General features: G+C 67.2%; 50 protein-coding genes (1 of these 50 cut by a window edge). 21 read left to right on the plus strand and 29 right to left on the minus strand.

Translation table 11 applies throughout. The annotated features are described in order from the left end of the window. From DESTE_RS16680 to DESTE_RS16705, 6 genes are all read right to left on the minus strand, one after another. On the minus strand, positions 1 to 433 hold a 433-nt coding region (locus DESTE_RS16680; protein ID WP_156925464.1), incomplete at its 3' end, for a DDE-type integrase/transposase/recombinase. A 74-nt stretch (positions 434 to 507) separates the two neighbouring features. Beyond that, positions 508 to 774: a transposase gene (locus DESTE_RS16685; RefSeq protein ID WP_035065287.1), complete on the minus strand. Its 267-nt coding sequence runs from the start codon at positions 772 to 774 to the stop codon at positions 508 to 510. A 120-nt stretch (positions 775 to 894) separates the two neighbouring features. After that, positions 895 to 1,782 carry an energy-coupling factor ABC transporter ATP-binding protein gene (locus DESTE_RS16690; protein WP_245590891.1) on the minus strand — a complete coding sequence of 296 codons (888 nt, stop codon included), beginning with the start codon at positions 1,780 to 1,782 and terminating at the stop codon, positions 895 to 897. After that, positions 1,779 to 2,576: a cobalt ECF transporter T component CbiQ gene (cbiQ, locus tag DESTE_RS16695; protein WP_035069074.1), complete on the minus strand. Its 798-nt coding sequence runs from the start codon at positions 2,574 to 2,576 to the stop codon at positions 1,779 to 1,781. Before cbiQ ends, DESTE_RS16690 begins: the two co-directional genes overlap by 4 nt. A gap of 9 nt (positions 2,577 to 2,585) precedes the next feature. Beyond that, positions 2,586 to 3,200 carry a cobalt transporter CbiM gene (cbiM, locus tag DESTE_RS16700; protein ID WP_035069076.1) on the minus strand — a complete coding sequence of 205 codons (615 nt, stop codon included), beginning with the start codon at positions 3,198 to 3,200 and terminating at the stop codon, positions 2,586 to 2,588. A gap of 240 nt (positions 3,201 to 3,440) precedes the next feature. After that, entirely contained in the window at positions 3,441 to 4,847 is a 1,407-nt protein-coding gene (locus tag DESTE_RS16705; protein ID WP_035070798.1) for a sodium:proton antiporter, read from the minus strand. Positions 4,848 to 5,355: 508 nt separating this feature from the next. On the opposite strand from DESTE_RS16705, the gene DESTE_RS16710 reads away from it, so the two are divergent. Next, the gene (locus tag DESTE_RS16710; protein ID WP_035069078.1) at positions 5,356 to 5,946 is read left to right on the plus strand and encodes a TrmH family RNA methyltransferase; all 591 of its coding nucleotides are present in this window, start codon (positions 5,356 to 5,358) and stop codon (positions 5,944 to 5,946) included. Positions 5,947 to 6,205: 259 nt separating this feature from the next. Here the strand turns inward: DESTE_RS16710 and DESTE_RS16715 are convergent, their stop codons facing one another. Together DESTE_RS16715 and DESTE_RS16720 are read right to left on the minus strand one after the other, a co-directional pair. Then, positions 6,206 to 7,489: a glycosyltransferase family 2 protein gene (locus DESTE_RS16715; RefSeq protein WP_035069080.1), complete on the minus strand. Its 1,284-nt coding sequence runs from the start codon at positions 7,487 to 7,489 to the stop codon at positions 6,206 to 6,208. Positions 7,490 to 7,616: 127 nt separating this feature from the next. Continuing rightward, positions 7,617 to 9,425: a glycosyltransferase family 2 protein gene (locus tag DESTE_RS16720; RefSeq protein WP_035069082.1), complete on the minus strand. Its 1,809-nt coding sequence runs from the start codon at positions 9,423 to 9,425 to the stop codon at positions 7,617 to 7,619. A gap of 131 nt (positions 9,426 to 9,556) precedes the next feature. Between DESTE_RS16720 and DESTE_RS16725 the strand changes: the two genes are divergently transcribed. Further along, on the plus strand, positions 9,557 to 11,254 hold the full coding sequence (locus DESTE_RS16725) for a glycosyltransferase family 2 protein (RefSeq protein WP_035069084.1): 1,698 nt from the start codon (positions 9,557 to 9,559) through the stop codon (positions 11,252 to 11,254). Between the two features lie 67 nt (positions 11,255 to 11,321). Here the strand turns inward: DESTE_RS16725 and DESTE_RS16730 are convergent, their stop codons facing one another. From DESTE_RS16730 to glgP, 4 genes are all read right to left on the minus strand, one after another. Continuing rightward, a complete protein-coding gene (locus tag DESTE_RS16730; RefSeq protein ID WP_051384306.1) occupies positions 11,322 to 12,104 on the minus strand; it encodes an IS3 family transposase in 783 nt (260 codons plus the stop codon). Then, positions 12,098 to 12,364 (minus strand): transposase, encoded by a 267-nt coding sequence (locus DESTE_RS16735; protein ID WP_035065287.1) that lies wholly within the window; start codon positions 12,362 to 12,364, stop codon positions 12,098 to 12,100. Before DESTE_RS16735 ends, DESTE_RS16730 begins: the two co-directional genes overlap by 7 nt. A 279-nt stretch (positions 12,365 to 12,643) precedes the next feature. Beyond that, complete coding sequence (gene trmFO / locus DESTE_RS16740) at positions 12,644 to 13,984, minus strand: methylenetetrahydrofolate--tRNA-(uracil(54)-C(5))-methyltransferase (FADH(2)-oxidizing) TrmFO (protein ID WP_035069086.1); 1,341 nt, start codon at positions 13,982 to 13,984, stop codon at positions 12,644 to 12,646. A gap of 278 nt (positions 13,985 to 14,262) precedes the next feature. After that, positions 14,263 to 16,833: an alpha-glucan family phosphorylase gene (gene glgP, locus DESTE_RS16745; protein ID WP_035069088.1), complete on the minus strand. Its 2,571-nt coding sequence runs from the start codon at positions 16,831 to 16,833 to the stop codon at positions 14,263 to 14,265. Between the two features lie 145 nt (positions 16,834 to 16,978). On the opposite strand from glgP, the gene dut reads away from it, so the two are divergent. The 14 genes from dut to proC all read left to right on the plus strand — a co-directional run bounded on the left by dut (position 16,979) and on the right by proC (position 31,241). Next, a complete protein-coding gene (gene dut, locus DESTE_RS16750; protein ID WP_051384683.1) occupies positions 16,979 to 17,497 on the plus strand; it encodes a dUTP diphosphatase in 519 nt (172 codons plus the stop codon). A 99-nt stretch (positions 17,498 to 17,596) separates the two neighbouring features. Beyond that, complete coding sequence (locus DESTE_RS16755) at positions 17,597 to 18,805, plus strand: aspartate aminotransferase family protein (protein ID WP_035069090.1); 1,209 nt, start codon at positions 17,597 to 17,599, stop codon at positions 18,803 to 18,805. A gap of 269 nt (positions 18,806 to 19,074) precedes the next feature. Beyond that, entirely contained in the window at positions 19,075 to 19,317 is a 243-nt protein-coding gene (locus DESTE_RS16760) for a hypothetical protein (RefSeq protein ID WP_035069093.1), read from the plus strand. A gap of 549 nt (positions 19,318 to 19,866) precedes the next feature. After that, positions 19,867 to 20,595: an amino acid ABC transporter ATP-binding protein gene (locus tag DESTE_RS16765; protein ID WP_035069096.1), complete on the plus strand. Its 729-nt coding sequence runs from the start codon at positions 19,867 to 19,869 to the stop codon at positions 20,593 to 20,595. 175 nt (positions 20,596 to 20,770) lie between these two features. Beyond that, complete coding sequence (locus tag DESTE_RS16770; protein ID WP_035069099.1) at positions 20,771 to 21,586, plus strand: ABC transporter substrate-binding protein; 816 nt, start codon at positions 20,771 to 20,773, stop codon at positions 21,584 to 21,586. A gap of 66 nt (positions 21,587 to 21,652) precedes the next feature. Beyond that, the gene (locus DESTE_RS16775; RefSeq protein WP_035069102.1) at positions 21,653 to 22,354 is read left to right on the plus strand and encodes an amino acid ABC transporter permease; all 702 of its coding nucleotides are present in this window, start codon (positions 21,653 to 21,655) and stop codon (positions 22,352 to 22,354) included. A gap of 117 nt (positions 22,355 to 22,471) precedes the next feature. After that, the gene (locus DESTE_RS16780; protein WP_035069105.1) at positions 22,472 to 23,161 is read left to right on the plus strand and encodes an amino acid ABC transporter permease; all 690 of its coding nucleotides are present in this window, start codon (positions 22,472 to 22,474) and stop codon (positions 23,159 to 23,161) included. A gap of 4 nt (positions 23,162 to 23,165) precedes the next feature. Beyond that, positions 23,166 to 24,026 carry a 50S ribosomal protein L11 methyltransferase gene (locus DESTE_RS16785; RefSeq protein ID WP_035069108.1) on the plus strand — a complete coding sequence of 287 codons (861 nt, stop codon included), beginning with the start codon at positions 23,166 to 23,168 and terminating at the stop codon, positions 24,024 to 24,026. A 347-nt stretch (positions 24,027 to 24,373) separates the two neighbouring features. Further along, positions 24,374 to 25,045: an endonuclease III domain-containing protein gene (locus DESTE_RS16790; protein WP_035069111.1), complete on the plus strand. Its 672-nt coding sequence runs from the start codon at positions 24,374 to 24,376 to the stop codon at positions 25,043 to 25,045. Positions 25,046 to 25,048: 3 nt separating this feature from the next. Next, a complete protein-coding gene (locus DESTE_RS16795; RefSeq protein ID WP_035069114.1) occupies positions 25,049 to 26,458 on the plus strand; it encodes a murein hydrolase activator EnvC family protein in 1,410 nt (469 codons plus the stop codon). 29 nt (positions 26,459 to 26,487) lie between these two features. Then, positions 26,488 to 27,786: a S41 family peptidase gene (locus DESTE_RS16800; RefSeq protein WP_035069117.1), complete on the plus strand. Its 1,299-nt coding sequence runs from the start codon at positions 26,488 to 26,490 to the stop codon at positions 27,784 to 27,786. Between the two features lie 216 nt (positions 27,787 to 28,002). Then, positions 28,003 to 29,661, plus strand: coding sequence for a divergent polysaccharide deacetylase family protein (locus DESTE_RS16805; protein WP_035069119.1), 1,659 nt, complete (start codon positions 28,003 to 28,005; stop codon positions 29,659 to 29,661). A 337-nt stretch (positions 29,662 to 29,998) separates the two neighbouring features. After that, positions 29,999 to 30,418 carry a nucleoside-diphosphate kinase gene (gene ndk / locus DESTE_RS16810; protein ID WP_035069122.1) on the plus strand — a complete coding sequence of 140 codons (420 nt, stop codon included), beginning with the start codon at positions 29,999 to 30,001 and terminating at the stop codon, positions 30,416 to 30,418. 4 nt (positions 30,419 to 30,422) lie between these two features. Continuing rightward, entirely contained in the window at positions 30,423 to 31,241 is an 819-nt protein-coding gene (gene proC / locus DESTE_RS16815; protein ID WP_035069125.1) for a pyrroline-5-carboxylate reductase, read from the plus strand. A 222-nt stretch (positions 31,242 to 31,463) separates the two neighbouring features. Here the strand turns inward: proC and DESTE_RS16820 are convergent, their stop codons facing one another. The 3 genes from DESTE_RS16820 to DESTE_RS16830 form a co-directional block, all read right to left on the minus strand. After that, entirely contained in the window at positions 31,464 to 31,859 is a 396-nt protein-coding gene (locus DESTE_RS16820) for a type II toxin-antitoxin system death-on-curing family toxin (protein ID WP_035069128.1), read from the minus strand. After that, complete coding sequence (locus DESTE_RS16825) at positions 31,856 to 32,086, minus strand: AbrB/MazE/SpoVT family DNA-binding domain-containing protein (RefSeq protein ID WP_035069131.1); 231 nt, start codon at positions 32,084 to 32,086, stop codon at positions 31,856 to 31,858. Before DESTE_RS16825 ends, DESTE_RS16820 begins: the two co-directional genes overlap by 4 nt. Positions 32,087 to 32,462: 376 nt before the next feature. Continuing rightward, the gene (locus DESTE_RS16830) at positions 32,463 to 33,776 is read right to left on the minus strand and encodes a Smr/MutS family protein (RefSeq protein WP_035069134.1); all 1,314 of its coding nucleotides are present in this window, start codon (positions 33,774 to 33,776) and stop codon (positions 32,463 to 32,465) included. 245 nt (positions 33,777 to 34,021) lie between these two features. On the opposite strand from DESTE_RS16830, the gene sppA reads away from it, so the two are divergent. Further along, on the plus strand, positions 34,022 to 35,029 hold the full coding sequence (gene sppA, locus DESTE_RS16835; protein WP_035069137.1) for a signal peptide peptidase SppA: 1,008 nt from the start codon (positions 34,022 to 34,024) through the stop codon (positions 35,027 to 35,029). Between the two features lie 238 nt (positions 35,030 to 35,267). Here the strand turns inward: sppA and DESTE_RS16840 are convergent, their stop codons facing one another. The 3 genes from DESTE_RS16840 to DESTE_RS16850 form a co-directional block, all read right to left on the minus strand. Further along, a complete protein-coding gene (locus tag DESTE_RS16840; protein ID WP_035069140.1) occupies positions 35,268 to 36,221 on the minus strand; it encodes an Mrp/NBP35 family ATP-binding protein in 954 nt (317 codons plus the stop codon). Between the two features lie 173 nt (positions 36,222 to 36,394). Beyond that, the gene (gene hypB, locus DESTE_RS16845; RefSeq protein WP_035069143.1) at positions 36,395 to 37,051 is read right to left on the minus strand and encodes a hydrogenase nickel incorporation protein HypB; all 657 of its coding nucleotides are present in this window, start codon (positions 37,049 to 37,051) and stop codon (positions 36,395 to 36,397) included. 9 nt (positions 37,052 to 37,060) lie between these two features. Continuing rightward, complete coding sequence (locus DESTE_RS16850; RefSeq protein ID WP_084559511.1) at positions 37,061 to 37,405, minus strand: hydrogenase maturation nickel metallochaperone HypA; 345 nt, start codon at positions 37,403 to 37,405, stop codon at positions 37,061 to 37,063. Positions 37,406 to 37,958: 553 nt separating this feature from the next. Here DESTE_RS16850 and DESTE_RS16855 point away from each other — a divergent pair. Continuing rightward, positions 37,959 to 38,879, plus strand: coding sequence for a tetratricopeptide repeat protein (locus DESTE_RS16855; RefSeq protein WP_035069148.1), 921 nt, complete (start codon positions 37,959 to 37,961; stop codon positions 38,877 to 38,879). Between the two features lie 15 nt (positions 38,880 to 38,894). Then, positions 38,895 to 39,848 (plus strand): AMIN domain-containing protein, encoded by a 954-nt coding sequence (locus tag DESTE_RS18605; protein ID WP_035069151.1) that lies wholly within the window; start codon positions 38,895 to 38,897, stop codon positions 39,846 to 39,848. Positions 39,849 to 39,998: 150 nt separating this feature from the next. On the opposite strand, the gene DESTE_RS16865 is transcribed toward DESTE_RS18605, so the two are convergent. After that, the gene (locus tag DESTE_RS16865; protein WP_035069153.1) at positions 39,999 to 40,196 is read right to left on the minus strand and encodes a heavy-metal-associated domain-containing protein; all 198 of its coding nucleotides are present in this window, start codon (positions 40,194 to 40,196) and stop codon (positions 39,999 to 40,001) included. A 198-nt stretch (positions 40,197 to 40,394) separates the two neighbouring features. Between DESTE_RS16865 and DESTE_RS16870 the strand changes: the two genes are divergently transcribed. Further along, positions 40,395 to 43,211, plus strand: coding sequence for a heavy metal translocating P-type ATPase (locus DESTE_RS16870; RefSeq protein WP_156925401.1), 2,817 nt, complete (start codon positions 40,395 to 40,397; stop codon positions 43,209 to 43,211). A gap of 211 nt (positions 43,212 to 43,422) precedes the next feature. Here the strand turns inward: DESTE_RS16870 and DESTE_RS16875 are convergent, their stop codons facing one another. The 6 genes from DESTE_RS16875 to DESTE_RS16900 all read right to left on the minus strand — a co-directional run bounded on the left by DESTE_RS16875 (position 43,423) and on the right by DESTE_RS16900 (position 52,979). Next, entirely contained in the window at positions 43,423 to 43,845 is a 423-nt protein-coding gene (locus DESTE_RS16875) for a hypothetical protein (RefSeq protein WP_035069156.1), read from the minus strand. Between the two features lie 472 nt (positions 43,846 to 44,317). Then, the gene (locus tag DESTE_RS16880) at positions 44,318 to 45,811 is read right to left on the minus strand and encodes a UTP--glucose-1-phosphate uridylyltransferase (protein ID WP_035070807.1); all 1,494 of its coding nucleotides are present in this window, start codon (positions 45,809 to 45,811) and stop codon (positions 44,318 to 44,320) included. Between the two features lie 287 nt (positions 45,812 to 46,098). After that, positions 46,099 to 47,994 (minus strand): UbiD family decarboxylase, encoded by a 1,896-nt coding sequence (locus DESTE_RS16885; RefSeq protein ID WP_035069159.1) that lies wholly within the window; start codon positions 47,992 to 47,994, stop codon positions 46,099 to 46,101. A gap of 382 nt (positions 47,995 to 48,376) precedes the next feature. After that, a complete protein-coding gene (locus tag DESTE_RS16890; protein WP_035069162.1) occupies positions 48,377 to 49,318 on the minus strand; it encodes a response regulator transcription factor in 942 nt (313 codons plus the stop codon). Between the two features lie 300 nt (positions 49,319 to 49,618). Then, positions 49,619 to 50,113 (minus strand): rubrerythrin family protein, encoded by a 495-nt coding sequence (locus DESTE_RS16895; RefSeq protein WP_035069165.1) that lies wholly within the window; start codon positions 50,111 to 50,113, stop codon positions 49,619 to 49,621. Positions 50,114 to 50,396: 283 nt separating this feature from the next. After that, on the minus strand, positions 50,397 to 52,979 hold the full coding sequence (locus tag DESTE_RS16900) for a type IA DNA topoisomerase (protein ID WP_051384529.1): 2,583 nt from the start codon (positions 52,977 to 52,979) through the stop codon (positions 50,397 to 50,399). A 129-nt stretch (positions 52,980 to 53,108) separates the two neighbouring features. Between DESTE_RS16900 and DESTE_RS16905 the strand changes: the two genes are divergently transcribed. Further along, positions 53,109 to 53,900, plus strand: coding sequence for an IMPACT family protein (locus DESTE_RS16905; RefSeq protein ID WP_084559512.1), 792 nt, complete (start codon positions 53,109 to 53,111; stop codon positions 53,898 to 53,900). An 18-nt stretch (positions 53,901 to 53,918) separates the two neighbouring features. On the opposite strand, the gene pgl is transcribed toward DESTE_RS16905, so the two are convergent. The 4 genes from pgl to DESTE_RS16925 form a co-directional block, all read right to left on the minus strand. Further along, positions 53,919 to 54,656 (minus strand): 6-phosphogluconolactonase, encoded by a 738-nt coding sequence (gene pgl / locus DESTE_RS16910; RefSeq protein ID WP_035069167.1) that lies wholly within the window; start codon positions 54,654 to 54,656, stop codon positions 53,919 to 53,921. Positions 54,657 to 54,926: 270 nt separating this feature from the next. After that, positions 54,927 to 55,382, minus strand: a complete 456-nt coding sequence (locus tag DESTE_RS16915; protein ID WP_035069170.1) for an OsmC family protein — start codon at positions 55,380 to 55,382, stop codon at positions 54,927 to 54,929. A 95-nt stretch (positions 55,383 to 55,477) separates the two neighbouring features. Next, entirely contained in the window at positions 55,478 to 56,224 is a 747-nt protein-coding gene (locus DESTE_RS16920; RefSeq protein ID WP_035069173.1) for an N-acyl homoserine lactonase family protein, read from the minus strand. Positions 56,225 to 56,624: 400 nt separating this feature from the next. Beyond that, on the minus strand, positions 56,625 to 57,037 hold the final stretch of the coding sequence (locus tag DESTE_RS16925) for a methyl-accepting chemotaxis protein (RefSeq protein ID WP_156925402.1). 1,684 nt of this gene lie beyond the right edge of the window; the window shows 413 of its 2,097 coding nt (coding positions 1,685–2,097); its start codon lies off the right edge, out of view — the gene reads right to left on this strand; the stop codon is at positions 56,625 to 56,627.

The following is a 57,037-nucleotide window of genomic DNA, read 5'->3' on the forward strand; positions in this document are numbered from 1 at the left end:
AGTCGCGCATAAAAGCCGTTCCTGTCGGTTGGCAGCCGTTGTCGCTCATCAGGCTCAGGCCGTGCCCCCGGACGCCTCCGGGAAAGTGCGTCTGGATAGCCGTATCCAGAGCTTGCAGCCACTCATGGCTCCGGCTCCGGTAGTCGGCATGGTGGCCCACGATCTTCTTGGAAAACCAGTCCACCACCAGCACGATATACACCCAGCCGCCTTCCGTCATGACCTTGGTCATGTCGATGCCCCACCACTGACACGGGCGGACGGGGCGCGGCTTGCTTCCGGAAGGGGTGCGCTTTGCCCGCAAGGCTGCGCGCTTCACCCCAAGGCCATGCAGACGCATCAGGCGTGCCACTCGTTTGACGTTGATGATCAGGCCGTTTTTATACCGAAGGGTGGCCCATACGCGGCGATAGCCCCAAAAGGGATGTTCCATTTTCAGGGACTCGATCAACGGCAAGAGTTCGGCATCGCGCTGAAGCTGGGCCTGGCCGGATCGGCGCTTGCCGCTTACCAGTCGTTTTTTTTTAACTCCAGCGTCAGTTCGCCAACGGCTTGCTTGAGTTTTTGGTTCTCTGTCGCAAGGCGTTCTTCTCGTCGGTTAGTGGCGCCCACCTCAAAAGCCAGGGCGGCATTGGCCAACAACGTGTCGCGCCAGCGGTAATACATACCCTGAGTGATTTGATACTCACTGCAAATGCTTGCCACAGAGCGACCCTGCAATCCCTCAAGCACAATGCGGGCCTTGCTTTTGCTGTCCCAGACTCGGCGTTTCATGCTTCCTCCAAGGATGGAAGAAAACTACCTTAACAGGGCCACCTTGTTAATGGGGGGCAGTATAGGAGGAAAATTTTCAAATTTTCCTCCCTTCCCCCTGATTGTTTTCAAAACACCATATTACCCGTGATGGTGGTGCACGTCGCCCCCGGTGTGGGTGTGCACGTGGGTATGCGGGGTATGGGTGGCGATGCGGACGATGCCGTCCCGCACGCTGAGAAAGCTGTCGCAGGTCTGGGCCAGAAAGTCCCAGTCGTGCGAGATGATCAGGTGGGTGGGGCTGTGCGCGGCCAGAGTGGCGATGAGCCGGTCGCGGGTGCGCGGGTCGAGGTCGTTGGTGGGTTCGTCCAGCAGCAGGGCCTGCGGCTGCATGGCCAGCACGGCGGCCAGGGCGATCATCTTCTTTTCGCCCCCGGACAGGCGGTGGGTGACCCGGCTGCCGAACCCGGCAAAGCCCAGGCGTTCAAGGGTGGACTCGGCCACATCGCGGGCCTCTGCGGGTGACGCGCCGTGGTTCAGCGGGCCGAAGGCCACGTCTTCGAGCACGGTGGGGCAGAACAGCTGGTCGTCGGAGTTCTGGAACAGGAACCCCACCTCGCGGCGCAGCGGGGCGAAGTCTGCCTCGCGCGTCAGGGGCACGCCACGATGCAACACCCGGCCCGTCTGGGGCCGCAGCAACCCCATGAGCAGGTGCAGCAGGGTGGACTTGCCGCTGCCGTTGTGCCCCAGAAGCCCGATGCGCCGTCCGGGGCGCAATGCCAGCGAAGCGTCGCGCAACACCGGTTCCGCGCTGCCGGGATAGGTGAAGCAGATGTCCTCCACGGCAGCCAGCGGCGGCGCGGCATCGGTGTCGGGATGGGGATGTGGATGGTCGTGCGGGTGGGCGTGATCGTGCTCCCCTCCGTGCGCCTGTTCATGATCGTGGTCATGTTCGTGGCTGGGCGCATGAGGGCTGGACTGTCCGTTGTCGGGCAGTCCGTTATCGGGCGGGGTGGCGGCGGTGCTCATGGCAGTGCGGTGAGGGGCTGAAGGATGTCGGCGGCCAGCAGGGCGACCGCGCACAGGATGATGGTGGCGGCCAGCAGTCGGTCACCGGGATGCCCGGCGGGCTCGGCCAGCATGTGGAAGCGCCCGGCAAAGCCGCGCAGTCGCATGGCCTGGGCCACACGTTCGGCCCGGTCGAAGCTGCGCACCAGCACCATGCCCGCCAGGTTGGCATAGGTCCGGTAGGTGTGCAGGTTGGTGCCGGGGATGAAGCCGCGCACCTTGGCCGCGGTGCGCAGGCGGTGGTATTCCTGAGCCACCACGTGCAGCTGCCGCCAGGTGAACAGCAGCAGCAGGGCCAGTTTGTCCGGCAGGCCCAACCCGGCCACGGCATGGCCCACGGCGGTGATGTCCGAGGTGCCCGCCAGGGCGATGAAGGCCAGCACGATGGCGTTGGATTTCAGGGTGACCAGCACGGCCTGGGCCACGCCCGCGTCGGTGGCGGTCAGGCTCAGCCAGTCCGGCAGGCCGGGAAAGGGGCCGATGCGCAGCAGCGGCGCGCCGGGCAGCGAAAAGGGCAGGAACAGCCACAGGAAGGCCACGAACACGTTCACGGCGGCCAGCCGCCGCAGCAGGCGGGGCAGGGGCAGGCGCGCCCAGGCGCACAGCATGGCGCCCAGCAGCAGGGCCAGTGCCGCCGGGCCGGGCGAGCGCAACAGGGCGACGCACACGGCAACGGACAGCGCGGCCACCAGCTTGCAACGCGGGTCGGCCAGATGCAGGCGCGAGGCGCCCCGGCTGAAGGGTTCGTCCAGCACGAAGCCCCGCTAGCCGTGTGCCGTGGAGGTGAAGGCCAGCATTTCGGGCCGCACCCGGGCGATGAACGACACCACCAGCGCCGTCACCACGCCTTCCGCGATCATGATCGGAATGTGCGCCAGCATCAGCGCCCGCGCGGCGGGGATGAACGCCTCGCCGGACAGCCCCAGCGACACGGCGGTGAGCAGGGCGGATGCGCCTACGGACAGAAAGCCGCAGGCAAAGGCCGCGCCCCCGCGCAGGCGGGAGGGGCCGGTCAGCATGGGCCGGAAGACGTAGAAGCACAGCACCGGCGGCAGGGCCATGTTGAAGGTGTTCACCCCCAGCACGGTCAGCCCCCCGAACTGGAACAGCAGCGCCTGCAACGCCAGGGCCACGAAGATGGCGGGAAAGGCGGCCCAGCCCAGCATGACGCCCAAAAGCCCGTTGAGCACGAGATGGGCGCTGGAAGGGCCGATGGGCACGTGGATCAGCGAGGCCACGAAAAAGGCGGAGGACAGGATGGCCACGGTCATCAGGCGATCGTAGTCCAGCCGTTTGAGACCCGTGGTGACGCCAAGGGCGGCCAGCGCCGCACCCGCGCCGAGCACCACCGGGGAAAGCACCCCTTCCGAAATGTGCATGCATGCCTCGCGCTGTCTGCGCGCCCGTCGCGGCGCGCGGAAAATCCGGCGTCACGGGCGTGCCGAAAGGGGTAGCAGATGCCACACGGAGCGTCAACGTGCCACGAATCTGCAAGGCGTGCCGGGGGGGCGCACGGGGCGGCTCATCCCATTCACCCCCTCTGGGCGCCGCAACGGAAACCGCCCCCGCATGCACGGGGCATGCGGGGGCGGCGTTGTGCGATAATGCGGTGCGCGGCGCTACATGAAGAAGACCAGCGTCACCAGGATGAACGTGGGCACCAGGATGCCGAACGACCAGGCCATGTAGCCGAAGAAGCTGGGCATCTTCACGCCCTGTTCTTCGGCGATGGAGCGCACCATGAAATTGGGCGCGTTGCCGATGTAGGTGTTGGCGCCCATGAACACGGCACCGGCGGAAATGGCCAGCAGCGTCTGGGTCATGTCGTGCATCAGGTGCATGGCGTCGCCGCCTGCGGTGTTGAAGAACACCAGGTAGGTGGGCGCGTTGTCCAGGAAGCTGGACAACAGGCCGGTCAGCCAGAAGTACATGACGTTCACCGGCTGGCCGTCGTGCGACACCATCTGGATCACCGAGCGCAACGCGCCGCTTTCGCCAGCCTTCAGGATGGCGATGGCCGGAATCATGCTGACGAAGATGCCCGCGAACAGCTTGGCCACTTCGGCGATGGGGCCCCAGCTGAAATCGTTCTTGATGCGCGATTCGGGGTCGGTCAGCTTCAGCGACAGCCCGGCTATGATCAGCAGGATGATGTCGCGCACGATGTTCTGCAGTTCCACCGGCACGTGGTACACGTTGAATTCCACGCCCGGCTTCCAGAAGCCGCTCAAGAGCACCGCGGCAACCACGCCGCCCAGCAGCAGCAGGTTCACGCTGCCTTCCAGGCCCAGCTTTTCACCGCCATCCTGCTGCGGCGGGACGGGGCGGCCTTCCTTGCCGAACAGCACGGTGTCCAGCGCGAAGAACACGGCCAGCAGCAGCACGGAAACCAGCAGCATGGGCGGCAGCATGTGGATGGTGGTCCAGAAGAACGAAACGCCCTTGAGGAAGCCGAGGAACAGCGGCGGGTCGCCCAGCGGGGTCAGCGAACCGCCGATGTTGGCCACCAGAAAGATGAAGAACACCACCGAATGCACCTTGAACTTGCGGTGGGCGTTGGCGCGCAGCAGCGGGCGGATCAGCAGCATGGCCGCGCCGGTGGTGCCCATCCAGCTTGCCAGCACCGTGCCGATGGCCAGCAGCAGCGTGTTGACCATGGGGGTGCCCACCAGCGAACCGGTCAGGCGCACGCCGCCCGCCACGGTGAACAGGGCGAACAGCAGGATGATGAAGGGAATGTATTCCAGCAGCAGGGTGTGCAGCACTTCGTACAGGGCCAGCGAGGCGCCGAACTTGAGGGCGAAGGGTACAAGGAAGGCCAGCCCCCAGAACGCGGAAACCTTGCCGAAGTGATGGTGCCAGAAGTGCGGCGCCACCAGGGGAAAAACGGCGATGGACAGCAGCATGCAGGCAAACGGCACCGCCCACAGGCCACCGAGCAGCGCGCCGTCGAGATGCGGCGCACCTGCGCCGGCGGCGAACGCCATGCCCGGAAGCATGGTGGCTACGGCGGTCACGATGGCCATGGCCGTCTTCTGGATCTGGGTCTTCACTGGGGAGCCTCCTTGGCGTCTCTGTGTATGGCGTCGTCCGGCCGGGGCACGGCGACAGGGGTGTCGCGGGCCGGTATGATTCGTCAGGCTGGCATGTCTCTTTTCATGGCGATGGGCGCATTCAGGCGGTCCATGATGCGGTCCATGGTGCGTTCCGTGGTGCGTTCCGTGGTGCAGTTGGCCACGTGGCACGGCCAACTGCGGTCCCGCACCAGCGCCTGTAGTAGCGGGAGAGTGCCATCTTATCAACAGCCGCCTTTCGCGTGGCCGTTGCAGTCGGGCAACCGAGAAAGAACACGGCCCGCCTGTGCGGACCGGTGTGGCGGCGGCACCGCCGATGCGAGCAGCGCTTCGCTTCAGTTATGGAGCAACACGGTTTGATTGGTCAAGCTGGAAGGTGACTTTTTGGACGAAGGAGGATACACAGGTGCCCCGCGCTTCGGCGCCCCCGGCAACCTCCAGAAAACCCACCGGCATACGCATGGCACCACAGATAACCCCCCGGCGCATGGAACGCATTCGCCGCGTTCTCGGCTGGCGGCAGAAGGACCTGACCCTTGTGCTGGCCAATATTCACGACCCGCACAACGTCTCGGCCATCTACCGCAGTTGCGACGCCTTCGGCGTGGCCCAGGTGCACCTGTACTACACCGATACCGCCTTTCCCGTGCTGGGCCGCAAGTCGTCGGCATCGGCCCGCAAGTGGGTGGACACGGTGCGCCACTCCGACGCGCAAAGCCTGATGCGCACCCTGAAGGAAGGCGGGCACCGCGTGCTGGCCACCAGTTGCACCCCGGCGGCCAAACCGCTGGGCGATTACGACATGACCCAGCCCACCGCCATCATCATGGGCAACGAGCATTCCGGCGTGGCCCCGGAACTGGTGGAGCTTGTGGACGGCGAAGTGTACATCCCCATGTACGGCATGATCCAGAGCTTCAACGTGTCGGTGGCGGCGGCGGTGCTGCTGGCCGAAGCCTCGCGCCAGCGCGTGCTGGCGGGCATGTACGACCGGCCCTCCTGGCCCGAAGAGGAACTGGAGGCCCGCATCGCAGACTGGGCGGAGAAATAGCGGGCGGGAACATTGCCCGAAAAAGCGCGAGGGCGGCGTATCCGGAATCTTCCGGGTACGCCGCCCTCGCGTTTGGGGGCGCGGCACGAGCCGTCGCAGGGATTCTCGCCCGCCTGGCCCGCCTGGCCCGCCTGGCCCGCCTGGCCCGCCTGGCCCGTCTGGCGCGTCAGTCGCCTGCGCCTGCCAGACCGCTTGCGTCATCCGACCGCGTCATCCGGCCGCGCCATCCGTTCGGGCCATCCGCCTGCGCCACCGGGCATCATGCGTCTGCGGCATCGGGGGCATCGGGCCCGTCGCCTTCCAGCGGCAGGCCAAGGTCGGTCAGCCAGTCTTCGTACAGCGCGCCCACCTCTCGCTCGCCCGCGCGCCGTGCCCAGCGGGCCAGCCCACGCGCCTTGCGCACCAGCGGTTCCGGGTCTTCCAGCAGGCCGGTGACGTGTTCGATCTTGCGGGCCGCCTGTTCGGCCAGGTCCGGGTTGCCCGCCTGCGCCGCCACAAGGGCAAGGCGGCGGTACCCCGGCAGGCTGGGAAAGAAGTAGCAGTGCAGCAGCCGCACGCCGGAAGCTTCCAGATACCTGTCGTGCCCCTCCAGAAACGCGGCAAGCAGTTCGTAGCCGGGCTGCCACAGCGGGTCGGCCTGCAAGGCCTGCCAGCACCTGCCAGGCTCGAAGTCGGCATGGGCCGCCAGCAATTCCGCATCGCGCACGGGCGGCAGGGTCAGGTAGGTTTCCAGCCACGGGGTCAGGGCCAGTTCGAAGCCGTCGCGCCGGGCCAGCTTGTGCAGGTCCGGCCCGAAACAGCCGGAGCAGCGCCGGTTGAGCCGGGCGGCGTTGGCCGCGTCATGGTCGCGGCGGCCAGGGGTGCGGCTTTCCAGATGATACACCCGGCTTTCCGCCACGCAGGCCAGCTTCAGCCCCCGCTCGCGGATGCGCCAGCACAGCTCCAGGTCCTCGCTGCCGTTCAGGTAGCCTTCATGAAAGCCGCCGCAGTCCGCGAACAGCGTACGCGCCATGAGCAGGGCCGCGCCCGTGATGGCCTGCAACGGACGCCGCGCGGCAACCGCCGGGTGCGTGGCCGGAAAGTTGGCGTACAGGTGCTCCGTGGACAGCGACGGCGTGAAGGCGATGCCGCAGTGCTGCACCCTGTCCGTATCCGGATACAGCAGCAGTGGCCCCACGGCCCCCAGCCGGACGTCGTCGTCCAGCGCGCGCAGCAGGGGCGGCAGCCAGCCGGGCGTGACCAGGGTGTCGTTGTTCAAAAACAGCAGCCTGCCCGCGCGGGCCTGCGCCGCGCCAAGGTTGCTGGCCACGGCAAATCCCTTGTTTTCCGGCAGACGGATGGCCCGGAAACGATCGCCGAACAGGGCGCGCCCCAGCGGTTCAAGATCGCTGGCGGTGGCGTCGGTGGAGCCGTTGTCCACCACGATGACCTCCAGCACGCCGCCGGGGGTATGCGCGTGCAGGCTTTCCAGGCAGCCGCGCGTGAGGTCCCAGAGGTTCCAGGCGGGAATGACGACGGAGACGAGGGGAGCTTTGGCGGTCATGGGGTATGGCTCGTGCGCGTGCGGGCGCGATGCGGGTGAGGGAAAGGGGCGAGGTGCGCCCCGTCAGGCGGTCAGGTGGCCGGGCGACCAGATGGTCAGCCGATCAGACAATCAGGCGGTCAGGTAGTCAGGGCGCGTCGTGCGCAGCCAGTGCGGCGGTCTTGCGCAGCAGGTCCTGCCGGGCCAACGCGGCGGATGCCTCGCGCGCCTGTCTGGCCTTGTTTGCCGGGTGCAGATGCTCCAGCTTGATGCGGTTGCCGAAGATGTGCGCGCTGCGTGCCCGGCTGGTGGCCTGACGCAGGCTGGAATGCTGCATGTGGCGCACCCGCACCGTGCCCGCGTACCACACCGGCAACCCGGCCAGCGTGCAGCGGATGTCGCGCTCCAGGTCGTCGAACTGGCTGGGGGTGAAGCGCACGTCGAACGCGCCCACCTGCTGCACCGACGCCATGGAGACCATGTGGCAACAGCCGGAAACGGACAGGCAGGGCCGGGTATAGGCGGTGAGCAGGGTGTCCGCGCTGCCCGCCGCATTGCCGTGAATGTGCCAGTGCTCGTCAAGGTCGGCGAAGCTGCGGGTGCCCATATCCGGCGGCAGAGTGAAAAAGTCGGCGCACTGCAGCGCGTGCGGGGGCGTGTGGTCGGTGACCGCGCAGCCGATGGCGCCCCAGCCGGGCCGGGTGTGGGCTACGGCCAGCAGGCCGTCCAGCCAGCCGGGGTTCAGCAGCACGTCGTCGTCCAGAAACACGGCGTGGTCGCGCTGGCGCACTTCCGGCAAGGACAGCAGCCAATTGCGGGCGGCGGGGGCACCCACGTTCACCGGCAGGCGCACCACGCTGAACGGCGAACCCCAGTCCGCCGCCATGGTGCGGAACATGTCTTCCGTGCCGTCCTGCGAACCGTTGTCCAGCGCGAATACGGGCGCACCGCGGAAGCCCGCCGTGCGCAACGAGCGCAGGGTCTGCGCCGCAAGGTCACGCTTGTTCCAGGTATACAGCAGGATGGCGGGCGGGGCTGCGTCCGCCGGGGGGGCGGGCAGTGGGTACAGCAGATCGTGCAGCGCCAGCGTGAGGTTGGGATGGTACGGGGTCTCGCGCCACAGGGGCAGCAGCAAGGCGGCGGCGTCCGCCGCGTGGCCCTGCCTGTTCGACGAATCCAGCTGAATCAGCAGTTCGGCGCGGCGCAACGCGTACCACGGGGCAAAGGGGGATGCGCCTTCGGGGGCGGCGTCCTGTTCCGCCAGTTGCTCCAGCCGCCGCAGGGCCTCGGCGGCGTCCAGCCGACGCACGGCCCATTCGGCGCGCAGCCTGCGGGCCACGGTTTCCGGCAGGGGCAGCGGCGTGGACAGGGCAGCACGCAGCAGGGTTTCCAGCGTGGCGTCGTCCGCAACCGGAAGCGCCGGAGAGGTAAGCTGGGCGGTTCCGTCCGTGGTCGGGACAACGGAATTTTCGTGGCGCACGCACCATTCCACGCCGCGCGCCAGCCAGAACAGGCCGTGCGCCGGGTCGGCCAGCCGGGGCAGCACCACGTCCAGCATGGCCTGCGCCGGGGCGGCTGCCGGGCCACCGTGCTGATTCAGGGTCGCATCCAGCGCGCCGAAGTCGTCGGGCACGCGCACCCGGTCATGCACACCGGTCACCAGTTCGCGCAGGGCCGGGGCGAACGCCTGCGGGGCGTCTTCCATGATGGCGCGCAGCAGTGCGGCAAGGCGGGTGTCCAGCGGGTTGTCGCGCCAGCCCCACAAGGCCATGCCCACTCCGGCGGCCACCACGCCGGGGTCGCCCCCCGCGTTTTCGATGGCCCCGCGCGCCAGCCGGAACTGGTTGTCCGCGCCCATGGCCCCGCACTCCCACAGGGGCACGCGGTCCATGAGGGTTGCCAGCAGCGCTGCGGCCTGGGCCGGATGGGGTGCGGGAATGCCGTGCGGATGCGCCATGCGTGTTGCCGGGATGCGGGTTGGCGGGATACAACGCGCCAAAACGTGTGCCTGTTGCGGCACGCGGATCGACCGATGCGGCACTGTGGGCGGTAACGCCCGGAATGTCAATTGAACCCGCCGGAGCCCCCGTGACCTCTCCCGCCCTTGCCCGCCCCCGCTGGCGCGATTTGCCCCGCGACCTCGCCGCCGCCCTGCTCAAGGGCGGGGTGGGGCAGTTGCACCTTGTCGGCATTGCCGAATCGGCCCTTGCGGCCATGAACACGCCGGAAGGCGCCGCATACGGACCCGCCGACCTGTTCTTGCTGGGGGGCGACGCCCTGTGCGCCGCGTGGGAGGCCGACCCGCTGGACGGGCGCACGGCGGGGCAACTGGTGGCGCTGCACAAGGCCCGGCCCTTCCTGCCCACGCCCGTGTTCCGGGTGGCGGAATTGCTGACCACTCTGGACGTGTCCCCGCCGGATGCCGAAGTGCGCCAACTGGTCCAGTTGCTCCAGCAGCGCGACGCCGATGCCTCGTGCCGGTTGCTGGACCGCCAGCGCCGCGCTCGACCGGGCAACACCTTCTGGCTGCGGCAGGGCATGGTTGTGGGCATGACCGAGGCCCGCCACCAGTGGCTGGACGCGTGGCTGTCCGGGCTGCCCTCCGGATTGCGGGACGGGGGAAATATCCCCGCTCCCATTGTCGCCGCCCTGCGGGGCGACGTGGCCTTCGCGCGTGGGGATATGGCCGGGGCCGCCGCCCTATACGCCACTGCGTGCAAGGGGCTGCCGCTGCCCACGTGGAAGGTCCGGCACGCCGAATCCCTGTACCGCGCGGGTGACCGTGACGGCGCTGTGGCCCTGTGGCGCACTGCTGCCGCCATCCGCCCCTGGCAGATCAATCTTCTGCTGCGCTGCGACGACGTGGCGAAAGGGCGCGACCTGCCGGGCGACCTGCCCGCCGGGCGCGGCGCGGTGCTGTTCTACACCTGGAACAAGGCCGAGTGCATCGACGAAGCCTTGGCCTCCGTGGCTGCGTCCGACCTTGGCGATGCCCGCGTGGTGGTGCTGGACAACGGCTGCACCGACGCCACCCCCGCCGTGCTGGCCCGCTGGGCGGAACGCGTTCCCGCTCGTTTGGGCGAGCGGCTGCACACCGTCACCCTGCCGCTGAACATCGGCGCGCCCCCCGCCCGCAACTGGCTGTTGACCCTGCCGGAAGTGCGCGCCTGCGACTGGGTGGCCTTTCTGGACGACGACGCCACCGTGCCGTCTGACTGGCTGCGTCTGTTTGGTGCCGCCATGACCGCCCACCCCGCCGCCAATGTCTACGGCTGCCGCGTGGTGGATTATTCGGTCCCCATGCTGCTCCAGTCCGTGGACCTGCATCTGGACCCCGGCGGCGACATGGCCGCCGCGCCGGAAAACGCCCCCGGCTACCGCCGCCGGTTCTCCGTTTCCGACCTGCATTTGCAGGAACTGGACTTCGGCCAGTTTTCCTACCAGCGCCCGTGCGTGTCCGTGACCGGCTGCTGCCACCTGTTCCGCCGGGCCGTGTTCGACGCCGTGGGTCCCTTCGACCTGCGCTACGCCCCCAGCCAGTACGACGATCTGGAACACGACCTGCGCCGCAGCCTGCGTCGCGACCTGCCTGTCTATCAGGGGCATCTGGCCGTGCGCCACATGAAGCGCACCGGCCGCGCCGCCTGGACCGACCCCGCCCAGTTCTCCAATGCCTGGGCCAACATGTACAAGCTTCAGTACCGCTACACCCGACCCGATTTCGATACCCTGCGCCAGCACGACCATGCCGCCCTGCTGGCGGATGTGGAAGCAAGAGGTTTTTGAGACAGGAAGAGAAGAGAATCGGGGCGGGGGAGGAAACCTTTTGAAAAAGTGTAATGCCCCCCTTAAATCAAGCGGCCTTTAAGGGAGAATTCCGCCAGGTTTTGTTTGCCTGCTGATGGACGCCTTGCGGAGTCTTCCAGCCAAGCGCCGAATGCAGGTATGTGGTGTTGAAGTTTTCTATCCAGTCAGAGAGGGCGCGGTCGAGGTGTTCCAGGCTACGCCATTCGTGCAGCCAGAAGAGCTCTTCCTTGATCGTACGCATTGTCCGCTCGGTATCCGCGTTCCCTTTGGGATTGTTGTAGCTGGTAAACGCCTGCGTGATGCCGAGAGTCGCGCAGTCGCGCATAAAAGCCGTTCCTGTCGGTTGGCAGCCGTTGTCGCTCATCAGGCTCAGGCCGTGCCCCCGGACGCCTCCGGGAAAGTGCGTCTGGATAGCCGTATCCAGAGCTCGCAGCCACTCATGGCTCCGGCTCCGGTAGTCGGCATGGTGGCCCACGATCTTCTTGGAAAACCAGTCCACCACCAGCACGATATACACCCAGCCGCCTTCCGTCATGACCTTGGTCATGTCGATGCCCCACCACTGACACGGGCGGACGGGGCGCGGCTTGCTTCCGGAAGGGGTGCGCTTTGCCCGCAAGGCTGCGCGCTTCACCCCAAGGCCATGCAGACGCATCAGGCGTGCCACTCGTTTGACGTTGATGATCAGGCCGTTTTTATACCGAAGGGTGGCCCATACGCGGCGATAGCCCCAAAAGGGATGTTCCATTTTCAGGGACTCGATCAACGGCAAGAGTTCGGCATCGCGCTGAAGCTGGGCCTGGCCGGATCGGCGCTTGCCGCTTACCAGTCGTTTTTTTTTAACTCCAGCGTCAGTTCGCCAACGGCTTGCTTGAGTTTTTGGTTCTCTGTCGCAAGGCGTTCTTCTCGTCGGTTAGTGGCGCCCACCTCAAAAGCCAGGGCGGCATTGGCCAACAACGTGTCGCGCCAGCGGTAATACATACCCTGAGTGATTTGATACTCACTGCAAATGCTTGCCACAGAGCGACCCTGCAATCCCTCAAGCACAATGCGGGCCTTGCTTTTGCTGTCCCAGACTCGGCGTTTCATGCTTCCTCCAAGGATGGAAGAAAACTACCTTAACAGAGCCACCTTGTTAATGGGGGGCAGTATAAAAGGTTTTCCTCCCCCGCCCCGAACCCCACCCCCTCCATCCAAAACTTTTCAATAGGGGCAAGTTAAAAAAGTATGTTGTTGGCGTGCTTGGCCGCGCTTTGGGATAAACAGCAACACAAGCAAGGCAGATTCATCCCCCCAAATAAAAAGTTTGCGGGGGATGGGGTTCGGGGAAGGGGGAGCTTTTTAAAGCTCCCCCTTCCCCGATTCTCTTCAGATTTTATCCAGTGGGGGCACACCTTCCATCCATGCGGCAAAGCTGGCGCGGGCGCGTTCGGCGTACAGGGCCTTGCGGTCGCGTTTCTTGGCGCGTTGGGTCAGTTCGGGCATCAGGCCGAAGTTGACGTTGGAGGGCTGGAAGTTCTTGGCGGGGGTGCGCAGATGGTGGAGCAGCGCGCCGAGGGCGGTGTCCACGGGCGGGGCGGGCAGGTCGCGGCCCAGGGCGCGGGCGGCCAGCAGCATGCCCAGCCACAGGCCGCAGGCGGCGGATTCCACGTAGCCTTCCACGCCGGTGATCTGCCCGGCCAGATGCACGTGGCGGTGGGGGCGCAGGGCCAGGTCGTCGGTCAGCACGAGGGGGGCGTTGACGTAGGTGTTGCGGTGCATGGAGCCGTGGCGGACGAATTCGGCATTGGCAAGGCCGGGGATCATGCGGAACACGCGTTCCTGTTCGCCGTACTTGAGCTTGGTCTGGCAGCCCACCAGGTTGTAGGCGGTGCGGTTCAGGTTTTCGGCGCGCAGTTGCACGATGGCGTAGGGGCGCTGGCCGGTGCGCGGGTCGGTGAAGCCCACGGGCTTGAACGGCCCGAAGACCAGGGTGCGCTCGCCGCGTTCGGCCAGGGCCTCGATGGGCATGCAGCCCTCGAAGTGGACTTCCTTCTCGAACTCGTGGGTGGGGGCCTTTTCGGCGGCCAGCAGGGCGGCGTGAAAGGCCTCGTATTCCTCGCGGTTCATGGGGCAGTTCAGGTAGTCGCCTTCGCCCTCGTCGTAGCGCGACCCCTGAAAGGCGATGGAAGTATCGATGGATTCTGCGGCGATGATGGGCGCGATGGCGTCGTAAAAATACAGGTGGCGCGAACCGACAACCTCGGCCAGCGATGCGGCCAGCGGCTCGCTGGCCAGCGGTCCGGCGGCCACCACGGCCACGTCGGCGGCGGTCAGTTCCGGCGCGTGGATGGAGGAAATTTCGCGGCGCACCACGGTGATGTTCGGTTCCGCCTCCATGGCCTCGGTCATGCGCCGGGCAAACAGCTCGCGGTCCACCGCAAGGGCCTTGCCCGCAGGCACGCGGGTGGCCTCGGCCACCTGCATGACCAGGCTGTCCAGTTCGCGCATCTCCTGCTTCAGCAGCCCCACGCCGGATGCGATGTCGTCCGAGCGCAACGAGTTGGAACACACCAGTTCGGCAAGATCCGGGCTGGTGTGGGCCGGGGAATAGGCCTGGGGCTTCATTTCGTACAGGGTGACGGCAACCCCGGCGCGGGCGAGCCTGCGGGCGCATTCGCAGCCTGCAAGGCCCCCCCCGGCGATGGCGGCGGTGACGAGAGCGGTCAAGATGTCCTCCGGAAGGGCTGGGCGGATGGGATGAAGGCGGCCTGCGGCGCGGCGGGCGCGCCAAGCCTGCGGGTGAGGTAGGGCATTTCCGTCCGGCAGGCAAGCGGGGGCAGGGCCGGGCAAGGGACGGTATGGTGTGTCGCGGGGGGGCAGCAGCCGGAGACGGCTCCGGGGCCGCTGACGAGGTCAGCGGCCCCGGCCGTCGGGACAAGCGGATAGGGGGGCAGGGGGGCGGTTTAACCCCGCATGACGGCCCGTTCCGGTGGGCAACGCCGGGGCTATGCGGGCGCGGCCCAGCGGATAAGGCCCAGCGAATGCGGGTCTGCCAGCAGCGGATGCACCGGTGCGGCACGGACGGTAAAGCCGAAGCGTCCGGCCTCGGCCGGGCGGGTGCTGCCGACGAAGATCTGCCAGCCGTCGCGCCGTTCGCCCTCCGCGGTCATGACCGTCAATTGGCGCTGGGCAAAGGAGCCGTCCTGCCCCAGCGGCCCGGCGTACAACTGGACGAGCACGTGTTCCGCCGCAATGTCGTCGAGGTACAGTTCCGCCTCCACCCGCAGCGAATCGCCCACGTGCAGGGTGTCCTCCACCCGGCTGCGCACGTTGCGGATCTGCACCGCGCTCCACTTGGTCATCATTTCCATGCGCCATTCGGAAAGTTCGCGCGCCGGGACGAAGCCGTCGCGCGCGAGGCGCATGTAGTAACCGTGGGCAGCGGAATAGGCGGTGCCCAGATAGTCCAGCACCATGCGGTGCGAGTTGTAGCGGGGGGCCAGTTCCTTCAGCGCGGCCTTCATGCGGCGTATCCACGAGCGGGGCAGGCCGCCCCGACCGCGATCGTAGAATTCCGGAATGATGTCGTTTTCCAGGATGTTGTAGAGGGTCTGCATCTCCACGAAGTCCTGGTAGTCCGGGTCGTCGTATTCCTCGCCCTTGCCGATGGCCCAGCCCAGGCTGTTGTCCGGCCTGTAGGCCTCGTCCCACCAGCCGTCCAGGGTGGAGAACTGCACCACGCCGTTGAGCATGGCCTTCATGCCGCTGGTGCCGCAGGCCTCCAGCGGGCGGCGGGGGTTGTTCAGCCACACGTCGCAGCCCGTGACCAGGTACGAGGCCACCTCCATGTCGTAGTCTTCCAGAAAGACCACGCTCATGTTCGCGCCCTGCGAACGGCTGAAGGCGATCAGGTCCTTGATCAACTGCTTGCCGCCCTGGTCCTGGGGGTGGGCCTTGCCCGCGATGATGAACTGCACCGGGCGCTCACGGTCGCCCAGGATGCGTTCCAGCCGTTCGCGGTCCTGCAGCAGCAGGTTGGCCCGCTTGTAGGTGGCGAAGCGCCGGGCAAAGCCGATGGTCAGGGCTTCCGGGTTCAGCACCTCTTCGGCGGCCTGGATGTCCTGCCGCCGCGCGCCCTGCGCGGCCAATTGGCGGCGCAGCCGCTCGCGGACGAAGTCCACCAGCCGGGCGCGCAGCCGTTCGTGGGTGCGCCAGAATTCTGCGTCGGAAATGGTGTCCACCTGGCTCCACGCGCGGGCGCAGTCCGGGTCTTCTCGCCAGTTGGAGCCCAGGTAGCGGTCGTACAGCATGCCGATGTCCTGGGCCACCCAGGTGGGCGCGTGCACCCCGTTGGTCAGCGCGCCGATGGGCACGTCCTCCACGGGGAACTGGTGCCACACCTGCTTCCACATGTTGCGCGAAACGCGGCCATGCAGGGTGGACACGCCGTTGTTGGAGCGCGACAGGCGCAGGGCCAGCACGGTCATGCAGAAGGGTTCGGCGTCGTCGTGGGGGGCCTCGCGCCCCAAGGCCATGAACACCTTGAAGGCCAGCCCCATGTCGCGGGCGTAGGATTCGAAGTAGCGGTACATCAGGTCCGGGGCGAAGCGGTCGTTGCCCGCGGGCACCGGGGTGTGCGTGGTGAAGATGGAGCCGGAGGCGGCCACCTCCGTTGCGGCCTCGAAGGGCAGCCCGTGCTCCTTCATGTACAGCCGCACCCGCTCAAGCCCCGCAAAGGCGGAATGCCCCTCGTTCATGTGGATGACCTTGGGGTCGATGCCCAGCACCTTCAGCGCCTTGATGCCGCCGATGCCCAGCAGGATTTCCTGCCACAGGCGCATTTCGATGTTGCCGCCGTAAAGCCGTTCGGTGATCTGGCGGAAATCGGGCGGGTTTTCCGGCAGGTTGGTGTCCAGCAGGTACAGGGTCACCCGGCCCACGGCCACCTGCCAGATGCGCGCCGTAAGGGGCCGGTCGCCCACGTCCAGCCGCACCACGGCGGGCTGGCCTTCGGGCGTCAGGGCCGGTCGCATGGGCATCTGCTCGAAGTCGTAGACGGGGTAGCGTTCCTGCTGCCAGCCGTCGGGGGTCATGTACTGGCGGAAATATCCCTGTTGATAGGCGATGCCGATGCCCACCAGCGGCACGTTGAGGTCGCTGGCCGATTTCAGGTGGTCGCCCGCCAGGATGCCGAGGCCGCCGGAATAGATGGGCAGGCACAGGGCCAGGCCGAATTCCAGGCTGAAGTAGGCCACGGCGGGAGTGCCGGGGGCCACGCCCTCGAAGCTGTGTGGCGTGGGCTTGCCCACGTACTGGCGCAACTGCGCCACGGCGTCGGACAGCCGTTCCTTGAAGAACGCATCGCGCGACAGTTCTTCAAGGGTGCGTTGCGGCACGTGGTTCAGGAACCATACCGGGTTGCGGTAGCTTTCCTGCCACAGGCGCTGGTCCATCTGCGAAAAGATGGCCTCCATGTCGCTGTTCCACGAGAACCAGAGGTTGTAGGCCAGTTCCCACAGCCCTTCGAGTCCTTCGGGCAGCTTGGGGATGACGCTGAAGACCTTGAGCGGCTGCATGCTGCGTACCTCCCGGCGGTGCGGCGGTGTGCTTTTGACTTGCCTGCGAGAGTGGCATAGGAACAGACGGTCCGGCGGCCCCCGCATTTGTCGGCGGGCCGGATGGGTCTGTGGAGTTATGGTATTCTTTCACAGGAGCTTTTTCGTGACAAGTGCAAGCAGCGTTATCGAGGGTACACCGACGTTGCGCGTGCGGGTGCGCTACCTGCGCGACGCGCGGGTGCTGTACGCCCCCGATAAGGGTGTCGATGGCCCCGGCGGCCTCGCACCGGCCACGCCGTTTTCGGCGGGCATGGACCTGCGCGCCTGCATGGACGCGGAAGAGGCGGTCCTGCCTGCCGGGTCGCGGCTGGCCATCCCCGCGGGGGTGGCCGTGGAGCCGCTGTCGTCCGGCGCGGCAGGGTTCGTGTACTCGCGCAGCGGGCTTGGAACGCGCATGGGGCTTACCGTCAGCCAGGGGGTCGGCGTCATCGACCCCGACTATCGCGGCGAGATCGTGGTCTCGTTGCTGAACACCTCGGGCGAGGAACGACGAATTCGCCGTGGCGAGCGCATTGCGCAGCTAGTGTTCCAGCCGTATTTCCACGCCATCGTCGAAGAGGCGGATGCCCTTGGCGAGACGGCGCGCGGCGCGGGTGGGTTCGGGCACACCGGTACGCTGTAGTATCAACCGCAGACCGGTAACTGGCCTCGGATACGTGGGTATCCCCTCATCATGCCGCCGCATTCGATTCATCTTTCCCCCTATTTTCGGAGACACGCCATGAGCGAACGGTTCGAAGCGCTGAAAGCGCGCGAGGAATCCCTGTTGTGCCGCACCTACGGCCGGTACCCCATTTCCGTTGCGCGGGGGCAGGGTTCTCGCCTGTGGGACGTTGACGGGCGTGAATACGTGGACCTGCTGTCCGGCATCGCCGTGACCTCGCTGGGCCACTGCCACGAGGAACTGGCCGAGGTGGCCGCCGCCCAGGCCCGCAAGCTGGTGCACGTCAGCAACCTGTTCTATCAGGAAGAACAGCTGGACCTGGCCGAAAGGCTGCTCTCCACCAGCCATTGCGCCAAGGCGTTCTTCTGCAATTCCGGCGCGGAAGCCAACGAGGCCGCCATCAAGCTGGCCCGTCGCTACATGCAGCGCGTGCAGCAGCGCGAGGCCTACGAAATCATCACCCTGACCGGGGCCTTTCACGGGCGCACCCTGGCCACGGTGGCCGCCACCGGGCAGGCCAAGTTTCAGGACGGGTTCCACCCCATGCCGGAAGGGTTCCGGCAGGTGGCGTCGGGCGACATCGAGGCGCTGCGCGCCGCCATTGGCCCGCAGACCGCCGGTGTGCTGGTGGAAATCGTGCAGGGCGAGGGCGGCGTATGCCCTCTGGACCCCGATTACGCCCGCGCCGTGCAGGCCCTGTGCCGCGAGAAGGGCGTGCTGTTCATGACCGACGAAATCCAGGCGGGCATGTGCCGCACCGGGCGGTTCTGGGCCTTCCAGAACTACGGGCTGGAACCGGACATCGTCAGCTGCGCCAAGGCCCTGGCCAACGGCCTGCCCATGGGCGCCATGATGACCACCGACGAGGTGGCCAGGGGCTTCGTGGCAGGCAGCCATGCCACCACCTTCGGGGCGGGGGCGCTGGTTTCCGCCGTGGCCTCCAAGACCGTGGAAATCATGCTGCGTGACGACCTGGCCGGGCGTGCCGCCACGGAAGGCGAGCGCATCATGGCTCGCTTCCGGGCCATGGGCGAAAAGTTGCCCGGCACCATCGACCACGTGCGCGGCCTTGGCCTGATGATCGGCGTGGTGCTGGCCTTCCCCGGCAAGGATGTCTGGCAGGCGCTCATCGACAGGGGCTTCATCTGCAACCTGACCCAGGATTGCGTGTTGCGCCTGTTGCCCGCGCTGACCATTCCCCGCGCCGACCTGGATGCCTTTGCCGACGCGCTGGAGGATATCCTGTCCGCGCGCAAGCCTGCGTAGAGCGTTTTCGCAAAGATCACGGCTCAGGGGGCGGATGCCCCGCCGCACATGACGTACGACGCCCCGTCGGCTGGCCTTCAGGACCGCCCGGCGGGGCGTTTCGCATGGCGCGTGCAAGCCCGGCAAAATAATGGCGTGACCCGGTTGTCGGACATATTGTATGCAATGAACATGGGAAAACCGTGCGGCGGGACGTGGCCGCGCGGTACACGCATGGCGCGCCCGCCGCACGGCACGGATGCCCGGCCCGCGCGCAGGAGGTGAGGGGCATGAGCGACCTCGGGATATCGTCAGCGAGTTCTGGCAGTTCCGACATATGGGACAGCCAGACCTTTGGGGCTGCGGTGGTAGGCAAGACCCTGGACTACATGAACGCACCGGGGCTGGGGAGCACGGGCGGCACCGGCTCCACGGGCTGGTCCGGCTCCATGAGCGCCGATTACGATTTCCAGAAGTCGGTGCTGGGGGCGGCCTATTCCGGCGCGGGCGCCCTGGTGGACATCTACGCCTGATGACCGTGCCGCATGGCGCGGCCAGGCAGGCCCTGACCGGTTGATGCACGGCGTCCGCCCGTACGGGGTGGGCGCCGTTTTGCGTTTTCATGCTGCCGCAAGGCCAGGTGGCTGCCGGGGCAGGTGGGGCATGGGTGGGGCGGGCGTGCGGACGCTACGGAACGACCGGGGCCACAGGAAGCCGCGTTGTGTCCGCAATCCCCCGCAGGTACAGGCTATTTACGTTTTTGTTAATGATTTCGCTTGACAGCGATTCAAACCGTCCGCTACAACACCGCAACACGCCTGTAGAAACGTGTGGCACTTCCTGAGACCGATGCGTGGGCTTCCCCGCATCGGCAGTACGGCTTTCGCGGTGCAGCGGCCCGTTGTGGCGGGTGGGGATTTCCGGCCCGTACAGGGGCGCGCCGTGCAAGGGGGCTGCGATGTCTTTCGGGATCGCGCCCGTGCCGGTACAGTGCCCTGCAATGCAGGGCGCCTTTCTGACAATATGGTAAAAAGACGGCGGCGGCCCGCGCCCCTGCCGGTACGGGATACGGACGGCCGCGCATGGCGATGATCGAATTCCACGACGTGCACAAGTGGTATGGCGAATTCCACGTGCTCAAGGGCATCACCCAGAAGGTGGAGAAGGGCGAGGTGCTGGTCATCTGTGGCCCCTCCGGCTCCGGCAAGAGTTCCTTCATCCGGTGCCTGAACCGCCTGGAACCCATCCAGAAGGGGCATATCCTGCTCGAAGGCAAGAGCATCCACGACAAGAGCGTGGACGTGAACGAACTGCGCACCGAGGTGGGCATCGTCTTCCAGCAGTTCAACCTGTACCCGCATCTTTCCGTGCTGCACAACGTGACCCTTGCGCCCACCAAGGTGCGCAAGATGCCCAAGGCCAAGGCGGAATCCATCGCCATGGAACTGCTGGAGCGCGTGGGCATCCACGACCAGGCCCGCAAGTACCCCGTGGAGCTTTCCGGCGGCCAGCAGCAGCGCGTGGCCATTGCCCGCGCCCTGGCCATGCAGCCCAAGGTCATGCTGTTCGACGAGCCCACCAGCGCGCTCGACCCCGAAATGATCAACGAAGTGCTCAACGCCATGAAGGACCTGGCACGCGCAGGCATGACCATGCTCTGCGTGACCCACGAAATGGGCTTCGCGCGAGAAGTGGCGGACAGGGTCATCTTCATGGACGGGGGCAAGGTGATCGAAGAGGCTCCGCCGGACGTCTTCTTTTCCAACCCCCGGCACGAGCGTACTCAGGCCTTTTTGCGGGAAATTCTGTAGAATCTCCTGCCGACGCACGCAGTCGGCAGTCTCTCAGCCGGGCGGCGCACACGCGCCTCGGGCACGACACGCGACACCCCCGGCCGCCGCAAGCGGCAGGCCGGGTTCGGACGACGGACGAACGCCCATCCCGGGGGCCTGCGCCCCCCGAACCGCATCAGCAGGGAGAACTCTCATGAAGCGTCTTGTGCTACTGGCCGTGGCCCTGTGCGTGGTGCTTTCCGGCACCATCGCCCACGCGGGCAAGATCGAGGACATCAAGGCCCGCGGCGCGCTCATCTGCGGCGTCAAGGACTCCACCGTGCCCTTCGGGTTCATCGACGAACAGAGCAAGCAGATCGTCGGCTTCGACGTGGACATCTGCAAGGCCGTTGCCGACAACCTGGGCGTGAAGCTGGAACTGAAGACCGTCACCAGCGCCACCCGCATCCCCATGCTGACCCAGGGTTCCGTGGACCTGCTGGCCGCCACCATGACCCACAAGTTCGAGCGTGACGACGTCATCGACTTCTCCATCACCTACTTCATGGACGGCCAGAAGCTGCTGGTGAAGAAGGGCGGCGGCGTGAAGAGCGCGGCGGACCTCAAGGGCAAGAAGGTGGCCACCGCCAAGGGTTCCACCTCTGAAAAGAACATCCGCGTCGCCCAGCCCGCCGCCACCGTGGTCTCCTTCGACGAGTACCCGCAGGCGTTCCTGGCCCTCAAGCAGGGCAAGGCCGAAGCCGTCACCACCGACTCCACCATCCTGCTCGGCCTGCGCAACTCCGACCCCGAGCCGGAAAAGTGGGAAATCGTGGGCGACTACATCTCGCCCGAACCCTACGGCCTGGGCCTTGCCGAAAACGACTCCAAGTTCCGCGACCTGGTCAACCGCACCCTGGTGGACCTGTGGAACACCGGCGAATACGTGAAGATTTACGACAAGTGGTTCGGCAAGGACACCAAGTACTACCTGCCGCTCACCTGGAAGATGGAAACCTGGCCCTACTAGCACGCACCAACCCGACGGGGGACGCGGCGCCATCGCCGCGCCCCCCGTTTTCACGCGGATAACGCCTTGCAGTACAACTTCGACTGGAAACTCGTTCTCTCTGGCGAATACCTGCAGTGGATCATCGACGGCGTCGTGGTCACCTGCCAGATTTCCGCCCTTTCGCTGGTGCTCGCCATGGCGATAGGCACGCTCATCGCGGTGATGCGCCTTTCCGCCGTGCGCCCGCTGGTGTGGTTCAGCGCGGCCTTTACCGAATTCTTCCGCAACACGCCGCTGCTGGTCCAGATATTCTTCTGGTACTTCGGCTCCGACGCGGTGTTGCCCGCCGCCGTCAACCAGTGGCTGTACAAGCAGAATTTCGAATTCGCGGCCGGGGTCATCGCCCTTGCGGTGTACACCGCCGCGTTCATCGCCGAAGAAATCCGCTCCGGCATCTTCTCCATTCCGCGCACGCAGCTCGAAGCCTCGCGCGCCTGCGGCCTTACCTTCCTGCAGGCCATGCGCTACGTGGTCCTGCCGCAGGCCTTCCGCATCATCGTGCCGCCGCTGATCTCGCAGGCGCTCAACCTGTTCAAGAACTCGTCGCTGTGCATGACCATCGGGGTCATGGAACTTACCTACATGGCCCGCCAGATAGAATCGTACACCTTCCACGGGTTCGAGGCATTCACGGTCAGCACGCTGATCTACCTCGTCATCTCGCTTGCGGTGTCGTTCAGCATCACCCAGTACAACAAGTACTTTCTGCGGACCATCAAGTACTGACGCCCCCCGCGCCGCCCCGGCGGCCCGGCCTTTTCGCGCGGCGGCGCCGCGTGACCCCGGACACCGCCGGGCCGCGCGCCGCCACGGTTTCAGAATCAGTCGCAAGGAGCAACCGGCGTGCAGTGGGACGTCGTCTGGAGAAATTTCGATTACCTGCTCGTGGGCTCGTGGCCGCAGGGGCCGCTGGGCGGTCTTGCCATGAGCGTGGTGCTGGCCATCGGCGGCATCTTCGGGGCGTTCTGGCTGGGCCTGGGCTTCGGCCTGCTGCGTCTGTCGGACCGCTGGTGGCTGCGCCTGCCCGCCATCATCTACGTGGAAGTCATCCGCGGCATCCCGCTGCTGATGCTGATCTTCTGGTTCTACTTCCTTGCGCCCATCGCGCTCGGCCACACCCTGCCCGAGGCGGAGAGCGCCCTTGTGGCCTTCATCGTGTTCACCGGCGCCTACATCGCCGAAATCGTGCGCGCCGGGGTGCTGGCCCTGCCGCACGGGCAGATGGAGGCCGCGCGCGGCACCGGGCTTTCCAAGACCCAGGCCATGATCTACGTCATCCTGCCGCAGGCCCTGCGCAACATGATTCCCTCGTTCGTGAACCAGTTCGTCAGCTTGACCAAGGACACCTCGCTCGCCTACATCATCGGCGTTTCCGAACTTACCCGCACGGCCACCCAGATCAACAACCGCGAGCTGACCGCTCCGGCCGAACTCTTCTTCACCATCGCCGTGCTGTACTTCATCGTCTGCTGGACCCTGACCGCCGCAAGCCGGCGCATGGAACGGCAGATGGCCCGATACCAGGCAAGGTAACCACGTGTCCGACCTTATCCGCATCAGCATCGTCATTGCCGCCGATTGTCCCGAAGACCTTGAAACCGTCGACGCCGTCCTGGCCCTTGCCGTGCCTTTCGGCTGGGAAGAGGAAAGCCTGCCCGACGGTTCCGTGCGCCTGCGCGTGCACACCGACAACCCCGCCTTCTGCGAGCAGCTTCTGGCCACCCTGCGCGCCGAACTGCCGCGCGCCGAGGTGACCCGCGATTCCGTGCCCGATACCGACTGGACCCTGGCCTGGCGCGATTTCTTCACGCCCGTGCCCTGCGGCACGCACTTCATGGTCATCGCCCCGTGGATGATCGACACCGTTGACCTTGAAGGCCGCACCCCCATCGTCATCGAGCCCAAGACCGCCTTCGGCACCGGGCATCATCCCACCACCGCCCTGTGTCTCGGCGCCGTCTCCGAGCTTGCCGCGTCCGGTCGACTGCGGTCCGGTCTGCGCTTTCTCGACCTCGGCACCGGCTCCGGCATCCTTGCCATCGGCTGCGCCAAGCTGGGCATGACCGGCGTGGCCACCGACATCGACATGCTGGCCGTGGAAAACGCCGAGGAAAACCGCGTCATCAACGCCGTGGCTCCCGCCATCGACGTGCGCCTCGGCAGCACCGATGCTGCACAGGGCGAACGCTATGACGTGCTGCTCGCCAATATCCTCGCCCAGCCCCTGAAAGACCTTGCCCCGGATATCCTCGGCCTGCTGGCCCCCGGCGGGTGCCTCGTGCTCTCCGGTCTGCTCGCCGTGCAGGCCGACGGCGTGGAAGCCGTCTACACCAGCCTCGGCATGCCCCCCGCACGCCGCCGCGTGGAAGGCGAATGGGCCGCCTTGATCTGGGAGTAGGGAAGCGAAGAGAAAGCAACTCGGAGAAATGAAGTTTTTTCGGGGGAAGGGACCCTTTGGAAAGGGTCTCCTTCCCCCGAACCCCCATCCCCCCAAACTTTTTAATTGGGTGGGAGAGCCGGAGAGTTTCAACGCCGCGTTGCTCAGCGAGTGCCGTGGCGTTTTTGTTGGACAAAGTTGTGTCTTCCCTGAAAGGGGTGCAGGGGGCTATGCCCCCTGCCCGCCGGAGGCGTAAAAAAGACACGACCTACTGCCAGAGGCATACAAAAAACGTTCATATACAGCCCTCGGAACAGAGATGCGCCATCGGTTGCGGGGCATGCGCGATGAGGCTAGGGTGTCGGCCTATGCGAGGGAAACGGGAACGCCTGTTGCGCGAGATGTACGCGGCCATGCACGCCCGGCTGGGCCCCAGCGGCTGGTGGCCGGGCGAGACGCCGCTGGATATCTGCGTGGGCGCGGTGCTGACGCAGAACACCGCGTGGACCAACGTGGAAAAGGCCATCTACCGCCTGCGGGATGCGGGCGCGCTGGCCAGCGGCCAGACGCTGCTGTCCCTGCCCGAGGCGGAACTGTCGGAACTGATCCGTCCGGCGGGGTTCTTTCGGCTGAAGGCGGTGCGGCTGCGCAACCTGCTGCGCTTTCTGGACGATGCCTGCGGCTTCGACTTCGGCGTGCTGGCCGGGCAGGAACTGGACGAATTGCGTCCCCGCCTGCTCAAGGTGTCGGGCATCGGGCCGGAAACGGCGGATTCCGTCCTGCTGTACGCCGTGGGGCTGCCCACCTTCGTGGTGGACGCCTACACCCGTCGCATCCTGCACCGGCACGCCATGGTGCCGGACGACATCCCCTACCACGACCTGCGCGACGTGTTCATGGACGTGCTGGACCCGGACGTGCCCCTGTACAACGAATACCACGCCCTCATCGTGCGGGTGGCCAAGGACTGGTGCCGCGCCCGCGCGCCGCGTTGCGCCGACTGCCCCCTGTGCCCCTTCCTCGACGGCGGAGTGGCCTGAGCCATGCGCCCGTTCCGGCTTGCGTTTTCACTGCTGCGGGCGGCTGCCGCCGGTGCCGGACGGATTGCCGAAAGGGCTGACGGACAGCCTGCCGGATTGATTGCCGGATTGACTGACGGACGGGCTGCCGGACGTCTGGGCGCGGCGGCGTGCTGTCTGTTGTGCCTTGCGCTTGCCTTGGCCGGGTGGCTGGCGGTGCGGCCAGAGCCGTTGCTGGCGGCCACGTCCGGCTCCATCGGCAAGGCGGGTCCGGTCAGGCCCGCTCCAGACAGGACGGACAGGACGGACAGGGCGGATGATGCGGATGGCGGCAAGGGGGGGCGGCAGCGCCAGGAAGCGCGCGGCAAGGCCGCACCCGTGGGGCAACTGACCACGGAAGAAGACATCCGCAAGGCGTTGCAGGCCCAGCAGAGCCGCCTGCGCGCCCGGCAGGAGAGCATCACCAAGCTTTCGGTGCAGGAGCGCGCCCTGAATACCGATCTTGCCATGGCCGAAGACCGCATCACCGCGCTGGAAGCCAAGGTGGCCCGCCAGGAACAGGAACTGGTCCAACTGGAGGCCGCCGCCACCGACGTGCGTGCCGCTTACGAGCGGCTGGCCGCCGAGCGTTCCCGCACGGAAGCCTCGCTTTCCGGGCTGCTGCAACTGCTCTGGCCGTTGTACATGCGGCAGAAGGGGGTGGGCGCGCGCGACCTGACAGATTGGCGCATGGCCGAGCGTGATTACGCCTGGACGCAGGAAATCTACAAGGTCATCGGCGAGCGCCAGCAGGAACTGCACGGTCAGGAAACCGCCATGGCGGATGCCCTGACCCGGCGTGAGGCCTTGTCCGAGCAGGTGCGCAAGCAAGTGGAGGCGCTGGGGGCGGACCGTTCGAAGCTGCTGGCCGACAAGCAGCGCTTCCGTCAGTCGTTGTCGTCCGTGCGCCAGCAGCGCGAAGACGCCGAGGCGGAACTGGCCGATCTTTTCGAGATGATCCAGACCCTCAATGCCCGGCTGGAGCAGGCCCTGTCGCGCGGCGACATAGAGAAGCAGAAAGGTCGGCTGCCGTGGCCGGTCAAGGGACGTGTGGTGCGCCGCTATGCGCCCGAGGCCAAGCCCCCCGTGCGCGGGCTGGGCATTTCGGTGGGGCAGGGCGAGCCGGTGCGTGCGGTGGCCTATGGCCGCGTGGTGCACAACGACACCATGCGCGGGTTCGGCCGCGTCGTCATTCTGATGCACGGACAGGCCTATTATACGCTGTATGCCTTCCTGGCCGACAGCCCGTTGCGGCTGGGGCAGGAGGTGGGCGGCGGCCAGCAGGTGGGTACTGCCGGGTTCTATCCGGACGCCAATGGCCCCGGAGTCTATTTCGAATTGCGTTTTCACCAAAAAGCCATTAACCCTGATGCGTGGCTTCTTTCAGCAAATTAGCCTCTTTTCAGGCTTTCGGAGGTTTCATTATGCGTGTGACGCTGTGGACGGCCACGCTGCTCATTCTCGGCGTGCTCGCCATTTCCGGCGGGGCGGCGCTGGTGCCCGACACCGTCGGTGCGGCGAGCGAGGAAGGCAAATACGATTCGCTGAAGCGCTTCAGCCAGGTGCTCGACCTGGTGGAGCGCTATTACGTGCGCGACGTGCCCCGCAAGGACCTGATCAACGGTGCCGTCAAGGGCATGCTGCAAGGACTGGATCCGCATTCGACGTTCCTGTCGGTGGAGGAATTCAAGGAGATGCAGGAAAGCACCTCCGGTGAATTCTTCGGCATCGGCATCGAAATTTCCAGCGAGAACGGTCAGCTCATCGTGGTGGCCCCCATCGAGGACACTCCCGCCCACAAGGCGGGCCTGAAGAGCGGCGACATCATTCTTGCCGTGGACGGCGTGCCCACGCAGGACATGACCACCCAGGAAGCGGTCAGCCGCATCCGTGGCGCCAAGGGCACCGAGGTGGAACTGTCCATCCTGCACCGCGACGCCAAGGCGCCCGAAGTGGTGCACCTGGTGCGCGACGCCATCCCGCTCATCAGCGTCAAGTCCAAGATGCTCGAAGACGGCTACTACTGGGTGCGTCTGACCCGCTTCAGCGAACGTACCACCGGCGAACTGGTGGATGCGCTGAAGGACGCGGGCAAGAAGGGCATGAAGGGCATCATCCTCGACCTGCGCAACAACCCCGGCGGGTTGCTGGACCAGGCGGTGAGTGTGTCCGACACCTTCCTGAAGGACGGGGTCATCGTGTCCATCCGCGGCCGTATGGAAGATGCCAGCCGCGAATACCGCGCCAAGGCCCAGCCCGGCGACGTGACCGTACCCATGGTGGTGCTGGTCAACGCGGGTTCCGCCTCGGCCTCGGAAATCGTGGCCGGCGCCCTGCGCGACCACAACCGCGCGCTCATCCTGGGTGAACGCACCTTCGGCAAGGGGTCCGTGCAGAACGTCATCCCGCTGTCCGACGGCGCGGGCCTTAAGCTGACCGTGGCCCTGTACTACACGCCCAACGGTCGCTCCATCCAGGCCGAGGGCATCGAACCCGACTTCGAGGTGCCCTTCGAACTGCCGCGTGAAGAAGAAAAGGCCCACCGCCTGAACATGGTGCGCGAAAAGGATCTCAACCGGCATCTCGAGAATGGTTCGTCCGGCAAGGACGCCCGCCCCGCCGCCCGCAGCGACGACGTGAAGCAGGCCCTGGAAAAGGACAACCAACTGCGCATGGCGCTGCAGTTCGTCAAGCGCCTGCCCCGCCTCAAGGACATCCAGTAGGCGAACCGCCGCGCAGGCGGCGGGCTGCCGATGCTGTTGTAACGCTACACGATGAAAACCAGGGGCGCGGGAAACCGCGCCCCTGTCATGTCGGGACATGTCGGGACATGCCGGGAACTGCCGGTCATGTCACCCCCGTACGGTTGTATCCGTACCGCCGCCCGGACACTTGCTCCGGACCGCACGACATGTCCCAGGCATGGAGCAGGAGAGTGCATGGCAGGGGAGAAGAACCCTGGGAAGAAGACCCCCCGCAAGGATGACGCCAAGGGGGGCGCGGGACGCAAGCCCGCCCAGACGGGCAAATCCGACAAGGCTGGCAAATCGGCAAAGCCGTCGAAATCCTCCGGAACACGGCGTTCCGGCGGCAAGCGTGGCAAGCCCACCCTGACGCCGCTGGTGGCTCGGGCCGTGCTGGCCATTTGCGTGGCCGCCACGCTGCTGGTGATGCTGCTGTTCGTGTTCGGCTCGCCCGTGAAGCAGTTCATGGACAGTGGCGCGCGCAAGCCCGCCGTGGCCGAGCGGAGCGACAGGAAGCCCCCGCAGCCCCAAACGCCCCGAACGCCACAGTCCCCGCAGGCGCAACAGAAGCCGCAGAAGGGCGATGCGAAGCGCGACGAGCAGTCCGAGCTGCCCCAGCTTCCCCAGTTTCCGCAGCTGCCCCAAACTCCGGTGGGCGATGCGCCCAAGGGCGAGATTGCAACCGATGCGGCAAAAGGGGACGCGGCGGGGGGGACCGAGCCCGATGCGCCGCCGCCTGTCCAGCCCGAACGCGCGGCCAACGGCAAGCCCGCTCCCAACGGCACTCGTGAAGCGGACGGCGAAGTCCGCCAGCCGGTGACCCCCGGCAACCTGCCCTACGAGGAAACCCTGGACGCCCCCGTGGAAGCTGGCGTGAAGCAGGTGGACTACGCGCTGGTCCAGACCGTGACCCGCCTGGGCCTCGGACGCGACCGGCTGCGCCTGGCCTCCATAGAGAATCGCCAGGCCAAGGGGCAGACCTTCCATTTCCAGCGCATGGAAATGCGCCTGGACGGCGCGCCCGACCGCTTCGTGCAGACCCTGAGGGAAACGCTGGCCGCGTGGTCCGACACCGCCAGCGTCGAGCAGCGGGCCGACGACCTGCTCATCGTCACCGTGGACGGCCTGCCCACCCATGAGATTTCACTGCTGCTCTACGAGGGCGCGCCGCCCCCGTTGGCGGTGAAGCCGGGCGGGGCACGCCTTGCCATCGTCATCGACGACATCGGCGAAAGCATGTCCGCCGCGCGCGACCTGGCCGCCCTGGACTACCCGGTGACCTTCTCCGTCTGGCCGCGCAGTTCGCACGCCCGTGAGGCGGCGGCGCTTGCCCACAAGGCCGGGCGCGAGGTGATGATCCACCTGCCCATGGAGCCGGTGCGCTACCCGCAGGTAAAGCCCGGCCCCGGCGCCATCCTGTCCGGTCAGCAGCCGGAGGAAATGGCCGCGCTGGTGCGCGACGCCGTGCGCCGCGTGCCCTACGCCGTGGGGCTGAACAACCACATGGGCTCGCGGGCCACCCAGAACGCGGCGGCCATGCGCACCGTGTGCGAGACCCTTGACGGCACCGGCATGTTCGTGCTCGACAGCATGACGCATCCTGCATCGAAACTGTACTTCGAGGCGAAGCGCGCGGGACTGCCCGCCTACAAGCGGAACGTGTTCCTCGACGTCATCGCCGACAAGCGCAACATCATGTTCCAGTTGGACAAGGCGGCCCGCATCGCGCAGGCCGAGGGGCAGGCCATCGCCATCGGCCACCCCCTGCCGGAAACCGTGGCCGCGCTTAAGGAGTGGGCGCGGACGCGGGATCGCACGGTTACCATTGTGACCGTCCGGCAGCTTTCCCACTGACTTCAAGCGAGCCTTCCGCCCGTTGGCGTCGTCAAGCTTCGCCTGCCATGTCGGTCGAATACGATAAGAGTATACTCCCTCATGGCAGGCTCGCTTTCCTCGCCAACGAACGGAAATCTCGCTTGAAGGTACCGCACGCGCGGCTCGTCCTCCTTGCCGGAGAACGAAATCTCCGCTGCGTGGCGGGTGCGTACACATAGACTGAAACCGCAAGTGAGTGAGGCGGTTTCGATCCACTGTGCGCACCTGATGGCATGTCCCCTGTACGGGCGCGGGTGAACTGTTCCGTTGCCGCCCGCGCCGCAACCGCAACCCTTGCAGTATCCGGAGGAAATGAATGGCCGAGCGCACCTTTTCGATCATCAAGCCCGACGCCGTGGAACGCAACCTGTCCGGCGCCATCCTGAAGATGATTCAGGACAGCGGGCTGAAGGTCGTCGCCATGAAGATGATCCACCTCACCCGCAGCCAGGCAGAAGGCTTCTACGCCGTGCACCGCGAGCGTCCCTTCTTCGACAGCCTGGTCACCTACATGTGCTCCGGCCCGGTGGTCTGCTCCGTGCTGGAAGGCGACAACGCCATCCAGCGCTACCGCGACCTGATGGGCGCCACCAACCCGGCCAATGCGGGCGAAGGCACCATCCGCAAGACCTATGCCGTCAGCATCGAGGCCAATTCCGTGCACGGTTCCGACGCGCCCGAAACGGCTGCGTATGAAATCGCGTACTTCTTCAACGCTCTGGAGATGGTGGGGTAGCGCAATGGGCACTGGAGGCGCCGTTCTCGGCTGCATCGGCTGCGGCAACATGGGGGCCGCCATCCTGCGCGGTCTTTCGGGCCGCGTGGGGCTTTCCCTGCTGGGGTACAATCCCACGCCCGCCAAGGTGCTTGCGCTGGCGGACGCTGGCGTGCGCGCCATGCCCGACGCCGCCGCGCTGGCCGCACAGGCCGACGTGGTGCTGCTGGGGGTGAAGCCGTATCTGGTGCCCGACGTGCTGCGCGCCATCGCGCCGTCGCTCACGCCGGGCAAGGTGGTGGTGTCCATCGCCTCCGGCGTGTCCATCGCGGCCATGAAGGCCGCCATTGCGGACGCGGGCGGTCCCGAATGTGCTGTTGTACGCGTCATGCCCAACACCCCCGCCATGGTGGGCAAGGGCGTGTATGCGCTGTGCTTCGAAGACCCGGCACTGGATGCGCCCCGGCGTGATCTGGTGCGCGGACTGTTCGAATCCATAGGCACCGCCATCGTGCTGCCGGAAGCCAAGTTCACCGCCTTTACGGCGGTGGTGGGCTGCGGCCCTGCCTATGTCTTCTACTTCATGGAGGCAGTGACCGAGGCGGCCGTAACGTTGGGGTTCACCCGGCAGGACGCCACGGAACTGGTCAAGGGCCTGTTCTCCGGCTCGGTGACGCTGGCAGAGCAGTCCGGCACGCACCTTTCGGTGCTGCGCGAACAGGTCTGCTCGCCTGCGGGCAATACCATTGCCGCCATGAACCAGTTGGACCGTGAGGCCGTGCGGGGCCGCATCATGGATGCGGTACTGGCGGCCTACACGCGCGGGCTGGAAATGGAGAAGTAGCGGGGCATCCGGCCTTGCACTTGCCGAGACTCCTCGGCCTTCCCCGGCCTTGTGGCGTGGAAGGGCCATGGAACGCACAATCCCCCGTCGCGGCAACGCGGCGGGGGATTTCTGCGTTTGGAGAATGGCGTGGCGGCGGAGTGCCAGAGCGTGGGGGGCCCGCACCTTGGGGAGACAAGCGGCAAGGGCCAACCCGAACGGAGCGGACAGTACAGGCGCGGTTCATTCGTCGCCGTTGCCGTCAGGCACGCTCCAGCGGCGCAGCCAGGCGGCCAGTGCCTCTTGCGGCACATCGCCCCGGCCCAGCCGTTCGAAGACCAGAATCCTGTCGCGCGGCGGGGCGTGGCAGGCCTTGCCGTGCAGGCGCAGGAACAGCATGGCGATGACGTAGGCGGTGCGCTTGTTGCCATCCACGAAGGGGTGGTTGCGCGCGATGCCAAAGGCATAGGCAGCGGCAAGACCGAAGATGTCCGGCGCGTCATAGTTGGCCAGTTGCTTCGGGCGCGACAAGGCGCTTTCCAGAAGCCCCGTATCGCGCACACCCGTTGCGCCCCCGTGTTCATCGATCTGCCGGTCGTGGATGGCCAGCACCACGTCGGCGGGTATCCACCGGATCATCGTTTGGCCAGTTCGCGCAGGATGTTCCGGTCTTCGCGCATGATGTCGTCGGCAAGGCCGATCTGTTCGGCGAATTCTTCGTTGACCGGTGTCAGACGAAACCCGCCGTCCGGGGCCTCGGTGAGGTAGATGGTGTCCCCTTCGCGGACGTTCAAGCGGGCCACGGCTTCCTTCGGCAGGACCATGCCCAGTGAATTTCCCACCTTGCGTACCTTGACGGCTTGCATGTGTACCTCCGTTATTACGAATGTACTAACAATACGGGGCGACGCAGGCAAGCGGATGTGACCGGATGCGGCCCCGAATGTGGAAAAGGGGATGCGGGCCGCAGGAGTGGTTGCCCAGAGTACCACACGAGGAGCTGTTTCCCAATTAGGATTTTCGTTCGTTGGCAAGGAAAACGAGCCTGCCATGAGGGAGTGCGGCAGCCGTTATGCGAATCTTCGAGCATTACGGATGGCGACCGCAACGCGCCTCAGCCGTTATGCGAGTCTTCGAGCATTACGGATGAGGACCGCACCGCGTACTCTTATCGTATTTGACCGAAGTGGCAGGTGAAGTTTGACATAGCCAACGGGCGAAAGGACTATTGGGAAACAGTCCCTACAGGAACAGGTCGGCATCCGTGGGCGTGCGGTCCCACTGGATCTTGCCGCGCGACTTCTTGTACTTGCGCAGCAGCACGTACAGCGCGCCCGCACCGCCGTGACTGGGCTGGGCCGTACAGAAGGCCAGCACCACACGCTTGAACGGGTCGTGCGTCAGCCAGGACTGCACCTTCTCGCGCAGCACGCCCATGCCGTCGGGCGAGTTTCTGCCCCGGCCCGGTATGACCAGCACGGTGCGCATGCCCTTGTGGTAGGCCGCGCGCATGAAGCCGATCATGGCTTCGTAGGCTTGCAGCGCGTTCATGCCGTGCAGGTCCAGGTGCCCTTCCGGGCTGTACTGCCCGGCGCGCAGCTTGCCCACGGTCAGCGCGTCCAGCCCCACCACGTGGCCTTCCAGGTATTCGTCGGTGAATTCCAGCGCGAATTCCACCGCGCCGTCCATGAAGTCCTGCAACGGATGGCCCACGGCGGGCGCGGCGGCCTCGCGCGGGGCGGTTTCCGGCGGCACCTCGCGGCCCTTGCCCGCCAGCGTGCGTACGCCGGACATGGCCTTGCTGAACAGGTTGTCCTCGTCCGGGGGCGGGGTCTGTTCGTGGTCGGCCACGGCCTGCCGCGAACGCTGGCGGACCGCTTCCTTGCGTTCGGAAGCGGTGACGGGCACGGCATTGGGCTTGCCGGGAGTGGGTGCGCCTGCTGTGCCTGAAGAGGCAGACGGAGACGCGGCAGGGCTGTTTTCCGGCGTGGGCGTGCCCTCCGCGTGTTCCAGCAGCCGCCGGAACCCCGGCTGGTCCTGCAATGCAAAGCCGTTGCGGCCAGCGTCCGCGTCCAGCCGGGCCGCCGTGCCCGGCGCAAGCTTGTCGCGCTCGGCGGCACGCACCGTGGATGCGGGCGCGCCTGTTCTGGCGGCTTGGGCGGTCTGGGCACCCTGGGCGGCCTGTGCGGTCTGGACGGCAGCGGGGCGGGGGGACGGCGAAGCGTCGGCCACCGGGAGCGATGCGGGCATTTCCGGCGTTACGGACATCGGAACCGGCTTCGGGTTCACGTGGGCCTGCGGTTTGCCCTTGCCGGGCTTCTTCGGCGCATCCAGCCGCTGCACGGTGCCCATGGCGAACAGGAAAGCCTCGGCGTCCTCGGAGGAAAGGGAAACGTCCGGCTGCTTCTGGCCGCCGCCGTGACGTGTCCCGGCCTTGGGCGCGGAAGGGGCTGGTTTGGCGGCGGGCTTGGGCGCACGGGCATCGCGAAAAGCGCGCTTGTTCAGCGAGCGGAACGGGTTGGCGCTGTCGAAATCGTCGTCAGGGGTATCGGCCATGGGGCGTCTCCGGGATATGTGGGCGGGGCGGGCAGGGCGCGTCCGGAAGGAGGGCGCACCGCCGTCCCCGACGGTATGCGGGGTGGTTCAGGTGGGGGGATTCTCCGTGCCGGGCGGGGTGGTGTCAAGGCCCGCGGGTGTCGGCAGCGGCCCCTGCTGATTACACGCTGTTACATGTGCGCCATCGACCGCGCATTGTCCACGGCCAGCCGGATGTGGTAGGTACCAGCGCAACGGAGGTTTTCATGACCACATCGCATTCTCCGCGCCCTGTCGCGCGCTTCCTGTCCGTTTTGGTACTGTTGGTGGCATGTTCGGCCCTGCTTGCCGGGTGCGGCGCGCGTTCGTCGTTCTTCGGCGGGCCGGATCCCTTCGGCGAGGAAACCGTGTTTGGAGAAGGCCGCAGCAAGGCCGTGCTCATCAACGTCAACGGCGTCATCGACAACCGGCCCAAGTCCGGCCTGTTCCGCGAACGGCCCGGCATGGTGCAGGAGGTGGTGGCGCAGTTGCGTCTTGCCGCCGAGGACCCGGACGTGAAGGCCGTCATCGTGGCCATCGACAGCCCCGGCGGCGGCGTTACCGCCAGCGACGTGCTGTACCACGAACTGATGCGCCACCGCGAACGCACCGGCCAGAAGGTCGTCGCCCTGATGATGGATACCGCTGCCTCGGGGGGATACTACACCGCCCTCGCCGCCGACCGCATCGTGGCGCATCCTTCCACGGTCACCGGCAGTATCGGAGTCATCTTCCTGCGGCCCGAGGTGGCCGGGCTCATGGACAAGATCGGCGTGCGCGCCGTGGTCACCAAGTCCGGCGACCACAAGGACATGGGGTCGCCCTTCCGCGAGGGTACCGACGAGGAACGCGCCCTGTTCCAGTCCATGATCGCCGACATGAACGGTCGTTTTCAGGGGCTGGTACGCGAACGCAGGCCCGCCAGCCACGGGCATGAAGCCGCATTCGCCGACGCGCGCATCCTCACCGCCCGTCAGGCCCTGGCCGCCGGGCTGGTGGACCGCATCGGCTACTTCGAGGACGCCCTGGCCGAAACCGCCAGCCTGACCGGCACCAGCGACCTGCGCGTGGTCACCTATCGCCGCGATCCCCTGCCCGGCGCCACCGAATACGCCACTGCCGCCACCCCCGCCGGGTCCGGTCGCATGGCGCTCATCGATCTGGGCCTGCCCGGCATGGACGCTGCCTCGCGTGCCGGGTTCCATTATTTGTGGCTGCCCGAGGCCGGGATGTAGAGAGGGGAGGAAAGAATATCGGGGGAAGGGAGAGAACTTTTGAAAAAGTTCTCTCCCTTCCCCCGAGCCCCCATCCCTCTCTCAAAACTTTTCCCTAGGTTGTTTTCACGGGGGTCAAGTAGCCCCTGCTGTGTGATTGCAACAGGGGTACAAAGGACCAAATGAAAAGTTTGGGAGGTTGGGGGGGCGGGGGAAGGAACCTTTTTCAAAAGGTTCCTTCCCCCGGTTGCTTTTGCAATTACCCCTGCGGCGCGTCCGCTTCCACCAGCGCATCCACGATGGTGCGCAGCACGGTGGCGGCGGGGCGGTCGGGGTGCGAGGCGATGTAGATGTTGCCTTCATCCCCAGCGCGGACGATTTCCGGGTCCAGCGGCACAGCGCCCAGGAAGGGCACGTTCATTTCCTTGGCCAGGCGTTCGCCGCCGCCCTGTCCGAACAGCGATTCCACGTTGCCGCACTTGGAACAGACGATGCCGCTCATGTTTTCGATGACGCCCAGCACCGGCACGTTCAGGTCTTCGCAGAAGCCCAGCGAACGGCGCACGTCGTCCACGGCCACGGCCTGCGGCGTGGTGACGATGAGCGCACGGGCGGCGTCGCCCAGCAACTGGAGCACGGACAGCGGTTCGTCGCCGGTGCCGGGGGGGCAGTCCACCACCAGAAAGTCCAGTTCGCCCCAGGCCACGTCGGACAGCAGTTGCTTGATGAAGCCCATCTTCACGGGGCCGCGCCAGATCACCGCCTGGCGGCCATCGGGCAGAAAGAAGCCCAGCGACATGACCGAAAGCGAGACGCCCTCGCGCCACAGCACGGGCTGGATGGTGTCGCCGTCAACGTCGGCCTGAGCGGCGTCCAGCTTGAGCAGGCGGGGGATGGACGGGCCGTGCACGTCCACGTCCAACAGGCCCACGCGCTTGCCCGCAAGGGCAAGACCGGCGGCAATGTTGGCGGCGGTGGAGCTTTTGCCCACGCCCCCCTTGCCGGACATGACCACGATGGTGTTGCGGATGTGCGACAGGGTGGCTTGCAGGCGGGCCTCTTCGGCCTGCTGTTCGGGCGTGGGGCCACCGCACCCGCCGCCGCAGCCGGAGCTTGCAGCAGGAGAGGGAGAAGAGGGGCAGCCTTCGGGATTTCCGGCGGAGCCGCAACCGGCCGCGCTGGGGCAGCCCTGACAGGAAGAAGAATCGCTCATGGGGTGTTGCCTCCGGCAATGGCATACCCCCGGAACCGTCCGGGCACACACAGGGCGCCGGACGGGCCGGGGGGTGAATTCGGCGTCGGTACGAGGATGCTTGCCCGACGTATGCTACTGTAACCACGCGCCTGCCATGCCGCAAGCCCGTGGCGATGATGTTCCGCCTGCCGCTACCCGCGCTTGGCGGTCCGCGCCGTGCGCAGCCAGTCGTACCAGCCTTCCAGCCCTTCGCCGCTGCGGCAGGACATGGGGAAGATGGTCAGCCCCTTGTTCAGGTGTGTGGCAAAGCGCTTGGCCCGCTCCACGTCAAAGTCGACGTAGGGCAAAAGGTCCACCTTGTTCAGCAGCATGACGGTGGAAAGATTGAACAGCAGCGGGTATTTTTCGGGCTTGTCGTCGCCCTCGGTCACGCTGAGCAGGGCCACCTTGTGGTCTTCGCCGCAGTCGAATTCCACCGGGCAGACCAGGTTGCCCACGTTCTCGATGAACAGGATGTCGATGTCCGCGAGGTCGAAGTTGGACAGCGCTTCGAGGATCATGTTGCTGTCCAGGTGACAGCCGCCGTCGGTGTTGATCTGCACGGCCTTGGCCCCGGTGGCGGCCACGCGGCGGGCGTCGTTGTCGGTTTGCAGGTCGCCTTCGATGACCGCCATGCGGAATTCGCCGCGCAGGTCGGACAGGGTGCGTTCAAGCACCGAGGTCTTGCCCGCGCCGGGCGAACTGATCATGTTCAGGACCAGAATGCCGTGCCGGGCGAACAGGCCTTTCAGTTGCACGGCCATCTTGTCGTTGGCTTCCAGCACGTTCCTGACCACGGGTATTTCCACGCTAGCCCCCTATTCAGCTTCGATGTGTTCGACGTACAGCTCGCGCCCGGCCAGCACGTGGTGCCCGGCTTCCTCGCCGCAGGCGGGGCAGGGCGCGAACAGCAGTTCCTTGCCCTGCGGCTCGAATTCCTTGCCGCAGCCGCCGCACAGCAGCTTCACCGGGGCCATGGCCAGTTCCAGTCTGGCGCCCTCGAAGTCGGTGCCGATGGTCATGGCCTCGAAGGCGAATTCCATGGCCTCGGGAACGAGGTTGGCCAGCGCGCCGAAGCGCACGCGGACCAGCAGCAGCCGGGTGGCGGAGTGCTTGGCCAGCTCTTCCTGAACGATGGAGATGACGCTGGATGCGACGGACATTTCATGCATCCGGCATGGATAAAGGAAAAGCCACGGCGCGTCCAGTTGGGGCGACGGCGGGCAGAGTCTTGCGCTGCCGTGCCGCAGCATGCCCCGCCCGGTCTACCTTGGCCCGGCCCAGTCCGGTCTTGTCTGGTCCAGCCCAGCCCAGTCCGGTCCGGTGCGGTTCGATCCGATCCGGCCCGATCCGGCCCGATCCGGCCCGATCCGGCCCGATCCGGCCCGATCCGGCCCGATCCGGCCCGATCCGGCCCGATCCGGCCCGATCCGGCCCGATTCGGTTCGGCCCGGCCCGGTCCGGTCCGGTTTGATCCGGTTCGGTCCGGTTCAACTGGGTTAGTCCGGGATTGCGTGTTCCGGGGGATCCAGGCGGACACGGGAGAATCGTGACGGCGACCAGCGCGACCAGCGCAACGGGCGCAACGGGCGCAACGGGCGCGTTGCCGCCGCCGTCCCGCATGTCTCGGCCCGTTTGCAACGCCCGCGAAAAAGGGTACATCTGGGCCCGGCGCGCCTGCGTCACGCGGCACGCCGTGTCGTGACAGGAGCAGATATGGAGACCGGCATCTTCAAGGGCGTCTATTCCAGCGTCGAGCCTCGCCAACCCGGCAGGCCCGGCGGCGGGGCACCGGGGCGCACCGCCGCGCGCAAGCGCTACTGGTTCGTGTGGGAGCACGACGCGGGCGGGTACGTGGTGCAGCCCCTGTCGGCCAGCATGGAGCCCACGGGCGAGCGCCGTGCCGTCAGCAGGGCGGAACTGGCGCGCGGCTTTGCCTTCGAGCCGGACATCCTTGCCGTGCCGATCAGGACCGCCCCCATGGCCGCTGCCTACGGAGAGCGCGAGGGCGTTGTCCGGCCAGCGTCTTCCGGCCAGGCCGAGGCTGACGGTGCAGATTCCGCCAGCCCCGTCAATCTGATTAATTCCGCCAATCTGGCCCGGCAGGCCCGACAGGCGAGCCCGTCCAGCGGCGGCGGCCAGACATCCGGCATGGCCGCCGGGCGTGATGCGTCCCGCCGTTCCGGCGACATCGCCGGGCACGAGGTGGGCGCGCAGACCGAACGTGCGTTGCGGGCGGACTTCGCCACCGCGCTGGCCCAACTGCGGCGCGGCGACCGCGACCGCGCCGTGCGCGCGCTGGAACGGCTGGCCGAAGCCCCCGGCGAATTCGTGCCCGCCCATCGCCACATGTTCACCGATTTCGGCATCAACCTGCGCAAGAGCAAGCTGCCGCGCATCGCCATCCGGCATCATCTGCGCGCACTGGACCTTTCGCCGGACGACAGCCACGTGCATTTCAACATCGCCCGTGCCTACTACGACATGGGCGACATGGAACGGGCGGAACGGCACCTGCGTGCATCGCTGGACCTGTCGCCCGACCTCGATCCCTCGCGCCGTTTTCTCGACTTTGTGCTGGAACGGAAGACTGGCGCCGCCAACGATGATGGGACGACCCGCAAGGCCGCCCGGTAAGGAGACTTTCTAGAGATGAACAAAACCATCGCCATGCTGATCCCCACCGTCGTGCTGTTCGCCATGGCGCTCATCCTGTTCAACCATTTCGGCTCCGGCGACGAAAAGTCCGCCCCGGCGGATGGCCCCTCCGTGCAGGCCCCGATGCAGAGCCCCGCGCAGGGGCAACCCCAACCGGGCCAGTCTGGGCTACCGGGGCAACAGGGACAACAGGGACAACCGGGCATGCCTTACTTCGAGCAGGGCGGACAGGGCGCCCTGGCCCCCGGCCAGTCCGGCGGCCAGCCCGGTGGCATGATGACCGAAACCCCGGCGGGCATGGTTTCGCCCGGCGAGGGCGAATCCGCCGTCGCCCCGACCGGCCCCGCGGGTTCGGCCGCGTCTGGCGAACCGCGCACCGCGCTGGGCCGCATGGCGTCCAAGTCAGGTGCCGATCTTGCCACCCCGCTGGAAAGCAAGAAGAAGGAACCCGCCAAGGGCACGGAAAAGGCCGCACCCGCCAAGCAGGCGGTGAAGGCCGCTCCGGCTCCTGCCAAAGACAGGGCTGAAAAGGCCGCCCCTGCCGCCAAGCCCCAGGCCGTCACATCCGCCGCACCCGCCGCCGCCACGCAGACGGCCCCGGCCAAGGCCGCTGCCGCGCCGACTGTGCCGCAGACGGCCAAGGGCGACCATGCCATCACCTCGGCCACCATCAAGTTCTCGGGCAGCACGGCCATCCTGCACCTGCAAGGCGATGCGCCCATCCAGTACAAGTACATCGTGTTGCCCAACCCCGACCGGCTGGCCCTGGACCTGGTCGGCGCATGGTCGGTGTCCGCGCCTGTGGTGCCATCCAACCGGGTCATCGAGAAGGTGCGCGTGGGTCGCTACGGTGAAAACACCCGCATCGTGCTGGACCTGAAGGCCGCGCCCACCAAGCATGAAGTGGTGAAGAGCGGGGATAAGGGCATCGAGGTCCGCGTCCAATAAGCTTCGGCACACTTGCCTTGATTGCCTGATTCGGAAACAGCCCCTGACTATCGAGATACTTCGCAAACGCAAAAAGCGGGATGGCATGCGCCGTCCCGCTTTTTTCATGTCCGCCGTCCGAAAAGGGGCGCGGCGTGCGGCCCGAAGGGGCTATTCCACGTCGAATCCGGCCTTGCGGATGGCGGCCTTCACGGCATCCACGTCCACCGGGGCCGTTTCCGTCCATACGGCCTCGCCCTTTTCCAGGCTGACGTCCACGTCCTTGACGCCGGAAACCCCGGCAACGGCCTTGGTTACGGACATCTTGCAGTGATTGCACGACATTCCCTTCACGGTAACGCTGGGCATGGCTGGCTCCTTGGCTTGCGGGTCATGAATGTTGCGCGTGCCCTTGCCTTGCGGCGGGCACGGGATTACTTGAATGAGAACGCCTTTCAACAACATAGGCTCCGGGGTGCGGTTTGGCAACAGGCCGCCGTGGTCCGGGGCTGTCGTTTCGGTCGGCGCAGGGGCAGTCGCCCCGTACCGCTGACCCCAGGAGCCCGCATGACCACGCCCGACGAATTGCCCGGCGCTTCGCCGCAGCCCACCGCCTCTTCCGGTAGCCCTTCCGTTGCGAACGGGGATGCCTCTCCAGACCTGTCCCGGCCCGACTTGTCCCGGCCCGGCTTGTCCCGGCCCGGCTTGTCTCGGTTGGTCATGCCGGTGCGCGGCATGACCTGCGCGGTGTGCGCGGGACGCATAGAGCGCATGGTGGGGCAGATGGACGGGGTGTCGCGCATCAGCGTGAACCTGGCCACGGAGACCATGGATGTGGCATGGAACCCCGCCGCCCTGCATCTGGACGACATTGCCGAGCGGGTGAAGGACCTTGGCTTTGAGGCAGTGTTGCCCGACCCCGCATCTGCCGCCGGGCAGGACGACGGACTGCTGCGCTACGCCGTGCGCGGCATGCACTGCGCGGCGTGCTCCGCGCGCATCGAACGTGCCGTGGGCCAGATGGAAGGCGTGGCCGCCGTCACCGTCAGCCTGGCCACGGAAACGGCGCAGGTCACACCCACACCCGGCCTTGCCCCGGATGCGGCGGATGCCCTGGCCGCCGCCATTCCCGCACGCATCGCGGAACTGGGGTTCGAGGCGGAACGCATCCTGCCCCGGCAGGATTCGGGCGTCGCCCTGTGGGAATCCCAGCGAGAGGAAGCCGCCGCGCGCCTCGCCCGCATGCGCGGCAAACTGGTGCATGAATTCGCCTTCACCATTCCGTTGCTGGTGCTGTCCATGGGGCACATGGCGGGCCTGCCCCTGCCCGCCTGGCTCGACCCGCACCACGCGCCGCTGGCCTTCGCGCTGGCGCAACTGCTGCTGACGCTGCCGGTGATGTGGTTCGGGCGCGATTTTTACCGCATCGGCTTCGGCAATCTGGCGCGCCTCGCCCCCAACATGGATTCACTGGTGGCCGTGGGCACGGGCGCGGCCTTTGCCTACAGCCTGTGGAACACCGTGGAGATCGGCCTTGGCGTGGAAGTGGCCCGGCGGGTCATGGACCTGTACTACGAGTCGGCGGCGGTGCTCATTGCGCTGGTGTCGCTGGGCAAGTACTTCGAGTTGCGCTCGCGCACCCGCACGTCCGAGGCCATCAAGGCCCTGATGGAGCTTGCGCCCGACACCGCCCTGCGCATGGAAGGCGGCGAGGCGCGCGAGGTGCCCGTGGCGTCCGTCCGGGCCGGTGATCGGCTGCTGGTGCGGCCCGGCACGCGCATCGCCGTGGACGGCGTGGTGGAAGAAGGCGCCAGCAGCGTGGACGAAGCCATGCTGACCGGCGAAAGCCTGCCCGTGACCAAGAACCCCGGCGACCCGGTGGCGGGCGGCACCATCAACCGGCACGGTTCGTTCGTCATGCGGGCAGAGCGCGTGGGCGCGGATACCGTGCTGGCCCGGATCATCCGGCTGGTGCAGGATGCCCAGGGGTCGAAGGCCCCCATCGCCAATCTGGCCGACCGGGTGAGCCTGTGGTTCGTCCCGGTGGTGATGGCGCTGGCGGTGCTGGCGGGTGTGGCATGGTACGCCGCCGGGGCGGAATTCACCTTTGCCCTGCGCATATTCGTGGCGGTGATGGTCATTGCCTGCCCGTGCGCCATGGGCCTTGCCACGCCCACGTCCATCATGGTGGGCACCGGGCGCGGCGCGCAGCTTGGCGTGCTGATCAAGAGCGGAGAGGCGTTGGAGCAGGCCGGGCGGCTGACCGCGCTGGTGTTCGACAAGACCGGCACGCTCACCGTGGGCAGCCCGCATCTGACAGACATTGTGGCGCTGGCGGACGTGGTGGCGCTGACGGATACCGCAACGGCGAGCGCGGCAGGGGAGACAACACCGGTCTCCGGCAGCGCGCCCGGTGACGAGCTTGGTGACGAATCCATGCTGGTGCGTCTTGCCGCCTCGCTGGAAGCCCTGTCCGAGCATCCCCTGGCCGAGGCCGTGGCTGCCGGAGCCACGGAGCGCGGCCTTTCCTCGTGGCCGGTGCAGGACTTTCTGGCCGTGCCCGGCAAGGGGGTGCGCGGCAGCGTGGCGGTGGATGACGGCGCGCAGCGTGTCGTCGCCATCGGCAATGCGTCCTTCATGGCGGCGGAGAACGTGGCCGGGCATGATGCGGCCAGCGTCACCGCACGCGCCGATGCGCTGGCCGAGCAGGGCCGCACGCCGCTGTACATGGCCGTGGATGGCCGCATGGCCGCCCTGCTGGGCGTGGCCGACCCGCTGAAGCCGGAAGCCCCGGCAGTGGTGCGCCGCCTGCGTGGCATGGGCGTGCGCGTGGTGATGCTGACCGGCGACAACAAGCGTACCGCCCTGGCCGTGGCGCGGCAGGCGGGCATTGACGACGTGCGCGCCGAAGTGCTGCCCGACCAGAAGGAGCAGGCCATCAGCGCCTTGCAGGCCGAAGGGCATGTGGTGGGCATGGTGGGCGACGGCATCAACGACGCCCCGGCCCTGGCCCGCGCCCAGGTGGGCATCGCCATGGGCACCGGCATCGACGTGGCGGTGGAGGCGGGCGACATCGTGCTGCTGCGCGGCGGGCTGGACGGGGTGCTCACGGCCCTTGCCCTCAGCCGGGCCACGGTGCTCAACATCCGCCAGAACCTGTTCTGGGCCTTTGGCTACAACGTGCTGGGCATTCCCGTGGCGGCAGGGGTGCTGCATGCCTTTGGCGGGCCCACCCTGTCGCCCATGATCGCGGGCGGGGCCATGGCGCTTTCGTCGGTTTCCGTGGTCAGCAATGCGTTGCGGTTGCGTTTCTTTACGCCGGATGGCGGGGCGGAAGTTCAGTCTGCGAACAGGCCGGAAGCAGCCCCGGGCAAGGACGCATAGCCCCACGCCGCAGGGCAAACGCAAGGGGCGCCGGATCGTGATGATCCGGCGCCCCTTGCCGTTCCGTCCGGTTACCCGGTTGTCCGGTGTCCGGTTGGGATGTTTGCGCGTGCTGCTGCCGCCGTGTTCAGGCTGTTACCCTGTCCGGGCCCCCGTTTTTCGCATGCGGGCCGCAGGGCGGGCGCTGCCGGTGCAGCAAGAGCACAACGGCTCAGTATTCCTTGATGTACTCGTCCAGGCTGTCGGCGGTGCAGTTGCGGCTGACCCAGTAGGCGGCGGCCCAGACCATCAGCGCGGTGGCCTGGGTGTCGTCCAGGCGTTTCAGCTTGGCTTCCAGGCTGGCCTTGCTGGCCCCGTGCTTGGTGTGCACCATGCCCACGTCGCAGGCGTCCATGACCCGCAGCAGCAGATAGGACAGCCGCGTGTGGTCGGGCAGCAGGCGCAGGTCCTTGTGGGCCTCGATGATGGTCTTGAGTTCCGGCCCGGAAAAGATGCTCTTGATGGAGGAAATGGCGCGGAAGAAGGTATCCACGGCCCATGGCAGGATGAATTCCGCCCCGGCGCTCTTGGTGCGGAAGTAGTCCTTGAGCCAGCGTTCCTGATCCGACGATATCCTGGCGGCAACCTGAGGCATGTTCGCCCTCCCTGCTCGGGGTGCGGCTGTCGTCCTGCGGGGGCGGTGACGGCGGCGCGGCACGACGTGCTCCACCCGTGCGTCTCCGTTCCGGCGGGCCGGGCCGCATGGCCTGCATGCGCGCCACACGGGCGCAAGCAATTGCCAAGCATGCCCCCGTGCACACCGGTCTCACGGGGCACGTTAGGTCAGAGCGAAAAAAAGCTCAAGAAAAAATCTAGAAATGGCCGCGCGTGGTTACGGCGTGCGTGTGCGTGCGGTGGCGCACGTTGGCTGCGGGTACGGGGGCGCAGGGCCACGCGGCGGAGGGCAGCGGGTGGAAAAAGGACGAATGCGTTGTGCCACGGGGTGAAGACGCCCGCTGTGGTGCGCGGTTGCAGGCACGACAACGGACGCGGCTGCGCCGGGGGACACGACGGCTGCGCCGGGGGACACGACGGCTGTGCCGGGGGATGCACCCGCGGCCACGCGGCTACAGGTACACTTCGCCTTCCAGCACCGCGCCGTGGGGGATGGCCGCCTGCATGCACGAGGGATTGCGCACCACCGCCCGCCCGCGCACGGTGACATCACCGCCGAACAGCACGTCGCCGTGCACGGCCAGTGCATCGCAGTGCAGCAGCGATGGCGCCCCGTGCGGAAAGCGGGCCATCAGCCTGTCCCAGGTGCCGTAGTGCGCGCCATCCAGTTCCACCAGCACGTTGGCGGTGGTGCAGGCAGGATTGGGGCGCACGCGGCCGTCGGGGTCCAGCAGGGTTCGGTCGGACCACAATACCAGCAGGTCGCTGCACCGTTTCACCGGCAGAAAGCGCTCGCGCCGGGTGACGATGGCCCGCGCCTTGGGGAACAGCGAAATGGCCGCGCCCATGGCCGTTTCCACCTGCCAGACCTTTTCCGAATCGGGGTCGCGCGGGTTCACGGTCTTGGGGTTGCGGATCATGGGCAGGCGCAGCAGGCCGTGTTCGTCGATGTGCTGGCGCAGGGCGCGCAGGTCCAGCCAGATGTTGTTGGTGTTGAACAGCCCATACCGGGCGATGTCCTGGAAGCGGGGCAAATCCCCATCCGGGCACTGGGCCAGTTCGCGCAGCACCAGCCCGCCGTCGCGCGAGCGGGCCAGATGGCCGCCCTTGCGGTCGGACGGGGTGCGCGGCGCGCATTCCATCAGGAAGGGGATGGCCTCTTCCATGAGGTAGCCGAGAATGGCCGGGTCCAGCGTGGCCCCCAGGTTGTCGGCGTTGGAGATGAGCGCGTAGCGGCGGCCCGATTCCAGCAGCCGGACAAGGTGCCCGGACAGGGCCAGGGCGGCGTACAGGTCGCCGTGGCCGGGCGGGTTCCATTCCAGGTCCGGGTTTTCCGGGTACTCCACGGGCAGCAGGGTGGCCCGGGACACCTTGGGAAAGCGGTGCTGCAAAAAGGTGCCCGGCCTGCCGGTGTGTTGCAGGCCCAGCACGTCCAGCGCGCGCAGGGTGTCCTGATGGGTGGAGAAGCTGTTCATGAACAGCAGGGGCGAAGGCCCGCCGTGGCTGCGGCGCTGGTGCTCGGCCTGGCGCACGATGAGTTCGAGAAAGGTGGCCCCGTCCTTGGCGGGCAGCAACGACTTGGCGTGGGTCATGCCCATGCTGGTGCCAAGGCCGCCGTTCAGCTTGATGCAGGCGGCCTCGCGCAGGCGGGCGCGCCCGGTGGCGGCGTAGGGGGCAAGATCGTCCAGCAGGGGCAGGTCGTCGCGTCCCACGGGCAGGATGTCCGCTTCGGGGATCAGCCCGGTGCTGCCGCAGGCCAGTTCCTCCAGGTAGGAGGCGAACAGCGCCACCAGCGGGGACGGCAGCCCGGCGCGAGCCATCTTGGCGGCGAATGGCTGCAAGGCGACGGTGCACGTGCCGGTGTCCGCGTCCATACCGGGGATGCGGGCGGGGGCGATGGAGGGGGCGGCGGGCCGGGTCAGCAACTCGGAGCCGGAATGGGACATGGCAACCTCTGCGAACGGTGCGAAGCTATCCCGGCGGCGTGCAGGGGGCGCCACCGAAGGGATGGGCATGCAAGAATGCCTTAAATGTAGCACAAGTTCAAGAAATGGACAGCGGAAAAGGGGTGTTGCGCGCGGCGAGCGGGTGACGGGCGTGTGGCGGAATGCCGTGCGGGTGCATAAAGTGGAATATCCGCAAACCGTTACCAAAGAAGAAAACGGCACGGCGATCTGGTCGCCGCGCCGCCGTGATGTGCGGGGTCGTGAACGAGGCAGGAAAGAGGGAGAAGCTACAGATACCCGTGCAGCGGACCGCCGGGCGCTGCCAGCGCGTCCACGCGGCGTTCCACGTCGGGGTCGGTTTCCAGCGCCGGTGCATGGAACGACTTCAGCCGCGCGTCGATGACCAGCGGGCCGGTGCACCCCCAGTGCTTGCAGTGGGTGAATTCGCCCGCGCCGTACATGTCGGTGGCCGGGTCTGACCGGGTGAAGACCACCCACAGGAAGTTCTCCCAGTTGGCGGCGGTGAAGGCCGGGTCGTCCACCACCACGAACAGGGGCAGGCCATCCAGCCCGTGCGCATGGGCCAGCCGGGCGGCCAGCGCATGCATGGCGGGGTCGTGCTGGTCACGCCTTGCGGTATGCCTGGGCCCGCGCAGCACCACGATGCCCCTGCCGAACAGGCGCGGATCGCCGAAGGCGCCGCCGCCTGCCATCGTGGCCTCACCGTCTTCGGATCGGGCATCAAGCGGCAGGTCGCCGGGCAGGTTGTCGGCCAGTTGCCGCTTGCGCGGGCCCGCCGCCGCCCAGACCAGCTTGGAGCCCTGATTCAGGCTGATGCCGGTGTAATCCAGGGTGTCGATGGTGGTGCGGGTGACGAAGTGCAGGTCGCGGGTGAAGTCGGTGCGCTCCAGCATGTGCGTGAAGAAGCCGGGGAAGTCGTGCGTGGACATGGAGGGGGCGTCCTCGTGGGCCATGATCAGCACGTACTTGGAAAGCGAGGTCTGGGTGGAACCCAGCAGGGCCATGCCGCAGGTGATCAGTTCCTGCGGTTGGCGTTCACCGGCGTAAGGCACGTAGCGTTCGCTGCCGACGGCCAGCAGCAGCGGGTGCACCCCGGCGGCGTCCACGGCGTGGATTTCGCGCACGCCCGCGAACACCTGGGGCACCAGGTCGGCGGTAAGCTGGTGGATGAAGTCGCCGAACACGGTGTCTTCCTGCGGGGGGCGGCCCACCGTGGTGAACGGCCAGATGGCGTCCGGGCGGTGGTGCACCGCGTCCACCCGCAGCACGGGAAAGTCGTGCGCCAGGCTGTAGTAGCCGAGGTGGTCGCCGAAGGGGCCTTCCGGCTTCTGGTAGGGGGCGATGGTGCCGCTGATGCAGAAGTCGGCCTCCGCCAGAATGGGCAGGCCACCGGGGCGGCGCGATTGACGGGACTGGCGAATCATGGGGATGCGGAACCCCGCCAGCGCCCCGGCGAACAGGATTTCGGCAAGGCCTTCCGGCAGGGGCATGACGGCGGACAGGGTCATGGCGGGCGGCCCGCCCACGAAGACGTTCACCTTCAGCGGTTCGCCCCGGCGCAGGGCCTGGGCGTGGTGGTACCCGATGCCCCGGTGAATCTGGTAGTGCAGGCCCACCTCGCGGTCCTTCTCGTAGTCCGGTCCGTCCAGTTGCACGCGGTACATGCCGATGTTGGACTGCATGGGACCGGGGGCGTCGGGGCTTTCGGTGTACACCTGCGGCAGGGTGACGTAGCCGCCGCCGTCCATGGGCCACGAGATCAGGCGCGGCAGGTCGCTGATGGCGCAGCGGTGGCGTAGCACCGGCCCATCGGACACGGATTTCGGCAGCATGGACCACAGGGCGCGCGGCACGCCGGTGTAGCGCAGCGGGTGGCGGAAGGCGTCGAAGGGGTCCAGCTTCAGGCGGAAGATGCCTTCCACGGCGCGCAGGGTGTCGCGAAAGATGAATTTCGTGCGCTCCATGGTGCCGAACAGGTTGGCCAGCATGGGAAAGCGACAGCCCTTCACCCGCGTGAACAGCATGGCGGGTGCGCCCGCGCGGTAGGCGCGGCGCTGGATGGCGGCGATTTCGAGGTTGGCGTCCACCTCTGCGTCGATGCGCACGAGGTGCTTGTGGCGTTCAAGGTCGGCGACGCAGGCGGAAAGAGTGCGGTAGGTCACGGGGTCCTCGTGCTGGGCGTGATGGCTATGGTTCGCGCGGGCCGGGCGGTGTGCCGCAGGGAGTGCGGTGGCGGTTGGTCATGACCGGGGGGATTGGCGATGCCCGGCGGCGCGGCGATGTTCGGGAATGCGACAATGCGACAAGCTTGCCCGCGACGCAAGTCCGGAGTGGGGCAAGGGACCCACCGAGCCGGACGGGCCGGGTGGGCGGGGCGAGCCAGGCTGGTACGTCTGGCCTGTCTGGCAGCGGGGACGGATGTTCAGGCGGACGGGATGGGAAGGACACGGTGGAGGCGGCGGACGCAGAGAGAGAGGAATGGCGCGGTCCTCGTTGGCGATGTCGGCTGGGCAAGCCCGCCGCGATGCCGGATCGCGCGGGGCGTCAGTCCGCTTCCAGCCGGTAGCCCACGCCACGCACCGTGCGCAGGCGCGTGCCGCCTGTGGGGACGGAGGGGCCGTACGCATCGGGGGCTCGGGAGCCTGCCGCGCGTTCCAGCGTGCGCCGCAGGCGCGAGACGAGCACGTCAACTGCATGGGGGGCATGGGGGGCATGGGGGGCATGGGGCGCGTGAGGGGCGGGAGAGCCATTGTCGGGCGCCAGCGCGGCATAATCCAGGCACCAGTGGGCAATGTCCGCCCGTGGCACCACGCTGCCCGCCCTGCGCAGCAGCAGTTCCAGCAGCAACCGTTCCTGCGGGTGCAGGGGAAGGGGGCGAAAGTCGCGGGTGGCGCGCCCACTGACCGGGTCGAACACGATGTCGCCCAGCGCCAGCACCCCGGTGGCCAGCGGCCCTCTGCCGGGCGGAGCGGCCAGCCCTGCTGCCCGCAACGCGGTAACCAGCGCCCCGGCGGCAAACGGCGCGCGCAACAGGTGGGCGGACGCACCCAGACCTGCGGCGCGCAGGCGGCGCGATTCCTGGCGGGCCGTGGAGGTATGCAGCAGGATCAATGGGATGCCAGGGGGGATGCCAGGGGGGATGCCAGGGGGGATGCCAGAGGGAATACCGGGGAAGGCTCTGGAAGGTCGGGCGGGGGGAGACCGGTCGCCCGTGTCATCACCGCCCGTGTCATTACCGCCCGTGTCATTACCGCCCGTGTCATCACCGCCTGTTCCGGGGCCCGGGCACGGCGGGGCCAGCAAATCCAGGTCGGCCACCAGCGCATCCGGTTCAGGATGTACCATGGGGGCCGCTCCTGCCGGGGCCGACATACCCGCATCCGCAACCGAAGGCAGTTCCACCACCAGCCGCAGCCCTGCCTCGGCAAGAGGGGCGGTCATGTGCGCGGCAATGCGCGCGTCGGCAGTGCGGAGCAGGATCAGCATGGGTATCCCGGAGCGGAGAAGCGGGTGCGCATGAGCCGGGATACTGCACCCACCGCACGGTGTCGAGCGCGGCAGGCCCGAACGCGTCAGGCGAACGGGCGCGTCAGGCGAACGGGGGCGGCAGAGGGACGGGGGCGGCAGAGGGACGGGCGCGGCAGAGGGACGGGCGTGGCAGAGGGGCGGGGGCGCGCCGGGATCGAACGCGCAAATGACGGGAGGGCCCCGGTGATGCACGCCAGGACCCTCCGAAAGGGTGCGCCGTCCGCGCAGGGAGCGGAGGGTCACCTTGAAGAATACGGACTACGCGACCTTGTAGAACGCGGAGGCCGCGGCGTTGCAGATGGGGCACTTGTCGTCGTGCGGGCCTTCGTGGGTGTAGCCGCACACGGAACACACGTAGTAGTCCACGTCGGCGAGGGCAGAGGGGTTTTCCAGCGCCTTCTTGTAGAGGTTGGCGTGCACCTCTTCCACGGCGTTGGCCCAGCCGAAGTAGCGCGCGGGCACCTTTTCGCCTTCGGCTTCGGCCTCGGCGATCATCTGCGGGTACATCTTGGTGAATTCGTAGGTCTCGCCGTCGATGGCGGACTTGAGGTTGTCGAGGGTGGAACCGATCTTGCCCGCGTTGCGCAGGTGGCCGTGGGCGTGGATGGTTTCCGCCTCGGCGGCGGCGCGGAACAGCTTGGCGACCTGCGGCAGGCCTTCCTTGTCCGCCTGCTTGGCGAAGGCAAGGTACTTGCGGTTGGCCTGGGATTCACCGGCAAAGGCCGCCATCATGTTCTCGTGGGTCTTGCTCATCGATATGCTCCTTGTTGGTTTCGGTGCGGTGTTCCTTGTCAGGAACAATTCCTATTTAGACGCCATCCTCGATCTTGTAAAGCATTTTTTTGAAAAAAGACGGAAAGAAATCGTCGAGAGCATACGCCATCCATCCGGACGGGGGAAGGGCGAGCGCGTGGAAACGGGGAACGCAAAAGGGCCGCAGGCGGGAGTGCGGCACGGACAGGGCTGAGGCCCGGATGCGGAGAAGAGAAAAGGAAATGCCGCCCCCGGAATAAGGGCATGGCGGGGGGGCTAGGTGTCAGCGTTGCCGGGGGGCGTCGGTCGCGCCTGGTGGGTCTGGCGTGCCTGGTGAGTCCTGCGTGCCCGGCGTAGTGGACGTCTCTGGGGTGTCGGACGCGCCGGAGGCAGCGTTTTCGGCAAGCTGTGTGCTTTCTTCCGTCTGTTGTTGCTGGGTGGCAGGGCCATCCGCAGCCCTGCGCGGCCCGTCAGGCACGAATTCGGGGCGCAGACGGCCTCCTTTCAGCACCAGATGCGCCCGGAACGGCTTGCCCTGGCGCGAGGTGAAGTCCATGGCCTGCGCCGTGCGCCCGGTGGCCAGCAGTTCGCGCGCCGTTGGCTCGTCCAGTTCGCGCCCGAAGGAGGTGCGCCAGATGATGAACGGGCAGCGACCGCCATTGGCAGTGGCAGGGGACGTTCCGCCGTTCTCGCCTCCGTTCGGCGCGGCGTCTGGCCCGCCATTTGTCGCGTCGGCCTTTTTCGCGCCGCGCCTGGCGCGTGCGGCGTCCTGCCCCGCGCCGTCGTCCCCGTTTGCCGCCTTGCCGCGTTTTTTGGCGGGTGGTTGCCCGGAGCAGGCCCAGCCGCGCGGGGTTTCGCGCACCTCGCCGCCGCACAGGGGGCACAGGCCGTCGGGCGTGCGGGCGTACCGTTCGGACGCCGTGTCCAGCAGGCGGTCCAGGTTGCGCCCGCCCACCCGCTTGATGCGGTGCACGCCGTGCCACACGCTTTCGCGTATGCCGTGCATGAATTGCGGATAGGTGGCGGTGCCCGCCTCCATGTCCTTGAGGGCCTTTTCCCACGTGCCGGTCAGTTCTGGCGAGGCCACGTCGGGCAGCAGCGCCTCTATGACCTCGGCCACCTGCATGCCCCGGTCGCTGGCGATGAGCCGCTTGCCCTGCCTGCCCGCGTAGCCGCGCTGGAGCAGCGTTTCGATGACCTGGGCGCGGGTGGCGGGGGTGCCGAGGCCGCGTTCCTTCATGGCCTGGCGCAGTTCCTCGTCCTCCACCAGCTTTCCGGCGGTTTCCATGGCCGCCAGCAGCGAGGCATCGGTGTAGTGCGCCGGGGCCTTGGTCTGGCGGGTCACCCGGCGGATGTCGTCGGTGTGCAGTTTTGCGCCCTTGCGCAGGGGCGGCAGGGGGGTGTCCTCCGCCGCGCGCCACGGTTCCACGGCCAGCCAGCCCTTTTCCTTGAACACCTTGCCCCGCGCGATGAAGGCGTGCTCGCCCACCTTCACCGTGACGGTGGATGTGGCGAATTTGGCCTCGGCGCAGAAGGCGGCGATGAACCGGCGGCAGATCATTTCGTAGATTTGCCGTTCCGGCTGCGAGAGACGGGCCGGGTCGCCCTTGCGGGCGGTGGGGATGATGGCGTGGTGGTCGGTGACCTTGCGGTCGTCCACGCAGGCGAACTTGATCTTGCCGGACTTGATGCGCGTGACCGCCAGCATGGTCTCGTCCGGGTACAGGTGGTGAATGGCCCGGAAGTGGTTCAGGATTTCCGCAAACAGTTCCTTGGTCAGGTGGCGGGAATCGGTACGCGGGTAGGTGATCAGCTTGTGCGTTTCGTACAGCGCCTGGGCGTGGGCCAGGGTGTCCTTGGCGGACAGACCGAAACGGGTGTTGGCTTCGCGCTGGAGGGTGGTCAGGTCGAAGGGCAGGGGCGGCTGCTGGCTGCCCGCCTTGCTGGCCACAGATTCCACCACGCCTTCGCGTCCGGTGCAGGCATCGGCGATGGCCGTGGCCTCGTCCTCGCTGTCCACGCGGGTTTCGCGCAGTTCCGGCGGGCGGTGCCATACGGCGGGAAAGGGGGCCGGCGTGTCCGGCATGTTTGGCGTGCCGGGGGCGGGGGATGAGGCATCCGAAGACGCAGGGGAAGGCGTTGCTCGATCGGCGGCGGCAGCTTCATCACCCTGCGTGGCGCGACCCTTGCCGCCGGGGGTGAACACCCCCTCCACGGTCCAGAAATCCTGCGGCACGAACTGTTCGATTTCGCGGCGGCGGGCGGTGAGCAGGCACAGCACCGGGGTCTGCACGCGTCCCACGGAGACCAGGCCGCCGGTCCTTACCGTGAACAGGCGCGAATAGTTCATGCCCACCAGCCAGTCGGCCTCGGCCCGGGCAAAGGAGGCCAGTCCCAGGTTGCGCTTTTCCGCGTCGGGCAGCAGGCGGGCAAGGCTTTTGCGCAGGCCTTCTTCGGTCATGTCGCTGGCCCACAGGCGGCGCACCGGTTTGGCGCACTCGGCCATCAGGTAGATGCGCCGAAAGATCAGCTCGCCTTCGCGCCCGGCGTCGGTGGCGTTGATGACGCCGGTGACGCGCTCGTCGGTGAGCAGGCGGCGCAGCACGGCGAACTGGTCCGCCGTTTCAGGCAGCACCCGCAGCCGGAAACGCGGCGGCAGCATGGGCAACTGGTCCAGGGTCCAGCGACCCGCCCAAGCCGGGTCCTGCTCTTCCGGCTCGGCAATGCCCACAAGATGCCCCACGGCCCAACTGACCAGATGGTCCGGCCCTTCCAGAAAGCCCGCGCGGCGCTGCGTGGCGCCCACGAGGGGGGCCAGTTCACGCGCCACGGAGGGCTTTTCGGCGATGATCAGGGTCTTGGGCATGGTTATCCGGGTGTGTGCCGGGGCGTAAGGTGAAAGGTTGCATCGCGGGAATGCGGTGCGCGGGCGCGTCGTCGGGTGGCCTGCTCGGCAGCTTGACCCGCCACTGGTGGGCGGCTACAGCCGGAGACCATGACCGACCAGCGTATCTCTACCCCATCCGGAGCCGAGCCGGGAACGGAATCCGCACCTGCTGCGGCGCAGCCCGCGCCCGCTCGTTACCCGGTGCCCTTTCTGCCCGGCCAATCGGGCAGGGAGGACGCGGCAGGGCACGAGGCCCTGGCGCAGGGGGCGGAACTGCTCCGCATCACCGGGTTCGCCGGGGGCGTGTACCGGCGGGAAGACTCCATCAAGCGCAGCCGGTTCATCGTCAGCGTGGCCCATGCCCCGGACACGGCCACGGCGCGGGCCTTCATGGATGCGGTGCGCGCCGAATTCGCCGACGCCACCCACAACTGCTGGGCCTTTGCCGCCGGTCCGCCGGGCGACACAGCCCGCATCGGATGCAGTGACGACGGCGAGCCCCACGGCACCGCCGGACGCCCCATGCTGCAACAACTGTTGCACGGCGGCGTGGGCGAGGTGGCGGCGGTGGTGACACGATATTTCGGCGGGGTCAAGCTGGGCACCGGCGGGCTGGTGCGCGCCTACGCCACCATGGCCCGGCTGGGGCTGGACGGCCTGCCCCTGCGCCGGCGCATCGTGCCCGCACGGGTGTCCGTGGTGCTGGCCCACGGCAGGGCCGGGGCCCTGCGGCGGCTGCTGCCCGCGTACGAAGCGGCCATCCTGTCCGAAGTGCACGGGGCCGACGTGGAATGCATCATCGGCCTGCCCGTGGAGCACTCCCCCGCGTTCATGGCCGCCGTCATCGACATGGCCGCCGGTGAGGCGCTGGTGGACGTGCTGCCCCCGGCGGAAGAGTGACCAGATAGCCGTCAGCCGCTATCCTTTTGCCGCCCCTTCATCGACAATCCACACCAGATCCCCGTTGGCGGGCTTCACGAACTGCGCGGGCAGGGTGGGTTCCGCCAGCAGGTCCAGCGCCCGCGCCAGCACGGGGTGCTTTTCCCTGCCGGAAACAAGGAACACGCAGCAGCGGGCGTTGTTCAGTACCGGCAGGGTCAGGGTAAGCCGGTCGCTCTTGGTGGACGGCACGTATTGGTCGATGACCAGCCGCGTGCGCTCGGCAAGGCCCGTCCCGTCGGGGAACAGCGAGGCGGTGTGGCCGTCTTCGCCCATGCCCAGCAGCACCATGTCGAAACGGGGCCAGGCCCCGTTCTCCAGGTCGAAATGTTCGCGCAGCAGCGATTCGTAGGCGGCGGCCCCTTCCATCGGGTCCATCTCGCCCTTCATGCGGTAGAAGCGGGTGGCCGGGGCCAGCGACAGCAGTTCGCGCCGGGCCACGCCGTAGTTGCTCTGCGGGTTGTCCGGCTCCACGCAGCGTTCGTCCACCCAGTACACGGCGATCTTTTCCCACGGCAGGCGGTCGAGCCAGGCCGGGGTGGCCAGCAGGCGGAACAGCGGGATGGGCGTGCTGCCCCCGGACAGGGCCAGGGTGAACACGCCGCGCGCGGCCACGGCCCGTTCACAGCGTTCCAGCAGCAGGTGGGCGGTCTTTTCGGCCATGGCGGCCGGGTCCTTCATGACGTGCAGGGCAAGGTTGACGGAACGGTGAGGCATGGCGGCTCCGGGGCGGCGATTCTGGTTGGCGGTTCGTTGCGGGGGCGGGTGAAGCTGACGATGCGCCCCGCATGGAACGGCATGTCGAACATGAGGAATCTGCCACAGGACCGCCCGCGTGGGAATGGGCAAAGGGGGCGCAATGCCGCCCGGCAAGGTCAGTGTGCCTCATGAATGCGACAGTGCCGTGGCGGACCACGGCGCTGCGGGGACAGGCGAAACGGATGATGCGTCGCCAACGGGCAAAAGGGTTTTAACGCCATGAGGTGGTTATGCCAGGACAACCTCGAACGCAGGCGGCGTCATGATGTGCTTCTTCACGGTGCACAACTCCACGGCGCGCACCAATGCATCGCGGTACTCGCCGGGAAAGCCCAGTGGCGGGGTGACCACGAAGGTCATGCGGGTGACCTGAAAGCCCTTGGGCGCGAATTCGCAGCCCACGCGGATGCCGAGGCCTTCCGTGGATATCTTGCGCGCCTCGCAGAAGCGTTGGGCGTACACGCCCGCGCAGGTGGCCAGCGAAGCAAGAAACAGGTCGAACGGCGTGGGTCCCGTGCCATCGCCGCCGTCCTTCACCGGCTGGTCGGTGTGGATGATGGTGGCGGCGGCTGGGGTGCCCGGAGCAGCGTCCGGCGCATCCTGCCCGGTGGGGGCGGCGGGGTGGAGGACGGCGTCGATCTTCATGCCGCCATTGAAGGCGACGTCGATGAACTTCATGGTCATTCGAGGCTCCTGTGGATGTTCCGACGTTCAGGTGCGGTGAGCGGGCGCGGGAACGGCGCGCCGCATCCGGTGCGTAGAGGTGTGGCGGCGCAGGCTCAGCCGATGGTCTCCATGCGGGCAAAGCGCGGTTCGTGCAGCGGAAGGACGATGTCCGCCTGCTCCTTCACCTTGAGCATGATGTCGTAACCCAGCTTGGGGTTGATGCAGGTGCCGGGAGGAATGACCTCCATCTCCATGCCCCGGATGGCGGCGGGCGGGTTCATGTTTTCGTCGATGATGCAGAACCCGGTGATGGCGGCGGTGCCCTGTTCCGTATCCACGAACACGGTCAGGCCGCCCTCGGTGTGCACCGGGGTGTGCACCACGCGGATGCCGGGCAGGATTTCGCGCTCTTCTTCCGTGATCACGCGCAACTGGCCGTTGTCTTCCACGTCGGTGATGTAGTCTTCAAGGTAGCGGAAATCCAGCGGGTGCGGGTTGTGGATGGACTCCAGTTCCTTTTCGTGCACCCAGATTTCCGCGTTTTCGCACTTGTAGTCGTTTTCGCAGTGGTCGTTGTGCAGGTGGGTGTGGATGACCACGTCGATGTCCGCCGGGGTGAGGCCGAATTTGGCCAGCCCCGCCTCGAAGGTGTAGATCTTGCCGCCCAGGGCCGCCTCGCGGTCGGGCGAGACGATGGGGTTCAGCTCGCCGGTGTCCACCAGGATGCGTTTGTCGCCGCCCTCGATGTACCAGGCGTAGATGGGGATGGTGTAGGGCGTGCCGTAGTCGTGCTGGTAGGTCATCATACCCTTGTCGAACACCTTGGACCCCATGACGATGGGGTGGATGCGGTACTTCATGCGACGCCTCGCGTGCTGACGGTTGCCGGAAGGTGCCCGGACCCACGGCAAGCGTGCGGCCGGGCGGGGTGCCGGGCGCGTCCCACGTGCGTCCGGACAATGGCGGCTTTCGATGGCCTTCGGAACTTGTCGTGCATCCGTGGGCCGTTGCGGTCCATGGATGCACTGCCGGAAGGGGCGCGCCCCGCCACGGGGCAGAGAGTAAGCACTTCCGCTGCGCTTGTCACGATTCCCTCCCATTCTGGTGGGAAATAGGGCGGCGGGCAGTATCGGGCGCCTCGGCGAATCTTTCGTGCCTGCGCATCCGTCGGGCACGTGGGCTGAAACGCGAAGCGCCCCGGCATCGTTGCGGTGCCGGGGCGCGGTGTCTCATGTCAGGGGCAGGTTGCAGGCCCGTCGTTTAGCTGTCTTCCTTCAGTTCGCGGATGACGTCCTGCAATTCCGACGACAGCCTGGCCAGTTCGCCCACCTCGCGGGTGGATTGGCCCATGGCCTCGGCCATTTCCGAGGCGATGCGGTTCACCTCGTCGGTGCCCCGGTTGATCTGTTCGGACGCGGCGGACTGCTGCTCCGACGCCGTGGCGATGGAGCGCACCTGATCGGCGGTGGATTCCACGATGGACACGATGTGCGCCAGCGCCTCGCCCGCCCGTGAAGCCAGATCGGTGCTGCGCTGCACCACTTCCGCCGCGCGGCCCATGCCGGTGATGTTGTCCTGCGTGCCGCGCTGGATGGCGGTGATGGCGTCGCCCACTTCCTTGGTGGCGGTCATGGTCTTTTCGGCCAGCTTGCGCACTTCGTCGGCCACTACGG

Origin of the sequence: Nitratidesulfovibrio termitidis HI1 (genome assembly GCF_000504305.1) — a bacterium.
GTDB classification, from domain to species: domain Bacteria; phylum Desulfobacterota; class Desulfovibrionia; order Desulfovibrionales; family Desulfovibrionaceae; genus Cupidesulfovibrio; species Cupidesulfovibrio termitidis.

Excerpts from the sequence above, each read along its gene's own strand:
- DESTE_RS16685 (WP_035065287.1), bottom strand. The coding sequence starts at position 774 with ATGAAACGCCGAGTCTGGGACAGCAAAAGCAAGGCCCGCATTGTGCTT.
- DESTE_RS16690 (WP_245590891.1), bottom strand. The coding sequence starts at position 1,782 with ATGAGCACCGCCGCCACCCCGCCCGATAACGGACTGCCCGACAACGGA.
- cbiM (WP_035069076.1), bottom strand. The coding sequence starts at position 3,200 with ATGCACATTTCGGAAGGGGTGCTTTCCCCGGTGGTGCTCGGCGCGGGT.
- DESTE_RS16705 (WP_035070798.1), bottom strand. The coding sequence starts at position 4,847 with ATGGCCATCGTGACCGCCGTAGCCACCATGCTTCCGGGCATGGCGTTC.
- DESTE_RS16710 (WP_035069078.1), top strand. The coding sequence starts at position 5,356 with ATGGCACCACAGATAACCCCCCGGCGCATGGAACGCATTCGCCGCGTT.
- DESTE_RS16715 (WP_035069080.1), bottom strand. The coding sequence starts at position 7,489 with ATGACCGCCAAAGCTCCCCTCGTCTCCGTCGTCATTCCCGCCTGGAAC.
- DESTE_RS16720 (WP_035069082.1), bottom strand. The coding sequence starts at position 9,425 with ATGGCGCATCCGCACGGCATTCCCGCACCCCATCCGGCCCAGGCCGCA.
- DESTE_RS16735 (WP_035065287.1), bottom strand. The coding sequence starts at position 12,364 with ATGAAACGCCGAGTCTGGGACAGCAAAAGCAAGGCCCGCATTGTGCTT.
- glgP (WP_035069088.1), bottom strand. The coding sequence starts at position 16,833 with ATGCAGCCGCTCAAGGTCTTCAGCGTCATCCCCAAGCTGCCCGAAGGA.
- DESTE_RS16755 (WP_035069090.1), top strand. The coding sequence starts at position 17,597 with ATGAGCGAACGGTTCGAAGCGCTGAAAGCGCGCGAGGAATCCCTGTTG.
- DESTE_RS16760 (WP_035069093.1), top strand. The coding sequence starts at position 19,075 with ATGAGCGACCTCGGGATATCGTCAGCGAGTTCTGGCAGTTCCGACATA.
- DESTE_RS16765 (WP_035069096.1), top strand. The coding sequence starts at position 19,867 with ATGGCGATGATCGAATTCCACGACGTGCACAAGTGGTATGGCGAATTC.
- DESTE_RS16770 (WP_035069099.1), top strand. The coding sequence starts at position 20,771 with ATGAAGCGTCTTGTGCTACTGGCCGTGGCCCTGTGCGTGGTGCTTTCC.
- DESTE_RS16790 (WP_035069111.1), top strand. The coding sequence starts at position 24,374 with ATGCGAGGGAAACGGGAACGCCTGTTGCGCGAGATGTACGCGGCCATG.
- DESTE_RS16795 (WP_035069114.1), top strand. The coding sequence starts at position 25,049 with ATGCGCCCGTTCCGGCTTGCGTTTTCACTGCTGCGGGCGGCTGCCGCC.
- DESTE_RS16800 (WP_035069117.1), top strand. The coding sequence starts at position 26,488 with ATGCGTGTGACGCTGTGGACGGCCACGCTGCTCATTCTCGGCGTGCTC.
- DESTE_RS16805 (WP_035069119.1), top strand. The coding sequence starts at position 28,003 with ATGGCAGGGGAGAAGAACCCTGGGAAGAAGACCCCCCGCAAGGATGAC.
- ndk (WP_035069122.1), top strand. The coding sequence starts at position 29,999 with ATGGCCGAGCGCACCTTTTCGATCATCAAGCCCGACGCCGTGGAACGC.
- proC (WP_035069125.1), top strand. The coding sequence starts at position 30,423 with ATGGGCACTGGAGGCGCCGTTCTCGGCTGCATCGGCTGCGGCAACATG.
- DESTE_RS16820 (WP_035069128.1), bottom strand. The coding sequence starts at position 31,859 with ATGATCCGGTGGATACCCGCCGACGTGGTGCTGGCCATCCACGACCGG.
- DESTE_RS16825 (WP_035069131.1), bottom strand. The coding sequence starts at position 32,086 with ATGCAAGCCGTCAAGGTACGCAAGGTGGGAAATTCACTGGGCATGGTC.
- DESTE_RS16830 (WP_035069134.1), bottom strand. The coding sequence starts at position 33,776 with ATGGCCGATACCCCTGACGACGATTTCGACAGCGCCAACCCGTTCCGC.
- sppA (WP_035069137.1), top strand. The coding sequence starts at position 34,022 with ATGACCACATCGCATTCTCCGCGCCCTGTCGCGCGCTTCCTGTCCGTT.
- DESTE_RS16840 (WP_035069140.1), bottom strand. The coding sequence starts at position 36,221 with ATGAGCGATTCTTCTTCCTGTCAGGGCTGCCCCAGCGCGGCCGGTTGC.
- DESTE_RS16850 (WP_084559511.1), bottom strand. The coding sequence starts at position 37,405 with ATGTCCGTCGCATCCAGCGTCATCTCCATCGTTCAGGAAGAGCTGGCC.
- DESTE_RS16855 (WP_035069148.1), top strand. The coding sequence starts at position 37,959 with ATGGAGACCGGCATCTTCAAGGGCGTCTATTCCAGCGTCGAGCCTCGC.
- DESTE_RS18605 (WP_035069151.1), top strand. The coding sequence starts at position 38,895 with ATGAACAAAACCATCGCCATGCTGATCCCCACCGTCGTGCTGTTCGCC.
- DESTE_RS16865 (WP_035069153.1), bottom strand. The coding sequence starts at position 40,196 with ATGCCCAGCGTTACCGTGAAGGGAATGTCGTGCAATCACTGCAAGATG.
- DESTE_RS16870 (WP_156925401.1), top strand. The coding sequence starts at position 40,395 with ATGACCACGCCCGACGAATTGCCCGGCGCTTCGCCGCAGCCCACCGCC.
- DESTE_RS16875 (WP_035069156.1), bottom strand. The coding sequence starts at position 43,845 with ATGCCTCAGGTTGCCGCCAGGATATCGTCGGATCAGGAACGCTGGCTC.
- DESTE_RS16880 (WP_035070807.1), bottom strand. The coding sequence starts at position 45,811 with ATGTCCCATTCCGGCTCCGAGTTGCTGACCCGGCCCGCCGCCCCCTCC.
- DESTE_RS16890 (WP_035069162.1), bottom strand. The coding sequence starts at position 49,318 with ATGCTGATCCTGCTCCGCACTGCCGACGCGCGCATTGCCGCGCACATG.
- DESTE_RS16895 (WP_035069165.1), bottom strand. The coding sequence starts at position 50,113 with ATGAGCAAGACCCACGAGAACATGATGGCGGCCTTTGCCGGTGAATCC.
- DESTE_RS16900 (WP_051384529.1), bottom strand. The coding sequence starts at position 52,979 with ATGCCCAAGACCCTGATCATCGCCGAAAAGCCCTCCGTGGCGCGTGAA.
- DESTE_RS16905 (WP_084559512.1), top strand. The coding sequence starts at position 53,109 with ATGACCGACCAGCGTATCTCTACCCCATCCGGAGCCGAGCCGGGAACG.
- pgl (WP_035069167.1), bottom strand. The coding sequence starts at position 54,656 with ATGCCTCACCGTTCCGTCAACCTTGCCCTGCACGTCATGAAGGACCCG.
- DESTE_RS16915 (WP_035069170.1), bottom strand. The coding sequence starts at position 55,382 with ATGACCATGAAGTTCATCGACGTCGCCTTCAATGGCGGCATGAAGATC.
- DESTE_RS16920 (WP_035069173.1), bottom strand. The coding sequence starts at position 56,224 with ATGAAGTACCGCATCCACCCCATCGTCATGGGGTCCAAGGTGTTCGAC.